The organism is Frateuria sp. GZRe14 (genome assembly GCF_051900395.1).
In the GTDB taxonomy this organism is placed as follows: Bacteria; Pseudomonadota; Gammaproteobacteria; order Xanthomonadales; family Rhodanobacteraceae; genus Frateuria_A; species Frateuria_A edaphi.
Genome location: NZ_JBHZGJ010000001.1, coordinates 2,976,376 through 3,032,882, shown reverse-complemented (window position 1 = coordinate 3,032,882; position 56,507 = coordinate 2,976,376). Strand labels below are relative to the sequence as shown.

48 protein-coding genes and 1 riboswitch (2 of these 49 only partly in view) are annotated in these 56,507 nt (G+C 67.9%); of the genes, 35 read left to right on the top strand and 13 right to left on the bottom strand.

The genetic code is table 11. From position 1 onward, the window contains the following. A protein-coding gene (locus tag ACFWZ1_RS13870; protein WP_231321346.1) for a response regulator crosses the window boundary here: on the top strand, positions 1 to 233 show its 3' portion. 214 nt of this gene lie to the left of the window's left edge; only the last 233 of its 447 coding nucleotides appear in the window; the start codon falls outside the window, past its left edge; it ends in the stop codon at positions 231 to 233. Positions 234 to 279: 46 nt separating this feature from the next. After that, complete coding sequence (locus ACFWZ1_RS13865; RefSeq protein ID WP_231321345.1) at positions 280 to 1,854, top strand: hybrid sensor histidine kinase/response regulator; 1,575 nt, start codon at positions 280 to 282, stop codon at positions 1,852 to 1,854. 132 nt (positions 1,855 to 1,986) lie between these two features. On the opposite strand, the gene ACFWZ1_RS13860 is transcribed toward ACFWZ1_RS13865, so the two are convergent. Next, positions 1,987 to 3,414, bottom strand: a complete 1,428-nt coding sequence (locus ACFWZ1_RS13860; protein ID WP_439666817.1) for a sigma-54-dependent transcriptional regulator — start codon at positions 3,412 to 3,414, stop codon at positions 1,987 to 1,989. A gap of 289 nt (positions 3,415 to 3,703) precedes the next feature. Continuing rightward, entirely contained in the window at positions 3,704 to 5,284 is a 1,581-nt protein-coding gene (locus ACFWZ1_RS13855) for a sensor histidine kinase (RefSeq protein ID WP_439666905.1), read from the bottom strand. A gap of 339 nt (positions 5,285 to 5,623) precedes the next feature. On the opposite strand from ACFWZ1_RS13855, the gene sucC reads away from it, so the two are divergent. From sucC to ACFWZ1_RS13840, 3 genes are all read left to right on the top strand, one after another. Continuing rightward, positions 5,624 to 6,784, top strand: coding sequence for an ADP-forming succinate--CoA ligase subunit beta (gene sucC, locus ACFWZ1_RS13850; RefSeq protein WP_439666816.1), 1,161 nt, complete (start codon positions 5,624 to 5,626; stop codon positions 6,782 to 6,784). A gap of 13 nt (positions 6,785 to 6,797) precedes the next feature. Next, a complete protein-coding gene (sucD, locus tag ACFWZ1_RS13845; RefSeq protein WP_439666815.1) occupies positions 6,798 to 7,670 on the top strand; it encodes a succinate--CoA ligase subunit alpha in 873 nt (290 codons plus the stop codon). 279 nt (positions 7,671 to 7,949) lie between these two features. Next, on the top strand, positions 7,950 to 9,566 hold the full coding sequence (locus ACFWZ1_RS13840; protein WP_439666814.1) for an NAD+ synthase: 1,617 nt from the start codon (positions 7,950 to 7,952) through the stop codon (positions 9,564 to 9,566). A gap of 118 nt (positions 9,567 to 9,684) precedes the next feature. Here ACFWZ1_RS13840 and ACFWZ1_RS13835 read toward each other — a convergent pair whose 3' ends face one another. Next, a complete protein-coding gene (locus ACFWZ1_RS13835; RefSeq protein WP_231321337.1) occupies positions 9,685 to 10,512 on the bottom strand; it encodes an outer membrane protein assembly factor BamD in 828 nt (275 codons plus the stop codon). Between the two features lie 68 nt (positions 10,513 to 10,580). On the opposite strand from ACFWZ1_RS13835, the gene rluD reads away from it, so the two are divergent. Continuing rightward, entirely contained in the window at positions 10,581 to 11,552 is a 972-nt protein-coding gene (rluD, locus tag ACFWZ1_RS13830; RefSeq protein ID WP_439666813.1) for a 23S rRNA pseudouridine(1911/1915/1917) synthase RluD, read from the top strand. Between the two features lie 108 nt (positions 11,553 to 11,660). After that, positions 11,661 to 12,404 (top strand): peptidoglycan editing factor PgeF, encoded by a 744-nt coding sequence (gene pgeF, locus ACFWZ1_RS13825; protein ID WP_231321334.1) that lies wholly within the window; start codon positions 11,661 to 11,663, stop codon positions 12,402 to 12,404. A 60-nt stretch (positions 12,405 to 12,464) separates the two neighbouring features. Here the strand turns inward: pgeF and ACFWZ1_RS13820 are convergent, their stop codons facing one another. Continuing rightward, complete coding sequence (locus ACFWZ1_RS13820) at positions 12,465 to 14,240, bottom strand: acyl-CoA dehydrogenase C-terminal domain-containing protein (RefSeq protein WP_439666812.1); 1,776 nt, start codon at positions 14,238 to 14,240, stop codon at positions 12,465 to 12,467. An 81-nt stretch (positions 14,241 to 14,321) separates the two neighbouring features. Then, positions 14,322 to 14,801, bottom strand: a complete 480-nt coding sequence (locus ACFWZ1_RS13815; protein ID WP_439666811.1) for a hypothetical protein — start codon at positions 14,799 to 14,801, stop codon at positions 14,322 to 14,324. A gap of 158 nt (positions 14,802 to 14,959) precedes the next feature. Between ACFWZ1_RS13815 and ACFWZ1_RS13810 the strand changes: the two genes are divergently transcribed. Next, the gene (locus ACFWZ1_RS13810; protein WP_231321329.1) at positions 14,960 to 15,427 is read left to right on the top strand and encodes an SET domain-containing protein; all 468 of its coding nucleotides are present in this window, start codon (positions 14,960 to 14,962) and stop codon (positions 15,425 to 15,427) included. A gap of 105 nt (positions 15,428 to 15,532) precedes the next feature. Next, positions 15,533 to 16,081 carry a type 1 glutamine amidotransferase domain-containing protein gene (locus tag ACFWZ1_RS13805; RefSeq protein ID WP_439666810.1) on the top strand — a complete coding sequence of 183 codons (549 nt, stop codon included), beginning with the start codon at positions 15,533 to 15,535 and terminating at the stop codon, positions 16,079 to 16,081. Between the two features lie 206 nt (positions 16,082 to 16,287). On the opposite strand, the gene fusA is transcribed toward ACFWZ1_RS13805, so the two are convergent. Then, complete coding sequence (gene fusA / locus ACFWZ1_RS13800; protein ID WP_439666809.1) at positions 16,288 to 18,327, bottom strand: elongation factor G; 2,040 nt, start codon at positions 18,325 to 18,327, stop codon at positions 16,288 to 16,290. A gap of 250 nt (positions 18,328 to 18,577) precedes the next feature. Between fusA and ACFWZ1_RS13795 the strand changes: the two genes are divergently transcribed. Further along, positions 18,578 to 19,591 carry a hypothetical protein gene (locus ACFWZ1_RS13795; protein WP_439666808.1) on the top strand — a complete coding sequence of 338 codons (1,014 nt, stop codon included), beginning with the start codon at positions 18,578 to 18,580 and terminating at the stop codon, positions 19,589 to 19,591. A gap of 161 nt (positions 19,592 to 19,752) precedes the next feature. Then, positions 19,753 to 21,672: a hypothetical protein gene (locus ACFWZ1_RS13790; RefSeq protein WP_439666807.1), complete on the top strand. Its 1,920-nt coding sequence runs from the start codon at positions 19,753 to 19,755 to the stop codon at positions 21,670 to 21,672. Positions 21,673 to 21,741: 69 nt separating this feature from the next. Here the strand turns inward: ACFWZ1_RS13790 and ACFWZ1_RS13785 are convergent, their stop codons facing one another. The 3 genes from ACFWZ1_RS13785 to ettA form a co-directional block, all read right to left on the bottom strand. Continuing rightward, positions 21,742 to 22,074 carry a TfoX/Sxy family protein gene (locus tag ACFWZ1_RS13785; protein ID WP_231321324.1) on the bottom strand — a complete coding sequence of 111 codons (333 nt, stop codon included), beginning with the start codon at positions 22,072 to 22,074 and terminating at the stop codon, positions 21,742 to 21,744. Between the two features lie 169 nt (positions 22,075 to 22,243). Further along, positions 22,244 to 23,074 carry an orotidine-5'-phosphate decarboxylase gene (gene pyrF, locus ACFWZ1_RS13780; RefSeq protein ID WP_439666806.1) on the bottom strand — a complete coding sequence of 277 codons (831 nt, stop codon included), beginning with the start codon at positions 23,072 to 23,074 and terminating at the stop codon, positions 22,244 to 22,246. A 133-nt stretch (positions 23,075 to 23,207) separates the two neighbouring features. After that, positions 23,208 to 24,866 carry an energy-dependent translational throttle protein EttA gene (ettA, locus tag ACFWZ1_RS13775; protein WP_439666805.1) on the bottom strand — a complete coding sequence of 553 codons (1,659 nt, stop codon included), beginning with the start codon at positions 24,864 to 24,866 and terminating at the stop codon, positions 23,208 to 23,210. Positions 24,867 to 25,022: 156 nt separating this feature from the next. Here ettA and ACFWZ1_RS13770 point away from each other — a divergent pair, with 156 nt between their 5' ends. Then, a complete protein-coding gene (locus tag ACFWZ1_RS13770; RefSeq protein ID WP_439666804.1) occupies positions 25,023 to 25,892 on the top strand; it encodes a DUF817 domain-containing protein in 870 nt (289 codons plus the stop codon). Here ACFWZ1_RS13770 and ACFWZ1_RS13765 read toward each other — a convergent pair. Continuing rightward, on the bottom strand, positions 25,883 to 26,491 hold the full coding sequence (locus tag ACFWZ1_RS13765; protein ID WP_439666803.1) for a TetR/AcrR family transcriptional regulator: 609 nt from the start codon (positions 26,489 to 26,491) through the stop codon (positions 25,883 to 25,885). The genes ACFWZ1_RS13770 and ACFWZ1_RS13765 overlap by 10 nt on opposite strands. A 1-nt stretch (position 26,492) precedes the next feature. Then, on the bottom strand, positions 26,493 to 27,539 hold the full coding sequence (locus tag ACFWZ1_RS13760; RefSeq protein WP_439666802.1) for an alpha/beta hydrolase family protein: 1,047 nt from the start codon (positions 27,537 to 27,539) through the stop codon (positions 26,493 to 26,495). A 137-nt stretch (positions 27,540 to 27,676) separates the two neighbouring features. On the opposite strand from ACFWZ1_RS13760, the gene glyA reads away from it, so the two are divergent. The 3 genes from glyA to ribD all read left to right on the top strand — a co-directional run bounded on the left by glyA (position 27,677) and on the right by ribD (position 30,642). Then, positions 27,677 to 28,945, top strand: coding sequence for a serine hydroxymethyltransferase (gene glyA / locus ACFWZ1_RS13755; RefSeq protein WP_439666801.1), 1,269 nt, complete (start codon positions 27,677 to 27,679; stop codon positions 28,943 to 28,945). Between the two features lie 10 nt (positions 28,946 to 28,955). Next, positions 28,956 to 29,468: a transcriptional regulator NrdR gene (gene nrdR, locus ACFWZ1_RS13750; RefSeq protein WP_231321313.1), complete on the top strand. Its 513-nt coding sequence runs from the start codon at positions 28,956 to 28,958 to the stop codon at positions 29,466 to 29,468. Between the two features lie 106 nt (positions 29,469 to 29,574). After that, a complete protein-coding gene (gene ribD, locus ACFWZ1_RS13745; RefSeq protein ID WP_439666904.1) occupies positions 29,575 to 30,642 on the top strand; it encodes a bifunctional diaminohydroxyphosphoribosylaminopyrimidine deaminase/5-amino-6-(5-phosphoribosylamino)uracil reductase RibD in 1,068 nt (355 codons plus the stop codon). Positions 30,643 to 30,684: 42 nt separating this feature from the next. Here the strand turns inward: ribD and ACFWZ1_RS13740 are convergent, their stop codons facing one another. Beyond that, positions 30,685 to 31,695 carry a zinc-dependent alcohol dehydrogenase family protein gene (locus tag ACFWZ1_RS13740; protein WP_439666800.1) on the bottom strand — a complete coding sequence of 337 codons (1,011 nt, stop codon included), beginning with the start codon at positions 31,693 to 31,695 and terminating at the stop codon, positions 30,685 to 30,687. An 89-nt stretch (positions 31,696 to 31,784) separates the two neighbouring features. Here ACFWZ1_RS13740 and ACFWZ1_RS13735 point away from each other — a divergent pair, with 89 nt between their 5' ends. The 6 genes from ACFWZ1_RS13735 to nusB all read left to right on the top strand — a co-directional run bounded on the left by ACFWZ1_RS13735 (position 31,785) and on the right by nusB (position 36,981). Continuing rightward, positions 31,785 to 32,696: a LysR substrate-binding domain-containing protein gene (locus ACFWZ1_RS13735; RefSeq protein ID WP_439666799.1), complete on the top strand. Its 912-nt coding sequence runs from the start codon at positions 31,785 to 31,787 to the stop codon at positions 32,694 to 32,696. A gap of 42 nt (positions 32,697 to 32,738) precedes the next feature. Beyond that, positions 32,739 to 32,921: riboswitch (FMN riboswitch) on the top strand. Between the two features lie 139 nt (positions 32,922 to 33,060). Beyond that, a complete protein-coding gene (locus ACFWZ1_RS13730) occupies positions 33,061 to 33,702 on the top strand; it encodes a riboflavin synthase (RefSeq protein ID WP_231321309.1) in 642 nt (213 codons plus the stop codon). 176 nt (positions 33,703 to 33,878) lie between these two features. Beyond that, complete coding sequence (gene ribB / locus ACFWZ1_RS13725; RefSeq protein WP_439666798.1) at positions 33,879 to 34,970, top strand: 3,4-dihydroxy-2-butanone-4-phosphate synthase; 1,092 nt, start codon at positions 33,879 to 33,881, stop codon at positions 34,968 to 34,970. Positions 34,971 to 35,025: 55 nt separating this feature from the next. Further along, on the top strand, positions 35,026 to 35,946 hold the full coding sequence (ldcA, locus tag ACFWZ1_RS13720; protein WP_439666797.1) for a muramoyltetrapeptide carboxypeptidase: 921 nt from the start codon (positions 35,026 to 35,028) through the stop codon (positions 35,944 to 35,946). A gap of 127 nt (positions 35,947 to 36,073) precedes the next feature. Beyond that, positions 36,074 to 36,535 (top strand): 6,7-dimethyl-8-ribityllumazine synthase, encoded by a 462-nt coding sequence (gene ribH / locus ACFWZ1_RS13715; RefSeq protein ID WP_231321306.1) that lies wholly within the window; start codon positions 36,074 to 36,076, stop codon positions 36,533 to 36,535. Then, positions 36,535 to 36,981, top strand: a complete 447-nt coding sequence (gene nusB / locus ACFWZ1_RS13710; RefSeq protein WP_231321305.1) for a transcription antitermination factor NusB — start codon at positions 36,535 to 36,537, stop codon at positions 36,979 to 36,981. The genes ribH and nusB overlap by 1 nt, the downstream gene beginning before the upstream one ends. A gap of 79 nt (positions 36,982 to 37,060) precedes the next feature. Here nusB and ACFWZ1_RS13705 read toward each other — a convergent pair whose 3' ends face one another. Continuing rightward, positions 37,061 to 37,549, bottom strand: coding sequence for a nuclear transport factor 2 family protein (locus ACFWZ1_RS13705; RefSeq protein WP_439666796.1), 489 nt, complete (start codon positions 37,547 to 37,549; stop codon positions 37,061 to 37,063). Positions 37,550 to 37,697: 148 nt separating this feature from the next. Here ACFWZ1_RS13705 and thiL point away from each other — a divergent pair, with 148 nt between their 5' ends. From thiL to ACFWZ1_RS13635, 14 genes are all read left to right on the top strand, one after another. Then, positions 37,698 to 38,660: a thiamine-phosphate kinase gene (gene thiL / locus ACFWZ1_RS13700; RefSeq protein WP_439666795.1), complete on the top strand. Its 963-nt coding sequence runs from the start codon at positions 37,698 to 37,700 to the stop codon at positions 38,658 to 38,660. 46 nt (positions 38,661 to 38,706) lie between these two features. Continuing rightward, the gene (locus ACFWZ1_RS13695) at positions 38,707 to 39,213 is read left to right on the top strand and encodes a phosphatidylglycerophosphatase A family protein (RefSeq protein WP_439666794.1); all 507 of its coding nucleotides are present in this window, start codon (positions 38,707 to 38,709) and stop codon (positions 39,211 to 39,213) included. A gap of 152 nt (positions 39,214 to 39,365) precedes the next feature. Continuing rightward, positions 39,366 to 43,169 (top strand): hypothetical protein, encoded by a 3,804-nt coding sequence (locus ACFWZ1_RS13690; protein WP_439666793.1) that lies wholly within the window; start codon positions 39,366 to 39,368, stop codon positions 43,167 to 43,169. A gap of 134 nt (positions 43,170 to 43,303) precedes the next feature. Then, positions 43,304 to 44,272 carry a potassium channel beta subunit family protein gene (locus ACFWZ1_RS13685; protein WP_231321300.1) on the top strand — a complete coding sequence of 323 codons (969 nt, stop codon included), beginning with the start codon at positions 43,304 to 43,306 and terminating at the stop codon, positions 44,270 to 44,272. Positions 44,273 to 44,790: 518 nt separating this feature from the next. Then, entirely contained in the window at positions 44,791 to 46,062 is a 1,272-nt protein-coding gene (locus ACFWZ1_RS13680) for an efflux RND transporter periplasmic adaptor subunit (RefSeq protein WP_231321299.1), read from the top strand. Positions 46,063 to 46,232: 170 nt separating this feature from the next. Beyond that, a complete protein-coding gene (locus tag ACFWZ1_RS13675; protein ID WP_231321298.1) occupies positions 46,233 to 46,946 on the top strand; it encodes an ABC transporter ATP-binding protein in 714 nt (237 codons plus the stop codon). 80 nt (positions 46,947 to 47,026) lie between these two features. Further along, positions 47,027 to 48,334 (top strand): ABC transporter permease, encoded by a 1,308-nt coding sequence (locus ACFWZ1_RS13670; protein WP_231321297.1) that lies wholly within the window; start codon positions 47,027 to 47,029, stop codon positions 48,332 to 48,334. 14 nt (positions 48,335 to 48,348) lie between these two features. Then, positions 48,349 to 49,581 (top strand): ABC transporter permease, encoded by a 1,233-nt coding sequence (locus ACFWZ1_RS13665; RefSeq protein ID WP_231326039.1) that lies wholly within the window; start codon positions 48,349 to 48,351, stop codon positions 49,579 to 49,581. A gap of 176 nt (positions 49,582 to 49,757) precedes the next feature. Further along, positions 49,758 to 51,077 (top strand): ABC transporter permease, encoded by a 1,320-nt coding sequence (locus ACFWZ1_RS13660; RefSeq protein ID WP_231321296.1) that lies wholly within the window; start codon positions 49,758 to 49,760, stop codon positions 51,075 to 51,077. A gap of 10 nt (positions 51,078 to 51,087) precedes the next feature. Further along, positions 51,088 to 52,320, top strand: coding sequence for an ABC transporter permease (locus ACFWZ1_RS13655; protein WP_439666792.1), 1,233 nt, complete (start codon positions 51,088 to 51,090; stop codon positions 52,318 to 52,320). A 50-nt stretch (positions 52,321 to 52,370) separates the two neighbouring features. Beyond that, positions 52,371 to 53,669: an ABC transporter permease gene (locus tag ACFWZ1_RS13650; RefSeq protein WP_439666791.1), complete on the top strand. Its 1,299-nt coding sequence runs from the start codon at positions 52,371 to 52,373 to the stop codon at positions 53,667 to 53,669. Positions 53,670 to 53,677: 8 nt separating this feature from the next. Then, complete coding sequence (locus ACFWZ1_RS13645) at positions 53,678 to 54,898, top strand: ABC transporter permease (RefSeq protein WP_439666790.1); 1,221 nt, start codon at positions 53,678 to 53,680, stop codon at positions 54,896 to 54,898. Between the two features lie 49 nt (positions 54,899 to 54,947). After that, positions 54,948 to 56,249 (top strand): ABC transporter permease, encoded by a 1,302-nt coding sequence (locus tag ACFWZ1_RS13640; protein ID WP_231321291.1) that lies wholly within the window; start codon positions 54,948 to 54,950, stop codon positions 56,247 to 56,249. Between the two features lie 9 nt (positions 56,250 to 56,258). Further along, positions 56,259 to 56,507, top strand: the 5' end (the start) of a protein-coding gene (locus ACFWZ1_RS13635; RefSeq protein ID WP_439666789.1) for an ABC transporter permease. Its footprint extends 975 nt past the window's final position; 249 of the gene's 1,224 nt are visible here — the first part of the coding sequence; it begins with the start codon at positions 56,259 to 56,261; its stop codon lies beyond the right edge, outside the window.

Below are 56,507 nucleotides of genomic sequence, written 5' to 3'. Positions count from 1 at the left end.
CGCGCATGAACGGGCTGGAGGTCCTGACCCGGCTGCGCGGCGAAGAGCGGTGGCACCTGATCCCGGTGGTGATCCTGTCTTCCTCGCGCGAGGAGAGCGACCTGGCGCGCAGCTGGGACCTGGGCGTGAACGCCTACGTGATCAAGCCGGTGGACGTGGACCAGTTCTTCGAGGCCGTGCGGACGCTGGGCCGGTTCTGGGCCGTGCTCAACCAGTTGCCGGAGCACGAATGACTTCGGGTGCTGGACGACGGAACGAAACAGGAGCGCAATAGACTGCATGCCCAACGCCACCACACGCCCGCTGCCCACCATCCGCATCCTGCAGGTCGAGGACGACCCGATCGATGCCGAGTTGATCCAGGCCGAACTGGACGCCGATGGCATCGAGTACCAGGTGCGCCTGGTCGACGACGAGGCTGGCTACACCGCGTGTCTTGAGGAATTCCAGCCCGACATCGTGCTGTCGGACCTGAGCCTGCCCGGCTTCTCCGGCCAGCGCGCGCTGGAGCTGTTGCGCCAGCACGACGAGGACCTGCCTTTCATCTACGTCTCGGCGACGCTGGGCGAGGAGGCGGCGGTCGAAGCGCTGCGCAACGGCGCCACCGACTACATCCTCAAGCAGAATCCCACCCGCCTGGCCAGCGCCGTGCGCCGCGCGCTGGCGGAGGCCGAGGCATTGCGCGCCAAGCGTCGCGCCGAGGCCGAACTGATCCGCGCGCAACGCTTCGAGAGCCTGGCCATGCTGGCCGGGGGCTTGAGCCACGACCTGCGCAACCTGCTGCAACCGCTGCTGCTGGCCGGCGACAGCCTCCAGGACTACCAGGAGGATCCGCGCCTGGCGCGGCTGGGCACACTGGTGCGCGACTGTGGCCGGCGCGGACTGCAGATGGTGCAGTCGATGCTCTCCTTCGCTCGCGGCGCGCGGCGCGCCGAGCAGGTACGCGTGGGCGCGCTGATGGATGCACTGGGTCTGCTGCTGCGCGGTAGCGTGCCGCGCGGGGTGAAGATGGACGTGGAGGTCGACGACCGCGAGCTCACCGTCGAAGGCAACCACACGGAGCTGCAGCAGGCGCTGCTCAACCTTTGCCTCAACGCGATCCAGGCCATGGGCGAGTCGGGAGGCAGCCTGCGCATCGAGGCCTGCGAGTGCGAATTGGCCGAGGATTTCTTTCTTTCCGGGGAGCAGCCGCATGCGGGGCGCTACCTGCGCCTGACCGTCGCCGACACCGGCCCGGGCATGCCGCCGGAGGTGCGCGAACACCTCTTCGAGCCGTTCTTCACCACCAAGGAAACCGGCACCGGCCTGGGGCTGCTCTCGTGCCAGCGGATCGTCGCCAGCCACAACGGCGTCATGCGCCTGGACAGCGAAACGGGCAAGGGGACGGCCTTTCACCTGTACATCCCGATCGAGGAACCCAAGGTCGAAGCGGAGGCCCAGGAGGAGCAGGGTGAAAGCCTGATGGGCGAAGCCGAACGCGTGCTGGTGGTGGTGGAGGAAGCCGGCCCGCTGTCGTTGCTGGTGGATGTCCTGGACGGCTACGGATACCAGCCGCACGCCAGCCAGAGCGGCACCGCCGCGCTGCAGTGGATCGAGGCGCACGGCGTGCCCGATCTGGTCGTGATGGACGCGGACATGAACCTGTTCACCGGCGTGCGCACGCTGGCGGCCCTGATCGAGCACGGATATCGCCGGGCGGTGTTGTTGCTGGCACGGCCGGAGGCGCCGCCGGATCTGGAGGAGTTGCCCCGGCTGGATCGGCTCTACCTGGTGGACAAGCCGATCAACACCCAGCAGTTGCTGCGCACCATGCGCCAGGCGCTGGGCGGGCAGGAGGCGGAGGCGGGCGAATAACCTCCAGCAGCCTCCCCGCAGCAAAGCCGACGGAGAGGTTTGGAGTGGGCTTTGCTCCGTGGAAGGGCACATTCCTCACGAGCGCCGGCCCTCGCCCCGACCCCTCCCCGAAGGGAAGCGGGAAGCAAGGCGTCAGTCGATGCCGAGCTTTTTCAGCTTGTAACGCAGCGCCCGGAAGGTGATGCCGAGCTTCTTCGCCGCCGCGGTCTTGTTGTAGCGCGACTCTTCCAGCGCCTTGATGATCGCGGTGCGTTCGAGATTGCTGATGTAGTCGTCCAGCGGCACGCCGCTACCCAGGCCGGCGGCGTGTGGCACGGCCGGCTGCGCGGCGACCGGGGCGCCCGGCTGCGGCGCGTGCATGGCCGCGTGGGCGGCATTGACCGGCTCCGGCTGGCGCAACGGTCGCTGCGGCAGCATCAGGTCGTCGGCGCCGATGGTGTCGCCCTCGCACATCGCCATGGCGCGCTCGAGGATGTTTTCCAGCTCGCGCACGTTGCCCGGGAAGTCGTATTCCTCCAGCGCCTGCTGCGCGTCCGGCTTCAACCGACCGGGCGCGCCGCCGCTCTTGGCGGCGAGCGAGCGCAGGATGAAGGCGGCCAGTTGCGGCACGTCGCCCCGGCGCTCGCGCAGCGGCGGTACGCGCAGCTCGATCACGTTGATGCGATAGAACAGGTCTTGGCGGAACTGCGCCTGCTCGACCAGCCGTGCCAGGTCCTTGTGCGTCGCCGAAAGGATGCGCACGTCCACCGGCACCTCCTCACGGGCGCCGATCGGGCGCACCGCTTTTTCCTGGATCGCGCGCAGCAGCTTGACCTGCATGTGCAGCGGCAACTCGGCCACCTCGTCGAGGAACAGCGTGCCGCCATGGGCGGCCTGGAAAAGGCCTTCCTTGTCGGCGCCGGCGCCAGTGAAGCTGCCCTTCTTGTGGCCGAAGAACTCGCTTTCCATCAGCTCGGACGGGATCGCGCCGCAGTTGACCGGCACGAACGGCCCGCTGGCGCGCGGACCCTGCTCGTGGATCAGCCGCGCGACCAGCTCCTTGCCCACGCCCGATTCGCCGGCGATGTACACCGGCGCCTGGTTTCGCGCGAGCTTGGTGATGGTCGCACGCACCTGCTGCATCGCCGGCGAGTCGCCGACCAGCCGGCCCGCCGCGCCGGTCGACGTGGCGCCGCCGCCGCTCTTGCGTTCCTCCGCCAGTTGCAGCGCCGTGCGCACCAGCCGGCGCAGCATCTGGATGTCGACCGGCTTGGACACGAAGTCGAACGCACCGGCCTTGAGCGCGTTCACGGCCGCATCGACGTTGCCGTAAGCGGTGATCATTGCCACCGGCATATCCGGGTGGGTGGCGGCGATCAGCTCGATCACCTCATGGCCGGTGCCGTCGGGCAGGCGCATGTCGGTAAAGCACAGGTCGTAACTGCGTTCGCCCAGCGCCCGGCGGGCCTCCGCCACGGTTCCCACCGCTTCCACCTGCAGGTCCATGCGGCCAAGCGTGATGGTGAGCAGCTCGCGAATGTCGCGTTCGTCGTCGATGACCAGGACGGTCTGTGCGGACATGGTTCTCTTCGGCAGGCGGTAACAGTGGAAGGGTATAGCAGTTTGGCCGTTCTGTGCTCTGATCCGCGGCAGGAAACGGCGTGATTGCGGGCTTCACGCTTTGCTCCCTCTCCCCTCCGGGGAGAGGGTTGGGGTGAGGGGTTGGGGCTCGCCATGAGCTACCTTGCTGTGCTCCTCCCGTGGCGCGGGGGGTGAAGTTGCAGCGTCCTTGTCAGATGCGCAGACGGACTTCCCCGCGAGCCCCGCCCCTCACCCCAACTGTCTCCCGGAGGGGAGAGGGAGCCAGGCGTCAGCCCGCTTCGCCGCCGTCAGCCGGATGCCTTGCCGGTGGCGTGAGGGTCAGCCGGAAGCAGCTGCCGCCGCCGGCCACGCGCACGTATTCGAGCGACGCCTGGTTGGCTTCGCTCATCTGCCGGGCCAGGTACAGTCCCAGGCCGGTGCCGTACTCGTGCGTGGTGTAGAACGGCTCGAAGATCTGCGCGGCCACCTTGGGCGCGATGCCGGGGCCGCGGTCGATCACTTCCAGGATCGGCACGCTGTGTTCGCCCTGGCGCACCACCACCATCACCCGCGCCGGCTCACCCGGCATGCGGCCGTAGCGCAACGCGTTCTGCACCAGGTTCCACACCACCTGCTGCAACTGCTGCGGATCGGCCACCGCGGCCACCGCCATCGAGCCGGTGATCACGCGCAGCGAGTCGCCGCCGATGTCGTTGCCCTGTTTGTATTCCTCCACGAAACCGTTCGCCCAGCGGCCCAGGTCCAGGGTTTCCGGGCGCGAGCGCTCGCGCCGCGAGAGCTGCAGGATGTTCTCGATGATCTCGTTCAACCGCACGCAGTGGTTGTTGATGATCTCTACCATGCGGGCATCGCCGGCGGCGAGCTCCTTGGACTCGGCCAGCAGCTGCGCCGAGTAGCGGATCGCGGCGAGCGGATTCCTGATTTCGTGCGCAATCGAGGCCGACAGGCGCCCCAGGGAGCTCAGGGTCAATTCTTCCGCACGGCGCGAGAGCAGCGAGGTGTCGTCCAGGAAGATCAGTACGTGGGAATCGTCGTTGGGTGCCAGGCGGGTGAAGCGCGGCACCACTTCGGGCACGCCGTCGGCCAGCTGCGTGGCGGTCTCGTCCAGCTTGCCGGAGGTCATCCAGTGGTACAGCCGGCGCGAAAGCTCCGGCGCCAGCTTGCCCAGGTCGCGCTGGTCGGCCGGCGGATTGCCCAGCAGCATCCAGGCCGACTCGTTCAACTGGTGGATGCGGTTGGCGTCGTCCACCAGCAGCACGCCGGTCTTCATGCGCCGGATGATCAGCTCGTTGACCTGCGAGAGGTTGGCCAGGTCCAGGCTGCGCTGCTCGGCCAGTGCCTCGGTGGCGCGTAGCTGGCGTCCAAGTACGTGGCAGAGCGTGGTGGTGGCGAAGTAGGCCACGCCCAGCAGGCCCGATTCGAGCAGGTCGCCGTCACCGTGCGCCTCCGCGAGCAATGTATGGCCCAGCATGCCGAGCGTGGCCAGCGCCGCGAAGAAGCACGACAGCCTCAATGGCAGCACCAGCGCGCCGGTGGAGAGGTTCACCGCCAGCATCATCGCGATGCCGATGCGCGCGTCGTGGATCAGCCAGGCGGCCAGCACCGCCACCATGATGTCCACCACCAGCGCGCCGGAAACCACCAGTCGTGCGTTGGCCATGGCGTTGCGGGTCTGCACCAGCATGCCGATGGCGAACAGCAGGTAGACCCCGGTCACTACATAGGCCAGTACCGGCTGGTCGACGGTCGGCCAGGTCAGCCGCGGCGAGCTGAGCGCCAGGCCCGTGTAGACCAGGGCCTGCGCCAGCCGGAAGTAGTTGAGGAAGAACAGTTCGTGGCGGATCGCCATCGCGGCCGGGCGGGCCGGCTGGAAAACGGGCGGTTCGGCGGGGAGGGTGGCTGGCACGTTGACGGCTTCGGCGCGGCGTTCGTCCGAGTATAGACAGGCCGGCGGGCGCTGCCAGGGGCGTGGCGCACGGATGGCGCGGCCAGGCGGCACTTTCCATCACGGCCGCCTTTGCGCGAAAATGCCCGGCCGTATTGCGCGATTCGTGCCCGGTTGACTCCAGGGCAGCGCGCATTGCACGCCGGCAGTGTGCTGAAAGCCGCCGTCCGACCCTCTCCCGCGCCCACGCTGCCTAGCGCGCGTGCGGCCCGATACGTTTCCCCGTTCGCTCGAGGTATAGGAATGAATTTCCACGAGTACCAGGCCAAAGAGCTGTTCGCGCAGTACGGCATCACCGTACCGCCGGGCAAGGTTGCCAACTCCCCCGACGCCGCCGTCGACGCCGCCAAGGCGCTGGGCGGCTCGCAATGGATGGTCAAGGCGCAGATCCACGCAGGCGGCCGCGGCAAGGCCGGCGGCGTGAAGTTCTGCAAGAGCCTCGACGACGTGCGCGCTGCCGCCAAGGGCATGCTGGGCACGAACATGGCGACCTACCAGTCCGCTGGCCGCGCGCTGCCGGTCAACCTGGTGCTGGTGACCGACGCCACGAATATCGCCAAGGAGCTGTACCTGTCGGTGCTGGTCGACCGCGATTCGAAGTCGGTCTCCTTCATCGCCTCCAAGCACGGTGGCGTGGACATCGAGCAGGTCGCCCGCGACACGCCCGAGGACATCCACACCATCGTGGTGGACTTCGTCGAAGGCCTGCAACCCTACCAGTGCCGCCAGCTCGGCTTCGCGATGGACCTCAATCCCAAGCAGGTCAACCAGCTGACCAAGATCATGCTGGGCCTGTACAAGCTGTTCAACGAGAAGGACCTGTCCCTGGTAGAGCTGAACCCGCTGGCGATCCTCGAGGACGGCAACCTGGCCGCGCTCGACGGCAAGGTGAACTCCGACGACAACGCCGACTTCCGCCACCCGGAACTGGTCGCCATGCGCGATCTCTCCCAGGAAGACGCCGCCGAAGCGGCCGCCGTGCAGCACAACCTCAACTACGTGACCATGGACGGCTCGATCGGCTGCATGGTCAATGGCGCGGGCCTGGCCATGGCCACCATGGACGTGATCAAGCTGGCGGGCGGCGAGCCGGCCAACTTCCTCGACGTCGGCGGCGGCGCCACCAAGGAGCGCGTGACCGAGGCGTTCAAGCTGATCCTCTCCTCCGACAAGGTGAAGGCCATCCTGGTCAACATCTTCGGCGGCATCGTGCGCTGCGACCTGATCGCCGAGGGCATCATCGCCGCGGTGAAGGAAGTCGGCCTGCAGATTCCCGTGGTCGTGCGCCTGCAGGGCACCAACGTGGAGAAGGGCCGCGAACTGCTGGCCAATTCCGGCCTGGCGATCACGCCGGCTGACGATCTCAACGACGCGGCGCAGAAAGCCGTGGCCGCCGCGAAGTGAGGAGCGAACAAGCATGAGCGTTCTGGTCAACAAGAATACGAAGGTGCTGGTGCAGGGCTTCACCGGCCAGCAGGGCACCTTCCACGCCGAGCAGGCGATCGACTACGGCACCAAGGTCGTCGGCGGCGTGACCCCGGGCAAGGGCGGCAGCCAGCACATCGGCCTGCCGGTCTTCAACTCGATGGAAGAAGCCGTCGCCGAGACCGGCGCCGACGCGTCGGTGATCTTCGTGCCGCCGCCGTTCGCGGCCGACTCGATCATGGAGGCGATCGACGCGGGCATCCGCGTGATCGTGGCGATCACCGAAGGCATCCCGGTGCTGGACATGCTGCGCGTGAAGAACGTGCTCGCACAGCATCCGGAGACCGTGCTGATCGGGCCGAACTGCCCCGGCATCATCACCCCGGGCGAGTGCAAGATCGGCATCATGCCGGGCCATATCCACCAGCCGGGCAAGGTCGGCATCGTGTCGCGTTCGGGCACGCTGACCTATGAGGCCGTGTTCCAGACCACCAACGAGGGCCTGGGCCAGTCCACCTGCATCGGCATCGGCGGCGACCCGATCAACGGCCTGAACTTCATCGACTGCCTGAAGATGTTCCAGGACGATCCGCAGACCGAGGGCATCATCATGGTCGGCGAGATCGGCGGCAGCGCCGAAGAAGACGCGGCCGAGTTCATCGGCGAGTACGTGACCAAGCCGGTGGTGTCCTTCATCGCCGGTGCGTCGGCCCCTCCGGGCAAGCGCATGGGCCATGCCGGCGCGATCATTTCCGGCGGCAAGGGCACCGCGGCAGCCAAGTTCGCGGCGCTGGAGAAGGCGGGCGTGACGACGGTGAAGTCGCCGGCCGACCTCGGCAAGACGCTGGCGAAGCTGATGAAGTAAGGCGCGTCACTTCGCGCACGACAGAAGGCCACGCGAAAGCGTGGCCTTTTGCTTTTGGCGCCCTCTCCACTTCGGGGAGAGGGTCGGGGTGAGGGGTCGAGGCTCGCGGGGAAGGTTGCTCGCGCCTGGAAAGGCCAGAGTCAATGTTCTTTCGAAAAGTCCCGCAAGAGCGGCCCCTCACCCCAGCCCTCTCCCCGCAGGGGAGAGGGAGGCACAAGCGTTGGCCCGCGGAACACCCGCCCCCACTATCATGGCGATCCCCCAACACCCCTCTCGCCCATGAGCGCCCAACTTCGCCTCGCCCTGGCCCAGTTCGACTTCTCCGTCGGCGCCGTCGCCGCCAACACCGCGAAGATCCGCGAGCTGATGAACCGGGCGCGCGTCGGCGGTGCGGACCTGGTGGCTTTCCCGGAGCTGGCGATCAGCGGCTACCCGCCCGAGGACCTGCTGATCCGCCCCAGTTTCCTGCAGGCCTGCAACGAGGCGATCGCCACGCTGGCCGAAGGCACGAACGGCCTCGCCGCGCTGGTCGGCTTCCCGCACAGCGAGGGCGAGGTTTACAACGCCTCCGCGCTGCTGCGCGAGGGACGGATCGAATGCGTCGCGCACAAGCAGGCGCTGCCCAACTACGGCGTGTTCGACGACAAGCGCTACTTCCGTCCGGGCCACGCCAGCGCCACCGGCATGGTCAACGGTGTGCGCGTGGGTTTCCTGGTCTGCGAGGACATCTGGGAACCCGAGCCGGCGGCACGGGCCGCAAAGGCGGGCGCCGAACTGATCGTGGTGATCAATGCCTCGCCCTGGGACGACGCCAAGCAGGCCACCCGCGAGGCGCTGCTTGCCGCACGCGCGAAGGAAACCGGCTGCGCCATCGTCTATCTCAACCTGGTTGGCGGCCAGGACGAGGTGGTCTACGACGGTGCCTCGATGCTGGTCAACGGCGACGGCACCATCGCCGCGCGCGCCCCCGCCTTCGTCGATGCACTGCTGTGGGCCACGTTCGACCCGACGACCCGCACGTTGGTCGCCGACCACTGGCCGGTCGCCGCCGACACGCGTCCGGAGGCCGTGCTCTATGGGGCGCTCACCCGGGGCATCCGGGACTACATCGACAAGAACGGCTTTCCCGGCGTGCTGCTGGGCCTGTCCGGCGGTATCGACTCGGCGCTGACGCTGGCGCTGGCGGTCGACGCGTTGGGCGCCGAGCGCGTCACCGCAGTGATGCTGCCGACCCGCTACACCTCGAAACTCTCGCTGGACGGCGCGCGCGAACAGGCCGAACGCCTGGGCGTGGCCTACCACGTGATCGACATCGAGCCGACCTACCAGAGCTTCCTCGCGGCGCTCACGCCCGCCTTCGCCGGCAAGGCCATGGACACCACCGAGGAGAACCTGCAATCACGCACGCGCGGCGTGATGTTGATGGGCCTTTCCAACAAGCACAGCCACCTGCTGCTCGCCACCGGCAACAAGAGCGAAATGGCGGTCGGCTACGCCACCCTCTACGGCGACATGTGCGGCGCCTACGCGCCGCTCAAGGACGTGTACAAGACGGTCGTGTACCGGCTCTCGCGCTGGCGCAACGAGGCCGGCCAGGTGATCCCGCCTGCGGTCATCGACCGCCCGCCCTCGGCGGAACTGCGCGAGGACCAGACCGACCAGGATTCGCTGCCGCCCTACGACGTACTCGACGCAATCCTCACGCGCTTCATCGAGGACGAGCAGTCCCAGGCCGAAATCGCCGCCGCGGGTTTCGATCCGGACACCGTGCGCCGGGTGGCCAGCCTGGTACTTCGCAACGAGTTCAAGCGCCGCCAGGCGGCCCCGGGCCCGCGCGTGACCACCCGCGCCTTCGGCCGCGAGCGCCGCTATCCCATCACCTCCGGCTGGAGATAGCTCCATGTAGGGCTGCCTGTGCGCGACCGCCATCTCTCACGATCGCGTACACGTGCACTCCTGCAAGGAACGCGATGGCGACACCAAAAAAAGGCCGGCGATGCGCCGGCCTTTTTTCTCAATGATGCCCCGAGAAGGGAATCAGCTTGCGCAACGTCGAAGGCGCATGCGGCCACTTCGGATCGGTCAGGTAGGGGTGGTCCGGGTAATTGAGCGCCAGCACCTTGCGGACGTTCTCGGCCTGCTGCTTCTGGTCCAGCGCCATGTAGCTGCGGGCGAGGATGGCGAGCGCATCGCCGGTCTGCGGCGCCTGCTGGTAGTGCTCGACCACGTACTGGGCGCGATCGGCGGACGCCACGAAAGCCTCGTTGCGCAAGTAAAACTCGGCGACGTTGATCTCGTACTGGGCCAGGATGTTGCGCAGGTAGATCATGCGCTGGCGGGCGTCGGTGGTGTAGGCGCTGTCGGGGAAGCGGCGGGCCAGTTCGGAAAAGTCGTCGAACGCCTGCAGGTTGTACGCCTGGTCGCGGCGTGCCTGCGAGCCCGTGCGGGAGATGTAGCGTTCGATCACGCCGCTGGTGCGACCGAAATTGATCAGGCCGCGCAGGTAATAGGCATAATCGACATGTTTCTGGGTCGGATACGTCTTGATGAAGCGGTTGATCGTCGAGTACGCGTCGTCCGGCTCGTTGTCCTTGTACTGCGAATAGGCCAGTTCCAGCTGCGCCTGCTCGTTGTAGTCGCCGGACGGGAAGCGCGCGATCAGGCGCTGGTAGGCCTTGGTCGCAGCGGCGTAGTCGCCGTTCATCACGTCGTCGTGGGCCGTGGCGTAGAGCTTCTCCACCGACATGGTGTCGATGGTCTCGCGCTTGGGGCCGAACAGCGAGCAGGCGCCCAGGGAAAGTCCGAGGACCAGCACGGCGAGCAATTTGAAGAATACGCGCATTGGGAATTTTTTATGGATGTGATCGTGGGGATGATAGCCCAAACCGTTGGCCACCCGCGGAGGGCGGCATGACCGTCATCCGGCACGCGGCCCAGGTCCCGCTGTCGGCGGCGGGCAGGCGTTTCGACCAGGCGCTGGCCGAGATGTTCCCCGACTACTCGCGCTCGCGCCTGACCGCCTGGATCAAGGCCGGTGCGGTGACGCTGGACGGCGCCGTGGCGCCGCCGCGCCAACTGCTGCGCGGTGGCGAACAGGTGCGGGTCGAAGCCGAGCTGGCCAACGAGGTGGAAAGCGCTCCGGAGGCCATCGACCTCGCCATCGTGCACGAGGATGAGCATGTGCTGGTGCTGGACAAACCGGCCGGCCTGGTCGTGCACCCGGGCGCCGGCAACCCGGCCGGCACCCTGCTCAACGCGCTGCTGCACCACGATCCAAAGCTGGCCGAGCTGCCGCGCGCCGGCATCGTGCACCGGCTGGACAAGGACACCTCGGGCCTGATGGTGGTGGCCAGGTCGCTGGCCGCGCATACCGCGCTGGTGGATATGCTCTCGCGCCACGATGTGGAACGGCAGTACGAGGCGGTCGTACTCGGCACGCTGGTGGCCGGCGGCACCGTCGATGCGCCGATCGGCCGGCATATGGGCGACCGCCTGCGCCAGGCGGTGCGCGACGAGGAGGACGGCAAACACGCCATCACCCACTACCGCCTGCGCGAGCGCTTCCGCGCGCACAGCCTGATCCAGTGCAGCCTGGAGACCGGTCGCACCCACCAGATCCGCGTGCACATGGCGCACATCCACCACCCGCTGGTCGGCGATCCCTTGTATGGCACCGGCCTTCGCCTGCCCAAGGGCGCGACACCGGAACTGGTCGCGGCGTTGCGCGGCTTCCGGCGCCAGGCGCTGCACGCCGAGCGGCTGGCGTTCGAGCATCCCGCGACGGGCGAGGCGATGGCATTCGAGGCGAAACGACCCGCGGACATGAACGCATTGATCGGGACACTGCGGGCCGATGCCCTGGAGCAGAGCGATCCCTATTAGCCATCAGGCTCGCGCCCGCCATAACCGCGGCTGGGAGGACTCTTGCCCGCGCACCGTGGGATGGCTATCCGCGCGCTATGCTTGTGGCTCCCCGTGACGGCCATCCCCATGACCGAACCCTGGATACTCCCCGACTGGCCCGCGCCACGCGGCGTGCACGCGGCGGTGACCACCCGCCATGGGCCCGGCATCTCCACCGGTCCCTACGCACGCTTCAACCTTGGCCTGCGCAGCGGCGACGCCGCCGAATCGGTGGCGAGCAACCGCGACGCCCTGCGCCACGCCCTCGCGCTGCCGTCCGATCCGCGCTGGCTGCGGCAGGTGCACGGCACCACCGTCGCACAGTTGGGTCCGCTCGCCAGCGCGGCGGAACCGCAGGCGGATGCCGCGGTGGCGCACCTCTCCGGCACGGTGCTCGCGATCCTCACCGCCGATTGCCTGCCGGTGCTGTTCTGCAGCGATGACGGCGCGCGCATCGGCGCTGCCCATGCAGGCTGGCGCGGGTTGGCCGCGGGCGTGCTGGAAGCCACGATCGATGCAATGGGTACCCCGCCAGCGCGCCTGCTGGCGTGGTTGGGTCCGTGCATCGGTGCCGGTTCGTACGAAGTGGGCGAGGACGTGCGCGCCGCCTTTGTCGAACCCCATCCGGCGGCGTCCGCCTGTTTCGCGTCGACGCGGCCGAACCATTGGCATTGCGATCTGGCGAGCCTGGCGCGGCTGAAACTCGCCGCGGCGGGCATCACGCGCGTTCACGGCGGGGGTTTCGATACGCTGGCCGACCAGCGCTTCTATTCCTATCGCCGGGATGGAGCGGACAGCGGTCGCTTCGCGAGTTTGATCTGGCGCGACTGAGGCAGGGTGGGCTGAAGCCCACCGCGACCTCTGGGATGGTGGCTGAAGCCCCCCGTCCTCTCAAGCCAGGACCGGAATGCTCGCCACGCCCGCCTCGATCGCCGCGCGATGCATCGCGCAACGCGGCAACATCCGCGCGAAGTAGAACCGCGCGGTGTCCCGCTTGGCCTGTTTGAACGCCGCCGATTGCGCGCTGCCTTCGGCCGCCGCCACGCTGCGCGCCCACATGTAGGCCAGCGCGATGTAGCCGGAGTAGTAGAGGTAATCCACCGCGGCCGCGCCGAGTTCCTCCGGGTTCGCCTGCGCGCGCTCTGCCAGCGCCATCGTCAGCGCTTGCCACTCCCTGGCCGCCTTCGACAGCGGCGCGATGAACTCGCCCAGCGCCGGGTTGCCCGCGTGCTGCTGGCAGAAGCCACCGATCTCCTCCAGGAAGTGGCGCAACCCCGCGCCCTTGAGCTGCATGATCTTGCGGCCCAGCAGGTCCATCGCCTGGATGCCGGTGGTTCCCTCGTACAGCGTGATGATCCGCGCGTCGCGCACGAACTGTTCCACGCCGTTCTCGGCGATGTAGCCGTGCCCGCCGTAGACCTGCACCGCTTCCTTGACGCTCTCCTGCGCCAGTTCGGTAAGCACGCCCTTGACGATCGGGATCAGGAACGCCACGAGCTCGCCGGCCTTCGCGCGCGCGCCTTCGTCGGCGGCGCGTTCCTCGATGTCCAGCTGCAGCGCTGCGTAGAGCATCAGCGCGCGGCCGCCCTCGACGATGGCGCGCTGGGTCAGCAGCATGCGCCGCACGTCCGGATGCACCACCAGCGGATCGGCCGGCTTGTCCGGGTAGGCCGGACCGCTCAGCGCACGGCCCTGCAGGCGCTCGCGCGCGTAGTTGAGGCTGTTCTGCAGGCCACGCTCGGCCAGGCCGATGCCCTGCACGCCGACCGCCAGGCGCGCCGCGTTCATCATGGTGAACATGCCGAACAGGCCCTTGTGCGGCTGGCCGATCAGCCAGCCCTCCGCGCCATCGAAGTTCATCACGCAGGTGGGCGAGCCGTGGATGCCCATCTTGTGCTCGATCGCGCCGGCGGACACCGCGTTGCGCTCGCCCATCGCACCGTCGCGTGCGACCTTGAACTTCGGCACCACGAACAGCGAAATGCCGCGGCTCCCGGCCGGGGCGTCGGGCAGGCGCGCCAGCACCAGGTGCACGATGTTCTCGGTCAGATCGTGCTCGCCGGCGGTGATGAAGATCTTGGTGCCGGTGAGGCGGTAGCTGCCGTCCGCGGCCGGTTCCGCGCGGGTCTTGAGCAGCCCCAGGTCCGAGCCGGCCTGCGGCTCGGTCAGGCACATGCTGCCGCACCAGCGGCCCTCGACCATGGGCTTGAGGAAGACCTCCTTCTGCCAGTCGTCGCCGTGCAGCTGCAACGCGTGCGCCGCGCCCTGGCTGAGCAGCGGATAGTTGCCCCAGGCGAGGTTGGCCGAATCGAGCATCTCCTTCATCGCCACGCCGACGACTTCCGGCAGCGCCTGTCCGCCCATCGCCTCGGGCATCGTCAGTCCGGCCCAGCCGCCCTCGACGTAGGTGCGGTAGGCCTCGCGGAAGCCCTTGGGCGTGGTCACCGTGGCGGTGGCCTTGTCGAAATGGCAGCCCTCGGCGTCGCCCGAAGCGTTGAGCGGAGCGAGCACCTGTTCGTTGAAACGCGCCGCTTCCTCCAGCACCGCATCGAGCAGGTCGCGCGTGTGGCCCTCGCCGCCGGTGAGCGGCGTCAGCGTGGCCTCCGCGCCGAACAGGTCGTGCAGCACGAAACGCATGTCGTCGAGCGGGGCCTTGTAGATCGTCATCGGGTATTCCTCGAGAAAACGTTGGGACGTGGCGTTTGCGCAGAGTGGGGTTTCAGCCACCGCGGTATGCGTCGGGAAGGGTCAGCGCCAGGTATTGGCGATGCCCGGCACGGGCGAGAGCCAGTCCTTGCCGGAGAAGTCGAAGTCGCGCGGCTCTTTCTCCTGCTCGGGCTTGGCGCGCATGCTGCCGGCAAGCGTGTAGGGTAGGGCGCCGGCGCTGCCCTCGGCGGCACTGGCCGCCAGGGCCTTGCTCATCGCGGGCGTCGGCAGCACGTCGATCTGCACCGAATCGCCGGCGAAGGCGGGGATGTCGCGCTCGAAGGAGCCATGCACGCGCACCGGCACGCTGTCGCCCATCGCCAGCTGCGCGTCCATCCCCGTGAAGTCCATGCCGCCGTAACTGTTGTTCTGGATGCGCACCGTCAGCCGCCAGGCGCCACCGGGCTGGAGCTCCAGCTGCTGGATGTTGATGGTGGGCGGAAACACGCTCTTGCGGGGAGGGCCACAGGCAACCAGGCCCAGGGCCAGCGACAGCGGGACGATCCAGCGCAGGAAACGCATCGCGGGTTCTCCAAACGATCGTTCGAATTCCTGATTCTAACCACAGCCGACCGCTTAGCGTCAGCCGCTGGGGCACGCGGCCATCACGGCCGCGCCCGGTTTCGCCGTGGGCGGCGAACAGGCATCATCAGCGTCTTTCGTCTCAAGGTTGCCCACGCATGCCACGCCGCTACGTCGCCCGCCGCTCCCCCATCCACGGCAATGGCGTGTTCGCCACCGCGCCGATCAAGAAGGGCGAGGAGATCGTCGAGTACAAGGGCACGCTGATGACCCACGCCGAGGCCGACGACATGTACGGCGACGGCGGCGAAACCGGTCACACCTTCCTGTTCACGCTCAACGACGACTACATCATCGACGCCAACCGCAAGGGCAACACCGCGCGCTGGATCAACCACAGCTGCGCGCCGAACTGCCGCGCGGTGGTCGAGGAAAGCGAAAGCGGCGACCCGCGCAAGGATCGCGTGCTGATCGAGGCGATCCGCGACATCAAGCCGGGCGAGGAACTGACCTACGACTACGGCATCGTGCTGGACGTGCCCTACACCGCGCGGCTGAAGAAGCTGTGGCAGTGCCTGTGCGGCACGCCCGACTGCACCGGGACGCTGCTCAAGCCCAAGCGCTGATCGGCGCTCCTGCAGAAGCGGTGCTAACACCCGGATGACATGCGCAAGACGTCCTGCGCATGCACGAGGCGCCATCCTCCCTGCTTCATTCGCAGGAGGATCGCCATGACGCCATCGAAGAAGCTCAACGGCCGCGCTATCGCCGTGCTCGCCACCGACGGTTTCGAGTATTCGGAGCTCACCGAGCCCAAGCGCCTGCTGGAGGAGGCCGGCGCCGACGTGCAGGTGATCGCGCCGGGCGACGCCAAGGAGATCAAGGGCTGGAAGGGTGGCGACTGGGCTGGCAGCGTGCCGGTGGACATGAAGCTGGAGGATGTCGACGTCTCCGACTTCGATGCGCTGGTGCTGCCCGGCGGCGTGATCAACCCCGACAAGCTGCGCACGCAGCCGGCCGCGGTCAAACTGGTGCAGGCGTTCGCAAAAGCCGGCAAGACGGTGGCGGCGATCTGCCACGGACCGTGGACGCTGATCAACGCGGGGCAGGTCGAGGGGCGCAAGGTGACCTCGTGGCCTTCGCTCAGGCAGGACCTGGAAAACGCCGGAGCGAAATGGGAAGACCGCGAAGTGGTTCGCGACGGCAACCTGATCACCAGCCGCAAGCCGGACGACATCCCGGCGTTTGCCAAGGCAGTGATCGAGTCGTTGGCGGCTTGAGTCCGGGGGCTTCCCGCAAGGCGTCCTCCGTCCGTCCTGTGGGCACCTTCCCCCGCGCGCGGGGGAAGGACCGGTAACGCGGCTTTCCGGCGAGGTCCACCGTTCCACAGGCGAAGGATCAGTAGCGAGACGCTCCCGGCGAGGTCCTTCCCCCGTTTCCAGGGGGAAGGTGCCCGAAGGGCGGATGGAGCAAACCGTGCCGAGGGTCAGTCCTCCTCTACGTGGGGTTTCCACGCCTCGCTGAGCTGCCTCTGCACCGGCGGCGGCACCGCCTCGTAATGCGAGAGATCCAGGCTGTAGCGCCCCTGCCCACCAGTCATCGCCTTGAGTTCGGTCGGGTAGTCGGTCAACTCCGCCAGCGGCGCCTGGGCGCGGATCAGCAACTCGCCGCCGCGTTGCGTATCGGTGCCCATGATGCGGGCGCGCTTTCCTGCAAGGCTTCCGGTGACGTCGCCTACGCTGGCTTCGGGAATGGCCACCTCCACGTCCACGATCGGCTCAAGCACGATTGGCCGCGCCTTGCCGACCGCATCCATGAATGCCTTCCTGCCCGCGCTGACGAATGCCACCTCCTTCGAATCCACCGGATGGTATTTGCCGTCGTATACGGTCACGCGAAGATCCTGCATCGGATAGCCGGCGACCGCCCCGCTCTCCATCGCCTGGCGCACGCCTTTCTCGATCGCCGGCAGGAACTGGTTGGGGATCACGCCGCCCTTGACCTCGTCGACGAACTCGAAGCCGGCGCCGCGATCGAGCGGGTCCACGCGCAGGAACACCTCGCCGAACTGCCCGGCGCCGCCGGTCTGCTTCTTGTGCCGGTGGTGGCCGTCCGCGTGCGCGGCGATGGTTTCGCGGTAGGCGATGCGCGGTGGATGCGTGTCCACCTCCACGCCGTAGCGCTCGCGCATGCGCTCGAGCATCACCTTCAAGTGCAGCTCCGACAGTCCGCGCACCACGGCTTCGTTCAATTCCTTGTGGTGCTCCATCCGCAGGCACGGGTCTTCTTCGGCCAACCGCGCCAGCGCCTGCGAGAGCTTCTGTTCCTGGCCCTTGTGCCGCGGCGTGAGCGCCAGGGCGAACATCGGCTGCGGGTAGTCCATCGGCGCGAGGTGGATGCCGTCCTCATCGTGCGAGTCGTGCAGCACCGCGTCGAAGTGGATCTCCTCCACCTTGGCCACCGCCGCGATGTCGCCGGGGATCGCCTGGTCGATCTCCACGTGCGCCTTGCCGTTGAGGCGGAACAGGTGGCCGACCTTGAAGGACTTGCGCGCATCGTCGACGAACAGCTGCGTGTCGCGCCGGATCGTGCCCTGCCACATGCGGAACACGCCCAGCTTGCCGACGAACGGGTCGTTGACGATCTTGAAGACGTCGGCGATGACGTGCTTCGACGGATCGCCGTCGACCGTGATCGCCTCGCCCTGGCCATCGACGAACGGCGGCGGGTTGCCCTCGGCCGGATTGGGCAGCAGGCGCCCTGCCACCTCCAGGAATTCATTCACGCCCACGCCGGTGCGGGCGCTGACGAAGCAGATCGGCACCAGGTGGCCCTCGCGCAGGCATTGCTCGAACGCGTCGTGCAACTGCTCGCGGCTGAGCGCGCCTTCGCCGTTGTCGAGGTAGGCGCCCATCGTGGACTCGTTGATCTCCACCACCTGGTCGACGATCTGCTGGTGCGCCGCGGCGAGCGAGGAAAAGTCGGTGGTGCCCTCGTTGTGGAAGAAGCAGTCGAGCACCAGCTTGCCGCCCTGGGCGGGCAGGTTCACCGGCAGGCATTCGGGGCCGAATTCTTCGCGCAATCCATCGACCAGCTTTCCCAGCCGGGCGCCCTCGAAGTCGATCTTGTTGACCACCAGCACGCGCGCCAGGCGGCGCTCCCGCGCCCGCGCCATCATGCGGCGGGTGCCGTGCTCGATCCCGTTGATGGCGTTGACCATGATCGCCACCGTCTCCACCGCCGCGAAGGCGGACAGGGTGGCGCCGCGGAAGTCCGCGTAGCCCGCGGTATCGATCAGGTTGATGTGGCAGCCGTCGCGGTCGATGCTCGCGATCGCGCTGTCGATGGAATGGCCGCGCGCCTTCTCCTGCGCGTCGGTATCGGACTGGGTGGTGCCGCGCTCGACCGAGCCGGGCGTCTGGATGACGCCGCCGGCATGCAGCAAGGCTTCGAACAAGGTGGTCTTGCCGGTGCCGGCATGACCGGCGAGCGCGATGTTGCGGATGTTTTCCGTGCTGTACGACACGAGACGTCCCTCCTTGAGCTAGGGGCGCGGACTCGCATCGGCATGAACGGCGCCGCACGAGGCCGCGCTTGGCGGCTGACGATGGCGGGCCGTCATGGTCGTCCTCGGGCGCGCAGGGCGCGGGCGGGGCGGTCATGGCGGAGTGCGGCGGGTGCCGCCTGTGTAGCCTTGAGCGATCCGTTCGCGCGGTCAAGCGGCAATGCGGGCGGGAACCCCTTGGAAACGTGACGGTCTTGCGAAGGCGGGCGCGTTGACGGCCTGCTTCCCCAAGCAAGGAACTCCCCCCATCGTTTCCCCGCCGCAGCTCGAACCGCATCGTTGGCTTGCCACGTCGCCCCGCCCGGGACTGGCGCCCCTGGACGAGGACACCCGTGCGCTGCTGCGCGCCTGGCGCGAGCGGACGCCGCCGCACGAACCCTGGCGGTTTCGTCTTGCGCTTGCGCTGGTGCTGGCGCTGCACGGCCTGTTCGCCATCGTCGCGTGGTGGGAGATGCAGCCTCGTCCCACGCGCGAGGTCGTCCACGCGCGACTGGGCAGCGCTTTGCAGGTGCGCCTGATCGCGCGGCCGCGCACGGTGGCACCCGCACCACCACCTGCCGTGCCGCAACCGCCGTTGCCCACGCGACCGCCGTCGCCCTCGCGCGAGCGACCCCGCAAGGATGCGATGACGGTCAGCCTGCCTGCGCCGTCTGCCGTCCCGGCTTCCCGGACGCCACGCCTGTACGACCGCACCGGGCAACCCATGCTTCCCGCAAGCGCGGCGACCACCGCGCCGATACCCGACTACGTGCAGCGCATGCCCCAGGGCGACCGCCAGGTGATGAGCCACGACAACCCGATCAAGTACAAGGCCACGCGTTTCGAGGAATATTTCCCGTCGCCCAACGAAACCCTCGTCGGCCAGACCGTGCGCCGGGCGCTGAGCGCGACCCGCACGAACGAGCACAAGTCGGTCAACCTCGGGCATGGCATCCACCTCAAGTGCAGGACGCTGTTCGGCCTCCCCACGCCCGATTGCACCATGCCGCCCGCGCCGCCTTCGAAGAAGGATGGCGACGAGCGGCTCAACATGGCGTCCGCCCCGCTGGCGAAGGAACTGGCTCCGCCCAGGCGCAAGCTGGCCGAATGCATCGCCCTCTACCGCGCCGGCAAGCCGCTGCCGCACGGCTGCCCGGTCGATACGCCCGTGCGCGCAGTCGATGCCGAATGCGATGAAGCACGGCAGGCCGGCAAGCCGCCGCCGATGCACTGCCGCAAGCCCTGAGCCGCCTCGCCAGCATGCAATCCCTCGACCTCTAGGCCGCGCTAGAGGGCGATGATTTCCGGCCCCCGGGAAAAGCCGCCGTTCACAAGCGGCCCCCGCAACGAACGCCGGATCCTGTTCACCGGGCACGGCCCTTCCACCCCGCAAGCTACACTTTCCCCATGCCCCTGCCACCCGCGGACAAGCCGAGCGACTCGCCCGCCAAAGCGCACCCGGTCCTCATGCTGCGCTCGCCACGCGAGGCGGCGGCACAAGCGATCGTCTACCGCCGTCGGCGCGCCGAGCGGCCGCATGATCGCGCCCTGCGCATCGCCGGACTGGCCGGCACGCTGCTGGTACATCTCATGGTGCTGTTCGGCGCCATCCTCGGCCCCGCCTACGATCTCCAGGAGCCCGAACACACGAGTGAGCCGCTGCAGGTGCGTCTGATCGACAAACCCGAGCCGCCACCTCCGCCGCCCGTGCGCGGCACGCCGCCCAAGCGGGTCGGGCCGCGCCACCGCGGCAACACCAGCACCGCCGCTGCGGTGCAGGCCCAGCGCGCACCAAGCACGCCACCGACGCCGACGCCTTCCAGGCCCGACACGCCGGTCATCACGATCACCGCGCCGAAGGCGACCATCCAGATTGCCAAGGCCGCCGCGCCGACTCCGCCGCTCACGCTGCCGCGCCCGCAGCCGACGCCGGACCTCGCGCCTGTGCCGCTGGCCGGCACGCCGCCGCGGATCAACCTCGACGCGCCGCCGACGGTGCGCCCGGCGCCACCGAAGTTCCAACCCGAGCCGGTGCGCAAGCCGCAGGCCGAAGGCAACCGGCCGATGCCCACGCCGCCTTCGCTGGCGATGCCTGCCGTGCCCGCGCAGGCGACCCCGCCGGTCGCCACGCCCAGCATCGCGATCGACCAGGTCGCGCCGCCGAAAGCCTTGCCACCCAGCACGGTGGACCTGGTCCGACCGCAACCGCCCGCCGCGCCTGCCACGCCCCAGGTCGAGGCGATCCCGCTACCGGCACAGGCCGCGCCCACCATCAACCTGGCGCCGCAGATCAACGCACCCTCGCCACTCGTGCCGCGCGAACGCCCGCGCGTGCAGGCGCCCAGCATCCAGCTCGCCGAACCGCAGCTCTCGGCCGTGCCGCTGGAAACGACGCCCGCGCCCGCTACGCCGCAACCGTCCGCGCCCGCCATCGACGTACCTAAGGCGACCTCGCCCGCGGCACCGGTCATCCTGGCCCGCCCGCAGATCGCGGCCACGCCGTCGACCGAACCTGCACCGGCCGAAGCCACCGCACCGTCAACCCCCGCCGGGGAAACCGCCGCCACGCAGCCAGGTAGCGCCACCACGCGGGAGAACGCACCCGCCAGCGCCCCCGAGGCGACACCGCAGGGCAGCGACACGGGCACCCCCGGCGCCCGCGAAGGCGCATCCGAAACCGCGAGCGCCAACGGCGCACCCGCGCCGCAGGCCGGCCAGGGCAAGGGGCAGGGCGAAGGCAAGCAGGGCAAGGCACAACCGGGCGCGGCCGAGGGCGCCCAGCGGGGCCGACTGGGCAGTTACATCCAGCTCAAGCCACACGGCGACACCGAAATCATGGACCATCGCGCGCCCGATATCGGTTACAGGCCCACCCGCTTCGAGGACGACTGGGCGCCCGAAGGCGAGAGTTCCATCGATACCGCCCTGCGCCACGCGGTCGAGAAGACCACCATCAAGCACACCTTTCACCTGCCGCGGGGCGTGCGGCTCAATTGCAAGGTCAGTCCGCTGTTTCCCATCGCGCTGTTCGGCTGCGGTGGCGACCCGCCCGCGAAAGCCGCCAAGGATCCGGAGCTCTACAAGCGCCTGAACCTGGCGCCAGTGAAATCGCTCGATCCCACCGTATCCAGCAGCGCGGCGACGGCCACACCGACCCCCGTGCCCGCCGCGCCGATCAAGCTGGACAACGCGGCACAATGCGCCGCTGCGCGCGTCAGCGGCGGCCCGCTGCCGCCCAATTGCGAGGGTGTCGCGCCGTCGCCTCCACCCGCGCGCGTGCCGCCCAGCAGCTCGAGCTCGTGGGTGCCGGCGAGCGACCAGTTCTGACAGCGGGCTGGGCGGCGCTCGTTGTGCCGTCCGGCAACCAGGTATCCCCTTCCCGGGGCGCCGTGATTACTACCGACCTTTCCGGGGTTTCTTCGGCTTGGGCTCGGGCATGGCACCCGCGGTCGCCAGCAGCAACGCCTGCAGCTGGTCCGAATCGTCCAGCAACTCGTCCGCGACCGGATAGGGCTTGGCGCCGGGGTAGGGCGGGCGGCGCGGCAGGTTTGCCGTCAGCTCGGCGGTGGCGTTCGCCGCCTTGACGAACAGGCTGTTGTCGCACGCGAAAGCGACCACTTTCCCGTCGATGTAGATCCCGTACTCGCCGAACATCCGCTTGAACGTAATGCGTTCGTCCAGCGCCGCCTGTTCGATGACGTAATCGATGAAGGAAAGATCTGTTGCCATGCATGGCCTCGGGAAACGCCGGCCGCCAGGGCTGGCAACGCCTCTTTATCGCACGTCCGCTCTTGTTGCGGGCGGATCCGGCGGCGGTTGGCCGCGCCAGTGCCGTCTCGCCGGCGCCGCAACCTGCCAGCGGTAATTCGATTCGCCCAGTGGCGAACGCGGGGGCGCCTCAGGCGCGGCAGCGGTTGATCTGGTCGCGCAGGGCTTCAGTGGCTTTGCGGGCGGCAGCGTCGAAGTCTTCGCCGTCGCCCGCGTAGAGGATGGCGCGGGAGGAGCTGATCATCAGGCCGGTGCCGTCAGCCGTGCGGCCATGGCGCAGGACCCCTTCGACGTCGCCGCCCTGGGCGCCGATGCCGGGGACGAGCAGGGGCATGTCGCCGACCAGGACGCGTACCTGGGCGAGTTGCTCGGGCCAGGTGGCGCCGGTGACGAGGGCGCAGTTGCCGTTCGCGTTCCAGTCGCGGGCGATGGTGTGGGCGAGGTGCTGGTAGAGCGGCAGGCGTTCGCCGTTGGTGCTTTCGACGATCAGGTCCTGCAGGTCGGCGGCACCGGGGTTGGAGGTGTGGCAGAGCAGGATCACGCCTTTGTCGGCACGGTCCAGGAAGGGCTGGATGGAGTCGCGGCCGAGGTAGGGGTTCAGGGTGACGGCGTCGGCCCGGTAGCGCTCGAAGGCTTCGGTGGCGTAGTGCTGGGCGGTCGAGCCGATGTCGCCGCGCTTGGCGTCGAGGATGACCGGGACACCCGGATGCGCGTCGTGGATGTGGGCGATCAGGCGTTCCAGCGCGTCTTCGGCGCGAAGGGCGGCGAAGTGGGCGATCTGGGGTTTGTAGGCGCAGACCCGGTCGGCGGTGGCGTCGACGATGGCGCGGCAGAAGGTGTAGACCGCGTCGGTGGTGTCGCGCAGGTGCGGGGGGAACTTGGCGGGTTCGGGGTCGAGGCCCACGCAGACGAGGGAGTCATTGCGCTGCCATGCCTGGTGCAGGGACTGCATGAAGTGCATGGGGGACTCCTCGTTCGGTATGTAGTTGGTTTTGCGCGATGGTGCTGCCGGGCTAGAGCGGCCCCTCACCCCAAGCCCTCTCCCCCGAGGGGAGAGGGAGCGGGATGGCCCCTCGCGTGGAGGGGCCAAACGCTTAGGCCAGCTTCTTGTACTTCACGCGCTTGGGACCGGCGTCGTCGCCCAGGCGGCGCTTCTTGTCGGCCTCGTACTCGTTGTAGTTGCCGGGGAAGAACTCCACGTGCGAGTCGCCCTCGAAGGCGATGATGTGCGTGGCGATGCGGTCCAGGAACCAGCGGTCATGGCTGATCACCACCGCGCAGCCGGGGAACTCCAGCAGCGCGTCTTCGAGCGCGCGCAGGGTTTCCACGTCCAGGTCGTTGGACGGCTCGTCGAGCAGCAGCACGTTGCCGCCCTGCAGCAGGGTCTTGGCCATGTGCAGGCGGCCGCGTTCGCCGCCGGACAGGTTGCCGACGATCTTCTGCTGGTCGGTGCCCTTGAAGTTGAAGCGGCCGATGTAGGCGCGCGACTGGATCTCGAAGTTGCCGATGGTGAGGATGTCCGAGCCGCCGGACACTTCCTGCCACACGTTGTTCTTGGCATCGAGCGCGTCGCGCGACTGGTCGACGTAGGCGAGCTTGACCGTGTGGCCGAGCTTGACCTCGCCCGAATCGGGCTGCTCCTTGCCCATGATCATCTTCATCAGCGTCGACTTGCCCGCGCCGTTGGGACCCATCACGCCGACGATCGCACCGGCCGGGATCTTGAACGACAGGTCGTCGATCAGCAGGCGGTCGCCGAAGGACTTGGAGACGTTCTTGAACTCGATCACTTCATTGCCCAGGCGCTCGCCCGGCGGAATGAAGATCTCGTTGGTCTCGTTGCGGCGCTGGTACTCGACCGAGTTCAGTTCCTCGAAGCGGTTGAGGCGCGCCTTGCCCTTGGACTGGCGGCCCTTGGCAGCCGAGCGGATCCATTCCAGTTCCTTCTCGATCGCACGCTGGCGGGACTTCTCCTGCTGCGCTTCCTGCTTCAGGCGAGCGTCTTTCTGTTCCAGCCAGTCGGTGTAGTTGCCCTTCCACGGGATGCCGCGGCCGCGGTCGAGCTCGAGGATCCACTCGGCGGCGTTGTCCAGGAAGTAGCGGTCATGGGTGACCGCCACCACGGTGCCGGGGTAGTCCTGCAGGAAATGCTCCAGCCACTCGACGGACTCGGCGTCCAGGTGGTTGGTCGGCTCGTCGAGCAGCAGCATGTCCGGCTTGGAGAGCAGCAGGCGGCACAGCGCCACGCGGCGCTTCTCGCCGCCGGAGAGCGGGCCGACCGGGGCATCCCACGGCGGCAGGCGCAGCGCGTCGGCGGCCACTTCCAGCTGGCGCTCCAGCGCGTGGGCGTCGTTGGCGGCGAGCAGGTTTTCCAGCTGTTCCTGCTCCTTGGCGAGCGCGTCGAAATCGGCGCCTTCCTCGGCATAGGCGGCGTAGACCTCTTCCAGTCGCTTCTGCGCGTCGAGGATGACGTGCACGCCTTCCTCGACCACTTCGCGAACGGTCTTTTCCGGATCGAGCTGTGGTTCCTGCGCCAGGTAGCCGACCTTGATGCCGGGCTGCGGACGCGCCTCGCCCTGGAAGTCGGTGTCCACGCCGGCCATGATCCTGAGCACCGTGGACTTGCCCGCGCCGTTGAGGCCCAGCAGGCCGATCTTGGCGCCGGGGAAGAAGCTGAGCGAAATGTCCTTGATGATCTGGCGCTTCGGGGGAACGATCTTGCTCACCCCGTTCATGGTGTAGATGTACTGCATGCTTCGGCTCCCTAAGGGCGTCCGCGGGCCGCGGGAGCGGTCCGACAGAGAAAGGCGGGGAAATGACCGCCAATTATCGCCGATCGGGCTGCGTCTTGCCACGCGGCGGGCCGTTTTCCCCATGAGGCTCGGCGTTTTGGGCTCGGGAGCAGGGCGATGGAAGCGATCGGCGGCGTATGGAGCAGGCGGCGCGGTTTGCGCGCGCTGGAACGGTGGGTCGGCCAGCGGGTTTCCCGGCGTGGACCGACGGCGACCTTCGCCTACGAATTCCTCTGTTTCGGGGTGAAACAGGCCTCCGCCTGCCTGTTCGGCGGGTTGATGGTGGCGCTGTTGCTGGCGTCGTGGCGCTGGTACCCGCCCGGTGCCCCGCTGGCGCGCTACGACTTCATCACGCTGACGGCGGTCGGAATCCAGCTGGCGTTGCTGGCGAGCGGGCTGGAGAGCCCGCGCGAGGCGCGCGTGATCGCGCTGTTCCACGTGGTCGGCACGCTGATGGAGCTGTTCAAGACGGCGGTGGGCTCGTGGACGTATCCGGAGCCCTCGCTGCTGCGCCTGGGCGGGGTGCCGCTGTTTTCCGGCTTCATGTACGCCTCGGTGGGAAGCTACATCGCACGCGCCTGGCGGCTGTTCGATTTCCGCTTCACCGGGCACCCGGGCTTTGCGCCGACGCTGGGGCTGACACTGGCGATCTACCTCAACTTCTTCACCCACCATTACCTGCCGGACGCCCGGGTGTTGCTGTTCGTCGCGCTGGCGTGGCTGTTCCGGCACACCTGGGTGCACTACCGCATCCGCCGCGTGCACCGGCGCATGCCATTGCTGCTGGGCTTCGTGCTGGTGGCGCTGTTCATCTGGATGGCCGAGAACGTGGGCACCTTCAGCCGCGCCTGGCTCTATCCGGCGCAGCGCCACGGTTGGTCGATGGTCCCGGTGTCGAAGCTGGGGTCGTGGCTGCTGCTGATGGTGATCAGCTACGTGATGGTCTGGGCGTTGCACCGGCGCAAGGGAGGCGCCGATCAGGACTGAGCGCGGTCGGGCCGCGCCGCTTCGAACAACGTGCCGGCGGTGCGGGTATGCAGCGAGGCGGCGTCGAAGCCTTCCGGCAACAGGCCGGCGATCTCCAGCATCACCGCGCCGTGCAGTGCCGCCCAGATCTGGTGACCCAGCAGCGGCGCGTCGGCCTCCACCGCACCTTCGGCCACCAGCACCTCGACGTGGGCGGCGATCGTGCGCCACATGCGCGCGTGGGCTTCGCGATAGGCCGGGTCGTCGCGGCGGGGCTCGGGATACTCGAACATCAGCCGGTAGGTGGCCGTCTCGCGGCGGGCGAATGCGACGTAGGCATCGCGCACCGCGCGGCTGCGCGTGCGGCCGTCGCCAGGCGTGTCCAGCGCGCGCTCCAGTGCCTCGGAGAACCGGTGCATGCCGCGCGTACGCACCGCCGTGACGATCTGCTCCTTGCTCGCGAAGTAGCGGTAAGGCGTCATCGTGCCGCAGCCGAGCTCGGCGGCGATGCGGCGCATGCTGACGGCGGCCGGGCCTTCCTCGACGAACAGCCGTGCCGCCACCTGGCAGATGCGTTCGCGGAAGGCCTCCGCGTCCTGCTCGCTGAGCGCCTTGGGCATGTCAGCGCGTGCCCAGCGTCTTGCGGAAGAAAGCCACGGCGTCGGCATTGATCCGCTGGTGCACCTTCGCGCGGTCCACGCCCGGCGGATCCTTGCAGATCGCGCCGGCGTCCTTCGCCAGCGCCGCCGAACAGGGCGCCAGGAAGACCCAGTGGTCCGCTTTGGGCACCTCGTTGACGCGCGCGAGGGTGGGAACGAGCGGCTTGAGGTGCAGCGCATTCTCCGAGGGCAACAGCACGTGGTCGTGCTGGCCGTACCAGAGGTCGACCGGTCGATCGATCGCGCCGGCGCCGGCCTTGTCGAAGACCAGCGACAGCGGCGCCATCACGAAGGCGGCCTTGACGCGCGGATCGGCGGTATCGCCCCAGCGGCCGATGTCGTGCTGGATATCCGCCAGGTAAGCCGCAGCCGCCTCGGGCGTGAGTTTCTTCGCCGGACCACAGGTCTCCATGTCGTCCGGGTGGCGATGGCAGTAGCCGATGAAAAGATCGAATCGCGGTTTGGCGCCCACGACGAGCAGGCTGGTGTAGCCGCCCGCCGAGAAACCGGCCACGCCGATGCGCGCCGGATCGATCAGCGTTTTCCAGTGTGCGTCCGAGAGCACCGTGTCGATGACGGCGCGCACTTCGATGGCACGCCCCACCAGCACCCTGGACGTGGCCGAGCCGCTCTGGTCGTGGAAGTTGTCGCCGGGTTGCTCGAAGGTCGCGACGACGAAGCCGTGCCGCGCGAGATAGCTGGCCAGGTCGTGGTGGCCCAGGTCCGAGCCGCCATGCCCGTGCGAGATGATCACCAGCGGCCACGGGCCAGCTGTTGGCGCAGCGTCCGGTGTGGCGGCGACGTCATACGGACCGAAGGCTGTCGTACCGTGCGTCGGCGTGGACGAGGGATAGAACACGAAGCCTGGCGTGTGTGCCTGGTTGACCGGGTCCGGGAAGCTGATCGGTCGTATGCCCGCGCCCTCGACGTCCGCCGCGCACAGCGCCAACGGGATCAAGAGCAGGGTGACTGCCATGAGGCAGCGCAGGCGTCGCGCAATCGGTGCCATCGAACGTTCTCCCAGGGTGGCGTGCGGTGTACGGTACGATGTACGCAACCCTGGCGCAAGCGCCCGCAGTGGCCGCGAACCCCCGCGAGGACTACACTTTTCGGCTAAACCCCGCACCCACCCCGCCGAGGCGACGCATGTTCCCGAAGGATTGCACGATCGAAGGTTTCGACCCTGAGCTGGCCAAGGCCATCGCCGACGAAGCGCGTCGCCAGGAAGACCACGTCGAGCTGATCGCCTCGGAGAACTACGCCAGCCCGCGCGTGATGGAAGCGCAGGGCTCGGTGCTGACCAACAAGTACGCCGAGGGCTACCCCGGCAAGCGCTACTACGGCGGCTGCGAGTACGTGGACGTGGCCGAACGCCTGGCCATCGATCGCGTCAAGCAGCTGTTCGGCGCCACCTACGCCAACGTGCAGCCGCACTCGGGCTCGCAGGCCAACCAGGCGGTGTACCTGGCCTTGCTGCAGCCGGGCGACACCATCCTTGGCATGAGCCTCGCCCACGGCGGCCATCTCACCCACGGCGCCAAGGTCAACATCTCCGGCAAGCTGTTCAATGCCGTGCAGTACGGCGTGAACGACGCAGGCCTGATCGACTACGACGAAGTCCAGCGCCTGGCCAGCGAGCACAAGCCGAAGATGCTGGTCGGCGGTTTCTCGGCCTACTCGCAGGTGGTCGACTGGAAGCGCATGCGCCAGATCGCCGATTCGGTCGGCGCGATCTTCTTCGTCGACATGGCGCACGTGGCCGGCCTGGTCGCCGCCGGCGTGTATCCGAGCCCGCTGCCGCACGCGCACGTGGTCACCTCGACCACCCACAAGACCCTGCGCGGTCCGCGCGGCGGCATCATCGTGGCCAGCCGCGACGCGATGGGCGAGGCGGGCGAGGAGATCGAGAAGAAGCTGCAGTCGATCGTCTTCCCGGGCATCCAGGGCGGCCCGCTGATGCACGTGATCGCGGCCAAGGCGGTGGCGTTCAAGGAGGCGTTGGAGCCTGACTTCAAGGCCTACCAGGCGCAGGTGGTGAAGAACGCGCAGGCGATGGCGAAGACCATCATCGAGCGCGGCTACAAGATCGTCTCCGGCGGCACCGAGAACCACCTGATGCTGGTCGACATGATCGGCAAGGGCGTCACCGGCAAGGATGCGGAAGCGGCGCTGGGCCAGGCCCACATCACGGTCAACAAGAACGCCGTGCCGAACGACCCGCAGAAGCCTTTCGTCACCTCGGGCCTGCGCGTGGGCACCCCGGCCGTCACCACCCGCGGCTACAAGGAAGCCGACTGCGTGGACCTGGCCAACTGGCTGTGCGACGTGCTCGACGCGCCGGGCGACGAGGCGGTGATCGCCAAGGTGCGCGAGAAGGTCGAGGCGCAGTGCAAGAACTTCCCGGTTTACGGCTGACCGGCACCGGATGCACTGCCCCTTCTGCCAGCACGAAGACACCCGCGTGATCGACTCGCGGCTGACCGAGGACGGCGCCACCGTGCGCCGTCGTCGCGAGTGCCCGCAGTGCGGTGAGCGTTTCAACACGTTCGAGACGGCGGAGCTGAAACTGCCCGCGATCGTCAAGAGCGGCGAGCGGCGCGAGGTGTTCGACGAGCGCAAGCTGCGCACGAGCTTCGAGCGCGCGCTGCAGAAACGGCCGGTCGCCAGCCACGACGTCGACCACGCTGTGCGCGAGATCATCAACGACCTGCGCCGCAGCGGCGAGCGGGAAGTGCCGTCGCGCCAGGTCGGCGAGCTGGTGATGCGCGAGTTGAAGAAGCTCGACCAGGTCGCCTACGTGCGCTTCGCCTCCGTCTACCGCAAGTTCGAGGACGTGCAGGCGTTCCGCGAGGAGATCGAGAAGCTCGAGCGCGACCTGCCGGGGCTCGATGCGCTGCAGTTGCCGTTGCTCGGCGGCAGCAAGCGGCCTGCCAAATAGGTGGCCTTCAGCCCTCCGGCCTGATGCGGGAAATGCGGTGGGCCGAAGCCCACCCTACGACAGCGACGCCATGACCGAAGCGTTCTCCAGCATCGACCACCTGCACATGGCGCACGCACTGCGACTTGCCGCCCGTGGCCTCTACACGACCCAGCCAAACCCGCGCGTAGGTTGCGTGATCGCGCACGGTGAACGGGTGGTCGGCACCGGCTGGCACCAGCGCGCCGGCGAGCCGCATGCCGAAGTGTTCGCGCTGCGCGAAGCGAAGGAGGCGGCGCGTGGCGCCACCGCGTACGTGACACTCGAGCCTTGCGCGCATTTCGGCCGCACGCCGCCGTGTGCCGATGCGCTGGTGGCCGCCGGCGTGGCGCGGGTGGTGATCGCCGTGGAAGATCCATTCCCGCAGGTGGCCGGCAACGGAATCGCGAAGCTGCGTGCGGCCGGCATCGCCGTCGAAAGCGGCCTGCTGCGCGGGCAGGCGCGCGAACTCAACATCGGTTTCTTCAGCCGCATCGAACGCGGCCGCCCGTGGGTGCGCGTGAAGCTGGCGATGAGCCTGGACGGCCGCACGGCCCTGGCCCACGGCGAGTCGAAGTGGATCACCGGCGAAGCCGCCCGCGCCGATGTGCAGCGCTGGCGCGCGCGAAGCTCCGCCATCCTATCCGGCAGCGGCACGGTGCTGGCCGACAACCCACGCCTTACCGTGCGCCAGGTGGAAGCGGAGGCCGTGGCGCCGGCGCCACCCTTGCGCGTGGTTCTCGATACGCACCTGCGCACGCCGGCGGGCAGCCACGTCCTCGATGCGGCGGCGCCCACCGTGCTGGTGCATGCGGCGGATGCGCCCGTCGCGCCCCATCTCGCGAGGGTCGGGCGGCTGGCCATCACCAGCGACGCCGGCCGCCTCGACCTGGCGGCCGTGCTCGCCGCCCTGGCGGGACGCGAAATCAACGAGGTCCACGTCGAAGCCGGTCCTGCGCTGTGCGGTGCGCTGTTCGCGCAAGGGCTCGCCGACGAACTGCTGCTCTACGTCGCGCCGGTACTGCTGGGCGACCAGGCCCGGCCGCTGCTTGAACTGCCCCCGCTGGCCGCCATGGCCGACCGCTGGCAGCTGCAGGTGCTCGACCAGCGCATGGTGGGGCAGGACTTGCGCCTGCGCCTGCGCGTGAGGGACTGAGCTCCCTGAGCGGTCGGGCGCAGCGCCTTCATTGGCGCCTCCTCATGCGTTGAAGTCGATCGCAAGCTTCCCGAAGTGCCGGCCGGCGACCAGGTGCTCGAACGCCTCGCGCACCTGGCCGAACGCGTAGACGTGGTCGATCACCGGCTCCAGGCCGGTGGCCTCGATCGCCGCGACCATCCGCTCGTGCTCCTCCAGCGGCGCGACCGAGATGCCCTGGATCCGCACGCGCTTGAGCACCACTTTGGACAGCGGCAACGTGGCCTCCATCCCGCCGAGCCAACCGAGCACGCCGATGAAGCCGTGCATGCGCACGGCCTCCAGCGATGGCGCCAGGGTGGCCGCGCCGACGGTCTCGACCACCGCGTCCACGCCGGTACCGCCGCTGGCTTCGCGCACCAGCGCGCCCCACTGCGGGTGCTTCGCGTAATTGATGCCGATGTCCGCACCCAGCGCCTTCGCGCGCTCCAGCTTGTCGTCGCTGGAGGACAGCACGATCGCCCGCGCGCCGCGCAACTTCGCGAACTGCAGCGCGAACAGCGACACGCCGCCGGTGCCGAGCAGCAGCACGGTCTGGCCGGTGGTGACACGGGCCGTTTCCAGCACCTGCCAGGCGGTGAGAGCGGCAATCGGCAGCGTGGCGGCCTGAAGGCTGCTCAGGTGACCAGGCGCGCGCGCCAGCGAGTACTGGTCGAAGCAGGCCAGTTCGCGCAGCACGCCCGGTTCCGGTCCGCCGATCTCGGCGCCTTCCCACTCCGGCCGCATCGCGCCGGCGATCCATCGCGACTTGTAGAAGGTCGTGACGCGGTCGCCCGGCTTGAAGCGCGTCACCGCATCGCCGACTTCCACGACGGTGCCCGCGCCGTCGGACACCGGCACGATCGGCAGGGACACGCCCCGATACAGCTGGCCGTCCACCAGCATCCAGTCGCGGAAGTTCAGCGAGGCGGCCTCCATGCGCACCAGCACTTGGTTCGGGCCGGGGCGCGGGGCAGGCAGGTCGACCGGTTGCAGGTGGTCGAGACCGAAAGCGGAAAGCTGGATGGCGCGCATGCGGGGCTCCGTAGTGAGTGGTGAGGCCATGGTCCCGCCATCGACGGCCTGCGATAATGCGCACGAATGGGTGATCTTCTGTTCACTGTATGAATCAATCCTTCGACCTCACGCCGACCCGCCTGCGCGAACTGCGCGCTTTCGCCGCGGCCGCGCGTCGTCTCAATTTCTCGCGCGCAGCGCTTGAGGTCGGCTGCACGGCATCGGTGTTGAGTCGCCGCATCGCGGCGCTGGAGGAGGCGGTCGGCGCGCGGCTGTTCCTGCGCACCACCCGGCGCATGGCGCTGACCGCACGTGGCGAGCAGTTGCTGGCGCAGTGGCAGCGCATGGAAGCGGTGATGACCGACCTGGCGGCCGGCCTTCGCCCGACGGATGGCGAGCTGTCCGGGCGCCTGTGCGTGCATCTTCCGGCGAACTACGGCCGTTATTGCGTCGCGCCGCTGCTGGCCGATTTCATGCGTGAGCACCCACGCGTGCGGATCGAGGCGACTTATGACGACGCCTACGTGGACATGGTGGCGGGTCGGGTGGACCTGGCCGTGCGCCTCGGACGGCTGGCTGACGTGCAACTGGTGGCGCGCCGGGTAGGCACGATGCGCCTGTTTGCCTGTGCCTCGCCCGATTACCTTGCCGGCGCGCCACCGCTGCGTGACCCGGCCGACCTGAAGGCGCACCGTTGCATCGCCTTCAGCGGCTATCGCCGGGGCACGCTCTGGTCGTTCGGCCGACAGCGCCAGCGGCGCTCGGTGCGGATCGACCCGGTGCTGACCTGCAACGACGCGCAGGCGATTCGCGACGCGGTGCTCGCCGGCGTGGGCGTCGGCCTGCAGGGCGATTACATGGCCGATGGCCTGGTCGCCGAGGGGCGTCTGGTGGACCTGTTCCCGGACTGGCAACTGCCGTCGTTCCCGATCCACCTGTTGTGGCTGCCCGGCGCGGACCGCACGCCGGCGCTGCGGCGGCTGATCGATCACCTCGCCGGTGCACTGGCGCCGGCCTGAGGGGGCCGGTGCTGCTAGACTTCGCCCGCCGGCGTTGCCGGCGAACGTCTTCAGGGCGGGGTGGAATTCCCCACCGGCGGTAGGTGTCCGGATGGATGCAGGACACGAGCCCGCGAGCGCCCTCGCCATGCGAGGGGTCAGCAGATCCGGTCCGATGCCGGAGCCGACGGTCGAGCCACTCCGGTGATCCGGGGCGGCCCACAGTCCGGATGAAAGAAGACGGCAGACCGCATCGCGCGGGCCGAAAGGCCATGGCGGTGCGTCGGCCTCATGCCTTGAGGCGTTTTTCGCTGACCCCATGCGGAGAACGTTTCATGTCCCTTGTCGCTTGTTTTGCAGCCGCCTCCGGCCGGAGGGTGCGCTGATGTTCACCGGCATCATCCAGACCGTGGGTTCCATCGCGCGCCTCGAGCCACGCGGTGGCGACGTGCGCCTGCACGTCGATACCGCCCAGCTCGATCTTTCCGACGTGCAGCTGGGCGATTCGATCGCCGTGTCCGGCGTGTGCCTGACGGCCATTTCGCTCACCGAACGCGGATTCGCGGCCGACGTGTCCAACGAGACGCTGTCGCTCACCACGCTGGGTGGGCTCAAGGCCGGCGACCCGGTCAACCTGGAAAAGGCGCTGCGGCTGGCCGACCGGCTGGGCGGACACCTGGTCTCGGGTCACGTCGATGGCGTGGGCAGGGTGGTGTCCATCACCCCCGACGCGCGCTCCCAGCGCTGGACCTTCGAGGTGCCGCCGGGCCTTGCGCGCTACATCGCCGCCAAGGGCTCGATCTGCATCGACGGCACCAGCCTGACCGTCAACGAGGTATCGGGCACCCGCTTCGGCGTGAACCTGATCCCGCACACCGTGGCACACACGGCTTTCCACGCCAGGCGCGCGGGGGATCCGGTGAACATCGAGGTGGACGTGATCGCGCGGTACGTCGAGCGGTTGATCGGCAGCGGCCAGGCGCCGCGGCTGGACGAGGCGTTCCTCAAGCAGCACGGCTTCGCCTGACTCGATCACTGTGCCGGTTTAGTCGTGCCCCACGCTTGCCCGTGCTCTGCCGATCGCCTTGAAGTCATTCCCGTAAACGCCGGAATCCATCTCGCTCCGATGCAGGAAATCCAACATGGATTCCCGCGTTCGCCGGAATGACGCCCCGCAAGATTGAATCCGTTCTGGAACCCACCATGCCTTTCAACACCATCCCCGAAATCCTCGAAGACCTCCGCGCCGGCCGCATGGTCGTGATGCTCGACGACGAAGACCGCGAGAACGAGGGCGACATCGTCATGGCCGCGCAGATGGTGCGGCCCGAGGACGTCAACTTCATGGTCCGCGAGGCGCGCGGCCTGCTGTGCCTGACGCTCACCGAGCAGCGCACGCGCCAGCTGGGCCTCAAGCCCATGGTCAGTGACAACACCTCGCCCTACCACACCAACTTCACCGTCTCGATCGAGGCGGCCGAGGGCGTGACCACCGGCATCTCGGCGCACGACCGCGCGCGCACCATCCAGGTGGCGGTCAAGTCCGATGCCCGACCCCAGGATCTCTCGCAGCCGGGCCACATCTTCCCGCTCACCGCGCAGCCCGGCGGCGTGCTCACCCGCGCCGGCCACACCGAGGCCGGCTGCGACCTGGCCGCGCTGGCAGGGCTGGAGCCCTCGGCCGTATTGATCGAGATCCTGCACGAGGACGGCTCGATGGCGCGCCGCCCCGAACTGGAAGTCTTCGCGGTCAAACACGGTTTGAAGATCGGCACCATCGCCGACCTGATCCGCTACCGGCTGGAGACCGAGAAGACGATCCAGCGCGTGCACGAGGAGGACGTCGAGACCGAGTTCGGCCCGTTCCGGCTGGTCGCCTACCGCGATGCCATCCGCCACGGCCTGCATTACGCGCTGTTGCGTGGCACGGTCGACGACGGCAGGCCGGTGCTGACCCGCGTGCACGTGCGCAACACGCTGTCGGACGTGCTGCACCTGACGCGCGAGGACCTCGGTCTGACCGTCACCAGTGCGTTGCGCCGGATTGCCGACGAGGGACGCGGTGTGCTGCTGGTGCTCTCCGGCGAGGACACGCCCGATGCGCTGCTGGCCCGGCTGAAACGCCAACCCGCGGCGCTCGCCCCGGAGGACGCGCAGCAGCAGGAGTGGCGCCAACTCGGGCTGGGCGCGCAGATCCTGACCGATCTGGGCGTGCACAAGCTGTGCGTGATGGGGACGCCGCGCAAGCTCGTCGGCCTGGCCGGGTTCGATCTGGAAGTGGTCGAGTACGTGTGAGGGCGCCGTGCCCCACATGCCTTAGGATGCTCCGTACTCCATCGCCATCAAGCCCATGCCCAACGCCCGCATCCGCCTGATCGCCCCCTCCGGCTACGCCCACGATCCGGACGCCATGATGCGCGGCGTGGCTCGCCTGCGCGAGGCCGGCTGCACAGTGGAGAACCTGGACGTGCTGGGGCGCGCGCAGCTGCGTTTCGCCGGCAGCGATGCCGAGCGCGCGGGCGACATCAACGCGCTGGCCACGCTCGACGAGCTGCCGGACATCGCACTGGTCACCCGCGGCGGCTACGGCGCCGTGCGCCTGCTCGGCCAACTCGACTACGGCGCGCTGCGCGAGCGCCTGGCCCATTCGAACCTCGCCCTGGTCGGCCACAGCGACTTCACCGCGCTGCAGCTGGCGCTGTATGCGAGGAGCGGCGTGCGCAGCTTCGCCGGCCCGCTGCTGGCGGACCTCGGCGCCGAGCCTTGCCCCACCTACACCTGGGAACATTTCTGGAGCACGTTGAGCGCGGACGCCAGCGTGGCCACCTGGGCCGGCGCCGGCGATGCCGGGCTGGACGTGCAGGGCCCGCTGTGGGGCGGCAACCTGGCCGTGCTGTGCAGCCTCCTCGGCACGCCCTATTTTCCGGCCATCGACGGCGGCATTCTCTTCGTCGAGGACCTTGCCGAGCCGCCGTTCCGCATCGAGCGGCTGTTCTACCAGCTGCACCTGTCCGGCGTGCTCGGAAGGCAGCGTGCGCTGGTGCTGGGCGATTTCCACGCCTGTCGCCCGGGCCCGCGCGACAACGGCTACGACCTCGACGCGGCGTTCGCGCAGCTGGCCCGGATGGCCGGCGTTCCAGTGATTCACGGCTTGCCGCACGGCCATGCCGCACGCCAGCTCACGCTGCCGTTCGGGGCCCAGGCGAGGTTGCGTGTCAGCGGTGGCGAGGCGCGTCTGGAGTGCACCGGCTACCCGCACATGTCCCCGTAGGAGCTCCCTTGGGCGCGACCTGGTGCCTCCTGTCGCGCCCAAGGGTGCCCCTGCAGGAGATATCGACGCCCCAAACCCGTAAAATACCCGGCCCCGCAAGGGCTTCCCGTCTGCCCAAGGATTCGCAATGAAGATCATCGAAGGCGACTTCGCCACGCCCACGGGCCGTTTCGCCATCGTCGCCGGCCGCTTCAACGGCTTCGTCGTCGAGCCGTTGGTGGCCGGCGCGCGCGACGCACTGGTGCGCCATGGCGTGAAGGACGAGGCGATCGACCTGATCCGCGTGCCGGGCGCCTGGGAGATCGCGCTGGCCGCGCACAAGCTCGCCAACTCGGGCCGCTATGCGGCAGTGATCGCGCTGGGCGCGGTGATCCGCGGCTCCACGCCTCACTTCGACTACGTCGCCGGCGAGTGCGCAAAGGGCCTGGCGCAGGCCGCCTACGCCTCCGGCGTACCGGTGGCGTTCGGTGTGCTCACGACCGACAGCATCGAGCAGGCGATCGAGCGCGCCGGTACCAAGGCCGGCAACAAGGGCGCCGACGCGGCGCTGGCCGCGCTGGAAATGGCCAACCTGTACGGGAAACTGTGATGAGCGGTCCGCAGGGCATCGACCTGGCCGCCCGTTCGCGCGCCCGTCGCCGCGCGCTGCAGGCGCTGTACGCCTGGCAGCTGTCCGGCAGTCACATGAAGTCCGTCATCGACCAGTTCCGCCACGAGCAGGACATGGAAGTGGCCGACCAGGAGTACTTCGAGGACCTGCTGCAAGGTGTCGAGGCGAACGTCGGCACGCTCGACGCCGCGATCAAGCCCTACGTGGATCGCGAGGTCGAGCAGATCGATCCAATCGAGCGCGCCGCGCTGCGTCTGGCCGCCTACGAGTTGAAGTACCGCCTGGACGTGCCCTACCGCGTGGTCATCAACGAGGCGATCGAAGTGACCAAGCGCTTCGGCGCCGACCACGGACACAGCTACGTCAACGGCGTGCTGGACAAGCTGGCGGGCGAATTGCGCGCGGCCGAGAAAGGCGCACGCTAGTTCTGCGCAGGGTGGGCTTCAGCCCACCGGCTCCAGCGGGCGGAGGAGCGGTGGGCCCAAGCCCGCCGCCATGCCCACCTTACGGTTCGCACTTGCGGCTGTTGTCGGCGATGGCCGCGATGCGCCACTGCCCATCGACCTGCACAAGGTTGAACACGTCCGTGCCGCAGTGATGTGGCTTGCCATCGAGCAGGAAGGTATAGGGCGCCCACACTACCGCCAGGTCGTGGTCGACCATCACCTGCGGCTTGCCGATGCGCTCCTCGATGCGCTCCTTGCCAGGCTTCACGTGGTCGACGAAATCGCCGAGCGTGAGCTGCACCGGCTTGCCGTCGCGCATCAGCGTGGCGGTTCCGGCCGGCAGTACTTGTGCGCGCATGGCTGCCTGGTCATGGCGCGCCATGGCATCGAAGAAGGCGTGCACCGGTTCCAGTGGGCCGTGGGAGGCGGGCGTGTCCGCCAGCGCGGCGGCGCAGACCAGGGTGAGGCCACCAAGCAGCGGCAGCAGGCGATGGTGGCCGATCGAGGCCGCGAGGGCGCGGCTGCGGTGAAGCAGGGTAGGGCGCATGGCGTCGTCTCCTGGAAGAAGTCTCGATTCTAGCCAGCCCGATGCACGCCGCAGCCCTGCCATTCGGCATGGGTTGCCGGGCGCCAAGGCTTGCATTCGCGGGCGCGCGGATGCTCTGCTTGCGCGTTCCCAAGCCGACGGCCACGCTATGGAATTCCGCCTGATCGACCGCATCCGCGACCGCACCGCGCTGGCGCGCGAGGACGTGCGGCTGGGGATCGGCGACGATGCGGCGGTGCTGGCGGTACCGGCCGGCCAGCACCTGGCGGTGGCGATCGACACACTGGTCGAGGGCGTGCATTTCCCGCACGGCACCGCGCCGCGGGACATCGGCTGGAAGGCGCTGGCAGTGAACCTGTCCGACCTTGCTGCGATGGGTGCGACGCCGGCCTGGGCGCTGCTCGCGCTGACCCTGCCGCAGGGCGATGCGTCTTTCGTCGACGACCTGGCCGAAGGCTTCGCGCAGCTGGCGCGCGAGCATGGCGTGTCGCTGGTCGGCGGCGATACCACCCGCGGCCCGTTCTGCCTGAGCGTGGCGGTGCACGGTTTCGTGCCGCCGGGACAGGCGCTGACACGCAGCGGGGCCGGCGTGGGGGACGCCGTGTTCGTCACCGGCGCGCTCGGCACGGCGGCCGGCGGCCTGCGGCTGGCGCAGGGCAGGGTGCCATTCGATCCGCGAAACGAATTGCACCGCAGCTTGCGCAAGCGGCTGGATCGCCCGACCCCGCGCGTGCGCACCGGCGTTGCGCTGCGCGCGCATGCCAGCGCCTGCATCGACGTTTCCGATGGCCTGCTTGCGGACCTGGGCCACATCTGCGCCGCCAGCGGCGTCGGCGCCGAGCTCGACCTCGACGCACTGCCGTTGTCGCCCGCGCTGCCCAGCGTGTTCGGCCATGCCGCCGCCCGCGAACTGGCCCTGTCTGGCGGCGACGATTACGAGCTTTGCTTCACCGTGCCGACCGCCTCGATCGGCGCCATGCAGGCGGCACTGGCGGCGGTGGGAAGCCATGCCACACGCATCGGTGTGATCGTCGAAGGCCAGGGCGTACGCGCGATCGGCGGCGCTCCACTGGCCGCCACGCGCGGCGGCTGGGATCATTTTGGCCCGTAGACGCGAACGCCGCGCCTGCAGGAAAGCCGCAACCAACGGAACCCCCATGACCGACCGCAAGAAACTCACCCCCGACCAGCGGCGACGCCTGCTGGCCTCGCCCGCCTGCTGGATCGCCTGCGGCCTGGGCTCTGGCCTGGCGCCGGTGGCGCAAGGCACGTTCGGATCGCTGGCGGCCATCCTGCCCTGGCTTGCGCTGCGCCATCTCGCCTTGCCGCTGTACGTGCTGGTCCTGGTGCTGGCGTTCGCGCTCGGCGTGTGGGCGTGCAACGTGGCCGGACGCACGCTCGGCGTGGACGACCACCGCAGCCTGGTGTGGGACGAATTCGTCGGGCAATGGCTCGCGTTGCTGCCGCTGCTCGTGTTGCCGGCGCCATGGTGGATGGTCGCCGTGGGTTTCGGTCTGTTCCGGCTGTTCGACGTGTGGAAACCCTGGCCGATCGGCTGGCTGGACGGGCACATGAAGGGCGGGCTGGGCGTGATGGTTGATGACGTGGTCGCCGGCGTGTTCGCGGCGTTCGCACTGTCGCTGGGCCTGCTCGCTTTGCCATAGACGAATATGCGTTTCGGTTCACCACTTTTGCATCTGGTCTTTGCATGGCATGGGGTTCAATCCGGCCCGCCCTAGGGGAGGCGATCAGGGCGGCTCGGAGTTCACCTGTTGTGCCGGCTGCTCGTGCGCGCGGTTTGCACGGAGGTTGCCTCATGCCTGGTGCCCGGAAAGCCGGTCCCCGCCCAGGGGACATAGACCACAAGCGTACCCATGAAGAAGCCACCGCGATCGAGGTCAACGGCTGTTATCGCCGCGCCGAGAGGCTGACCAGGTTGATCCGGGCAGCCGAGCTTGCCTTCATCCTCGGCACCGAAGCTCCTACGCGCTGTGACACCCCGCCAGAGCCGAACGTGGCCCCTTGGGGCATCGCCTTGTCCGGGGGTGGGGTGCGAAGCGCGACGTTTTCGCTGGGCGTGTTGCAGGCTTTGGCCGAAAACGGTTTGTTGCGCTGTTTTCATTACCAGTCAACCATTTCAGGCGGCGGCTATGTCGGCGCATTTCTGCAGGGATTGATCCGCCGCGAGGGGTTCAAAAACGCCTTTGCGATGCTGGCCTCCCACGTTGGCAGGGGACGTCAGCAAAAGCCTCTCCTCCACCTGCGCGAATACAGTAATTACCTGAGCCCGCGAAAGAAGCTGCTTTCGGGCGACACCTTGGGAATGTTGGGCACTTATGTGCGCAACGTGACGCTGATCCAGATCCAGCTTTTGGCGTTGATGGTAGCGCTGAGCCTGCTTCCGCTGGGTCTTTACCATTACCTGTTCTGGCTCGGTAAGCACGACGTAATTTGCCTGGCTGTGGCCGGCATCTGCGGCGTGTCCGGCGCAATCCTGCTGAAGTTGATCAGCCAGCGCGCGGAACAGCGGGCGCCTTCAGGCGTGCCACCTCTTTCCAATCCCTTGGGTGGTCCGCCCGAGGAGCAGCCGAATCGCGAAACACTGGCGCAGGCGCTCGCTATCGTTTACCTGGTGGTCGCCACGGTGACCTTGGGGTCCCTGGGCGTATGGGAACCTCTGGTCCAGCCGCAGCCACAGGCGCAAACGACGGCGCCTCTATGGTCGCAAGTCGCGGACAAATGGTTTCTGATGGGTGCCGTTTCAGGCTGCTACCTGCTCGTATGGCTGAGCTGGCTCGTTGGTGCATGGCAAAAGCGAGGGCACTGGTCTTCGGTTTCGCAGCGCGAGACGCCACCGCTATGCGCCCATCCCTTGCTCCGATTCTCCGCCGCCACGTTGGTAGCCGCTTTGCTGGCCGGTCCCATGCTCGCAGCGCTCAGCGTGCTCATGAGCAATTGGCTTGGCGGCAACATCCTGCGGATCATCACTTTCGGCCCCAGCTGCGTGTTGGCAGTGGTGATGTTGACCGGCATCGTGCACGTCGGGTTGGCGGGGGCCGCGCTGACCGATCTGCAACGGGAAATGTGGGCGCGGGTTGCTGGCAAGGCCGTTGCCGCGGTGCTCGGCATGGGCCTCACGCTGGCGGTAGTGATTTACGGCCCCTGGTTGATGCTCCAGGTCGCGGACTGGGCCGCACACACCGTGGCGTGGCTGTCCATTGCGACCTGGATATTCACTACCGGCGCCGGCGTGTTGGCGGCCCACGGCCAGAAGGCGAGCGGCGCGAAAACGAGGACGTCGGCGCTGGAAGTCGTGGCGCGCGTGGCGCCCACGGTCTTCCTGCTCGGCCTGCTGATTGCGATCAGCCTGGTGGTGCACGAATTCCTGTGGGACAGCTCCGCAGGCAACAACGAGACAACGAGGCAGTATGTCAATACCTTGGCCAATCTCGCGGCCCGAGGGCCGATCTCCATCGCAGTGGCTTTCGGCATCATGCTCGGTGTCTGGGCGTTGTTCGGCAGGTTCATCGATATCAACGAGTTCAGCATGAACGCGTTCTATCGGAACCGACTTGTGCGCTGTTATCTCGGTGCAAGTCGCGATCGACGCCCCGAGCCGACGACGAACTTCGACAAGGAAGACGACCTGACTCTGGCCGAGGTCGTCCGCAAGAAGAAGTGCGGCGGAAAGACTCGTCCGCTTTACCCGCTGATTGGCGCGACCTTGAACCTGGTCGATACCAAGCAATTGGACTGGCAGGACCGCAAGGCTGCATCCTTCCTGTTCTCTCCGGGTTATTGCGGTTACGTGCCTCCTCCTTCGCACTGGGAGTTGGCGACAGCCATCGGCGACAAGCGTGGACTTTTCAGGCTCGGGAAGGGGGACGGGCTCAGCAGCGCAATGTCCAACGCCATCACACTGGGTAGCGCGACAGCCATGTCCGGCGCGGCAGTCAGTCCCAACATGGGTTACCACAGCTCGCCGGTGGTCACGTTGCTGCTTACCCTGTTTGATGCGAGGCTGGGTTGGTGGTTGCCCAATCCGCGCCTTCACTGCGCGCACAGGCGGGCACCGCAGATGACTTTCTACGGGAAATGGCTCCTGCGTGAGATGCTGGGTCGAACGCGGGAAGAGAGCAACTTCATCTATCTGTCTGACGGCGGCCACCTTGAAAACCTGGGGCTCTACGAGCTGATCCGCCGCGAGTGCGCTTTTATCCTGTGTGTCGACGGAACGGCCGATCCCGACCGCTCCTTTGCTGACCTCGGCAATGCCATTCAAAAATGCCATACAGATTTCGGTGTCGACATCGACATCGACGTTTCCGATCTGCGATGCGGTCCGGATGGAATTTCGAAGCGGACCTGTGCAGTCGGCCAGATCCATTACAAGCGTTTTCAGTCCACCAACGACTCCAAGCCGGACAAAAGCGGCATCCTGCTTTACATCAAGCCTTCCCTCGTCGGCACCGAGTCGGCCGACATAGCGTGCTATGCGAGCACGCACCCGGATTTCCCGCACGAATCCACCGCCGACCAATACTTCGACGAAAAGCAGTTCGAGTGCTATCGGCGGCTGGGCCGGGCCAGCGCCACGCTCGCGCTGGAGAAGGTCATCGAGCGGGCCAAGGCTGAGAGCGGAACGTCGCATGGCTTCGCGCTATGCGAATCCGACCTCAAAGCTTCCTTCCTGCGCGAACTGCAGTATCAATGGATCGCGCCACTGAAAGGCGTGGAAGAGCATTTCTCGCGTCACGCCCACGTTATGGCTTCGCTGTTTGCGAAGCTGCGCAAGGAAGACCGGCTATCGGTGCTGGATGCTCACCTGTATCCCGCGTGGAACGACATTGCTCGAGTTACACCCAGACAGAAGCCGGACGAATTGGCGATCCTTCCCGAGGACAAGGACTTCCGCGCGTGCTTCTACTTCTGTCAGGAGCTGGTGCAACTGATGGAGTCGGTTTATCACGACCTCGACCTCGAGCATGCGTGGAGCCATCCAAACAACCGCGGCTGGATGAATGCGTTCCGGCAGTGGAGCTGGTCGCCGGTGTTCCGTCTGGCATGGGTGTCTGGAGTGGCCATGTACGGAAAGCCCTTCGTCACCTTCTGCGAGCTGCGCCTCGACCTGCCAGCGCTGGAAAAGAAGCAATTCACCAACATATGGTGCTACCGGATCGCGTCGGTCGTTCCCTGGGAAAGGCTCTGCCAGTCCTTATTGGAGCGGCGCAGGATCAATCTGCTAGAACAGGGCATCCTTGCGTCCGCCCCATTGGCGGAACTGGTCAACGGGGCGAACGATTTCCGTTACGTCCTGCTGCTTCGCATGAAGTGGCGTTCGATCATGGTCAGGCATCCTTGTGCCATCAACCAAACGACCCTTGGCATGGCGGTGATGGTTGGCGATACGCTTCACGTCTTGCGTATCCAGGACCACGTTCGACACATGGGCCTGGCCACCGTGTTCATGCAGCACATTGTCGGATCCGGCATTCCCCTGAGGAAGGTCGACATCCGTGCGGGCGACTATGGCGCGGTGGGGGTTTACATGCCCGAACAGGCAAAGCTGTACACCGAGCGTCTGGATGCAATGCGCTGTCACGCGCAATCCATGGCGTGACGCTCGGTCGCGGTACCAACCGTCGCCGGACAGGCGCCTTCGCTCGAGAGTAGTAACGACTGCTCGCTGCCGACTACACGTTTTCGCGCGCTCCTGTTGTCTACTCTCTGTTTTCTGCTTGACCGGAGGACACCATGCTCTACCGCCGCCTCGGCCGAACCGGCCTGCAACTTTCCGCGCTGTCCTTCGGCGCGTGGGTGACCTTCGGACGGCAGGTGGGGCGTTCCCAGGCGCGCGAGTTGCTCGCGCTGGCGTGGGACCGGGGCGTCAACTTCTTCGACAACGCCGAGACCTACAACCGCGGCGAGGCCGAGCGGCTGATGGGCGACGTGCTCGCCGACCTGCGCTTCCCGCGGGACAGCTACTGCGTGTCCAGCAAGGTGTTCTTCGGCGCCGTGGACAATCCCCGGCCCACGCAACGCGGGCTCTCGCGCAAGCACGTGATCGAGGCCTGCCACCAGGCGCTGGAACGCCTGCGGGTCGAGCACCTGGACCTCTACTTCTGCCATCGACCCGATCCGGATACGCCGATCGAGGAAACCGTGGCCGCGATGGACACGTTGGTGCGCCAGGGCAAGGTGCTCTATTGGGGCACCAGCGAATGGCCGGCCGAGGCGATCGCGGAGGCCCACCGCATCGCGCGCGAGAACCACTGCTACGCGCCGGTGGCCGAACAGCCGCAATACAACCTGCTGCACCGCGAACGCGTCGAGCGCGAATACGCGCCGCTGTACGAGCGCTTCGGCATGGGCACCACGATCTGGTCGCCGCTGGCTTCGGGCCTGCTGGCCGGACGCTACAACGACGGCATTCCCGATGATTCGCGGCTGGCGCAAGCCGGCTACGAGTGGTTGCGCGAGACGGTGCTCGGGTCGGGGCGCGAGCGCGTGGAGCGCGTGCGCCACCTGGCGCCGATCGCGCAGGAGCTGGGCGTGAGCCAGGCCCAGCTTGCGCTTGCCTGGTGTCTTGCCAACCCGCACGTGTCCACCGTGCTGCTGGGGGCGAGCCGGCGCGAGCAGCTGGAGCAGAATCTGGCGGCGCTGGAGCTGGTGCCACGCATCGATGCGGCGCTGAAGCAGCGGATCGAGCAGGCGGTCGGTTAGCGGTCCGGGTCCCCGGCCGCGCGGCTTGCCGCCACGCTCGCCGGTTCTATCCGCAACGACTTGGTCCCGCATTCCTAAGGCTGGTGATGGTCGCCGCCGGGCAGGCGCTCCGCCGCTCGCGGAATTGCCGCTTCGGCTCCCTCTCCCCAGAGGGTTGGGTGAGGTGCCGGGGCTCGCCCGGGACTTTCCGCATCGGCCAGCGCTCCTGCTTCACCGTGTTTATTCGCAAGCCTTGACCCCCACCTCGGCAGAGAGAGCAAAGCCCGGGTGTCGGCTTTGCCCGGCCGTCGCCGCAAGCCACGGGGCCCTCGCCCTGTTGTCCCCCAAGCGAGGGAAGGGCAGAGCGTAAACCCGGTGTCCGGCGGCTTGTCCGTCTGTCCGTGACGGTGTCCGCGGACAGCGGACACGTCGGGTGTGTCCTTGCGAAAAGCCAGCAACCACAAGGGTTGCGCGCCTCCGATCCGACTTGGCACGGCGATTGCTCAATCAGCCCAGTCACTTCAGGTCAGGACCGCCCGATGATTCGCGACACCTCCGCTCAAGACCGCCTGGTCGAGGTCAAACCCAACCGCAAGCGCCAGCTGCTCATCGGCGGCATCGGCCTGGCCGTGCTGGTCGCGCTGGCCCTTGCGCTGCCGACCGCGATGCGGCTGTTCTCGGCCGACGCGTCGGTCAGCGCCTCGCGGCTTTCCTTCGCCACCGTCGAACGCGGCCTGTTCGTGCGCGACATCGCGGCCGAGGGCAAGGTGGTGGCGGCGGTCAGCCCCACGCTCTATGCCACTTCCGGCGGCGCGGTCACGCTCAAGGTGCACGCGGGCGACACGGTGAAGAAGGACCAGGTGCTGGCCGTGGTCGACAGCCCCGAACTGACCAACAAGCTGCTGCAGGAAGAGTCCAACGCCGATGCGATGGAAGTGGAATACCAGCGCGCGCAGATCGAGGCGCGCAAGCAGCGCTCCTCGCTGCAGAAGGCCTACGACAACGCGCTGATCGACCAGCAGGCGGCCGAGCGCGACCTGGCCCGCAACGAGAAGGCGTTCAAGCTCGGCGCGGTTTCCGGCATGGACGTGGACCGCGCCAAGGACACGCTGCAGAAGGCCAGGCTGACCACCCAGCACGCGAAGGCGGACCTGGGGATGGACAACGACAGCCTGAACTTCGACATCAAGTCCAAGAAGCTCGCGCACGAGCGCCAGGAGCTGTTGGTCAAGGACCTCGAGCGCCAGGTCGACGACCTCAACGTCAAGTCGCCGGTGGACGGCCAGGTCGGCCAGCTGTTCATCGCCGAGCGCGCGACCGTGGCCAAGGACGCCAAGCTGCTCAGCGTGATCGACCTCTCCGCGCTGGAAGTGGAGATGCAGGTACCCGAAAGCTTCGCGCGTGACCTGGGGATCGGCATGTCCGGCGAGATCACCGGCAACGGGCACACCTGGAAGGGCCTGGTCAGTGCGATCTCGCCCGAAGTGGTCAACGGCGAGGTCGCCGCCCGCCTGCGCTTCGAGGGCGCCACGCCCAAGCAGCTGCGCCAGAACCAGCGCCTGTCGGTGCGCATCCTGCTCGACAAGCGCGACAACGTGCTTACCGTGCAGCGCGGTTCCTTCGTCGACGAGTCCGGCGGCAACTTCGCCTACGTCGTGCACGAGGGTATCGCCGAGAAGAAGCCGATCCGCGTGGGCGCCAGCAGCATCGACAAGGTCGAGATCCTGGACGGCCTGAAGGAAGGCGACCGGATCGTGATCTCCGGCACCGACAACTTCAAGGATGCGGCCAAGGTCGCCATCAGCGATTGACCGAAAGGCGGGGAACGGAGCATGGGGAACAGGCAAGAGTGGCATCCGGAGGCGGCCTCCTTGCCGTGGAAACCTCCGGGCGGTGAAACCCCAGACGCCGCAGACGCATCTACCCGTTCCCCATCCTCCGTTCCCTGCACGAACTACCACCACCACCGAAGGACGTAACCATGCTCAAGATGACCCACCTGTCCAAGGTCTACCGCACTGAAGTGGTGGAGACCTACGCCCTGCGCGACTTCAACATCGACGTGAAGGAAGGCGAGTTCGTCGCCGTCACCGGCCCGTCCGGTTCGGGCAAGACCACCTTCCTGACCATCGCCGGCCTGCTGGAGACCTTCACCGGTGGCCACTACCACCTCGACGGCATCGAGGTGAGCCAGTTGAACGACAACGCCCGCTCGAAGATCCGCAACGAGAAGATCGGCTTTATCTTCCAGGCGTTCAACCTGATCCCCGACCTCAACGTGTACGACAACGTCGAAGTGCCGTTGCGCTACCGCGGCATGAAGGGCGCCGAGCGCAAGCAGCGCATCATGGACGCGCTCGAGCGCGTGGGCCTGGCCTCGCGCGCCAAGCATTACCCGGCCGAGCTTTCCGGCGGCCAGCAGCAGCGCGTGGCGATCGCCCGCGCATTGGCCGGCAGCCCGCGCCTGCTGCTGGCGGACGAACCGACCGGCAACCTTGACACGCAGATGGCCCGCGGCGTGATGGAACTGCTGGAGGAGATCCATCGCGAGGGCGCCACCATCGTGATGGTGACCCACGATCCGGAACTCGCCGCCCGCGCCCAGCGCAACGTGCACATCATCGATGGCCAGGTGGTCGACCTGTCCGAAGAGCCGCGCTTCCACTCGCACAACGCGCGCGTCGCCGACGCCTGAGCCTTGTCGATGGAGCCTCTCCCCGGTTCGCCGGGGAGAGGGAGCGGGCGCGGCAACTTCACCTATCCGGAAACCCCGACATGTTCGCCTACTACTTCCAGCTTGGCCTGCGCAGTCTCCGCCGCAACCCGCTGCTGACCGCGTTGATGGTGATGGCCATCGGCTTCGGCGTGGCCGCCTCGATGATCACCTACTCGGTGTTCCGGGCGACCTCCAACAATCCGATCCCGCAGAAATCCGACCAGCTCTACGCGGTGCAGATCGCCAACTGGAAGGCCGAAGACCTCGACCAGGGCGAGCCGCCCTCGGCGCTGACCTACACCGACGCCATGGCCTTCATGCAGGCGCACAAGGCCAAGCGCCAGACCGCGCTCTATCCGATCGCGCCGTCGGTGATCCCGGCCGACGCCAGCCGCCTGCCGATCGAGGAAAACAGCTACGCCTGGTACGGCGACGCCTTCGCCATGTTCGACGTCCCGTTCATCTACGGCGGGCCGTGGACGCAGGCGCAGGACGATGCGCGCGCGGCGGTGGTGGTGATCGGCAAGAAGCTCAACGACAAGCTGTTCAACGGCCGCAACAGCGTCGGCAAGACGATCAACCTGGACGGGCACGACTACCGCATCACCGGGGTGATCGGCGAATGGGACCCGCAGCCGCTGTTCTTCGACCCGGTCAACACCGGCGGCTTCGGTGATCCGATCGGCCTGTTCATTCCGTTCACCCGCGCGATCGACCTGCAGATGCCGTCGGCCGGCAACAACAACTGCAACGACACGCCCGGTCCCGGTTGGGACAACTGGCTGCACTCGGAGTGCATCTGGATCGAGTACTGGGCCGAGCTTCCGGCCAGGGCCGACGCCGATGCCTACAAGCGCTTCCTCACCGGCTACGCCGCCGAACAGCAGCGTGCGGGCCGCTTCAAGTGGGCGCCGAACGTGCGCCTGCGCAACGTCACCGACTGGCTGGACTTCAACAAGGTCGTGCCACCGGAATCGAAGATCTCGCTGCTGGTCTCGCTGGGCTTCCTGCTGATCTGCCTGGTCAACACCATCGGCCTGCTGCTGGCCAAGTTCATGCGCCGTTCGCCGGAGATCGGCGTGCGCCGGGCGCTGGGTGCCTCGCGCCGCGAGATCTACGCGCAGTTCCTGATCGAGGCGGGCACCGTGGGCCTGACCGGCGGCGTGCTGGGCCTGTTGCTGACCGGCCTGGGCGTGCTCGGCGTGGGCTGGGTGTTCGACGAGCAGATCGCGCGGCTGGCCACGCTGGACGGCTCGCTGATCGCGTTGACCATCGTCGCCGCCGTGCTGGCCACGCTGCTGGCGGCGTTCTATCCCACCTGGCGGGCCGCGCAGGTCCAGCCTGCCTGGCAATTGAAGTCCAACTGAAGGAGGCGATGACGATGTTGCAGATCAAGCCCATTCTCGCCGCCCTCAAGCGCCACAAGGCCGGCACTGTCCTGATCGCGCTGCAGATCGCGCTGACCCTGGCGATCGTGTGCAACGCACTGTTCATCATCCAGCAGCGGACCGAGCACCTCTCGCGTCCGACCGGCATGGTCGAGACCAACCTGTTGACCGTCGCCAACCGCTGGGTCGGCGCCGACGACAAGGCGACGCCGTCGCTGGGCAAGACCGACCTGGAGGCGCTGCGCCGCATGCCGGGCGTGGTCGATGCCACCATGACCAACTCCTATCCGCTGCGCGGCGGTGGCTGGTCGACCAGCATCAACATCACGCCGGAAGCGAAGAAGGAGATGGCGCACACCACGCTCTACTTCACCGACGACCATGCACTGGCCGCGATGGGCCTCACCCTCGTGGCGGGCCGCAACTTCCGGCCGGACGAGATCGACTGGGTCGACGCCAAGGAATTCACCACCACGCCGGTAGTGATCGTGACCAGGGAGCTGGCCCACAAGCTTTATCCGAAGGGCGACGCCCTGGGCAAGGTGCTGTACCACTCCGGCCAGACCAAGCCGAGCACCATCATCGGCATCGTCGATCGGCTGCAGGTGCCGTGGACGGGTTCCTGGGCGAACAATTTCGCCGAGAACTCGATGCTGATTCCCCGCCTGCTCACCGGCAACTTCGGCAGCTACCTGGTACGTACCCAGCCCGGGCAGCTCGAACGCCTCACCAAGGCGGTGCCGGCGTTGCTGATCAAGACCAACCGCATGCGCGTGATCCCGGAAGAACGTGGCGTACGCACTTTCGCCGAAGTCCGCGAGCAGGCCTACAAGAGCGACCGTGGCATGGCCATCCTGATGGGCGTGGTCTGCGCGGTGCTGCTGGCGATCACCGCCGCGGGCATCGTCGGCCTGACCAGCTTCTGGGTCGGCCAGCGGCGCAAGCAGATCGGCGTGCGCCGCGCGCTGGGCGCGACCAAGCACGACATCCTTTCCTACTTCCTCACCGAGAACCTGCTGATCGGCGCCGGCGGCGTGATCCTGGGCGCCGCGCTGGCGATCGGCATGAACCTGTGGATGGTGAGCCATTTCGAGATGGAACGGCTGTCGATGGTGTACGTCGCGGCGGGCGTGATCGCGCTGCTGCTGCTGGGGCAGGGCGCGGTGCTCGCGCCGGCGATGAAGGCCTCGCGCGTGCCCCCGGTGGAAGCGACGCGCTCGGTGTGATTCCGAGCCCCTCTCCCTCAGGAGAGAGGGGCCGGGGTGAAGGGCGGGGTTCGCCCGGCACTCCATCGAAAGCGGGATTGGAACTCGGGACTGGCGTGGACGTCCGCGCCTGCCCGGCCCCTCACCCCAATCCTCTCCCCAAAAGGGGAGAGGGAGCAAAAATACGGGAACCCTGGATGTTCGGTTACTACTTCCAACTCGGCATGCGCAGTCTGCGCCGCAACCCCGTGCTGACCGCCCTGATGGTCGTCGCGATCGGGTTCGGCGTGGCCGCCTCGATGATCACCTGGTCGGTGTTCCGGGTGGTGTCGGGCAACCCGATCCCGGAGAAGTCCTCGCAGCTGTTCACCGTGCTGGTCGACAACCGCGGCCCGCAGTACAACAACGACGGCGAGCCGCCGGAGGCGCTGACCTACACCGACGCCAACGCGCTGGTCCGCGCGCACAAGGCGCCGCACCAGACCCTGTTCTACCCGATCGCGCTGGCGGTGCTTCCCGGCGGCAACCGCAGCCTGCCGCTGAAGGCGATCGGCTACGCGACCAACGCCGACTTCTTCGGCATGTTCAACGTGCCCTTCCAGTACGGCTCGGGCTGGTCGGCGCAGGAAGACGCGCGCCGCACCGGCGTGGTGGTGCTCAGCCACGAGTTCAACCAGCAGGTGTTCGGCGGCGCCGACAGCGTGGGCAGGGACATCGACCTGAGCGGGCACACCTACCGCGTCGTCGGGGTCACCCAGCACTGGGACCCGAAGCCGCGCTACTTCGACCTGTTCGACGGCTCGGCCTTCGACGAACCCGCGCAGATCTACATTCCGTTCCATCGCGCCGACGACCTCAAGATCGACACGGCCGGGCGCAACAACTGCGGCGGTGCGCCCAACACGGGCGTGGACGCCGGACGCGAAGGCTGGCTGCACGGCGAGTGCTCGTGGATCCCGATGTGGGTGCAACTGGACACGCCTGCGCAGGTGTCGGCCTATCGCAATTTCCTTGAGGGCTATGCCGCCGAGCAGCAGCGCGCCGGCCGGTTCCGCTGGGCGCCGAACGTGCGCCTGCGCGACGTCGCCGACTGGCTGGACTTCGAGGACGTGGTGCCGCCGGAAAGCCGCATCTCGCTGATCGTGGCGGCCGGCTTCTTCGTGATCTGCCTGGTCAACACCATCGGGCTGCTGCTGGCCAAGTTCATGCGCCGCAGCGCCGAGATCGGCGTGCGTCGCGCACTGGGTGCGCCGCGGGGCGAGATCTACCGCCAGTTCCTCATCGAGGCGGGCACCGTCGGCGCCGCCGGCGGCGTGCTGGGCCTGTTGCTCACCGCGGTCGGCGTCGGCGGGGTGGGACTGCTGTTCTCGCCGGAAATCGCCCAACTGGCGCACGTGGACGTGTCGCTGATGCTGTCGACGCTGCTGCTGGCGATCCTGGCCACGATGATCGCCGCGCTCTATCCCACCTGGCGCGCCGCGAAAGTGCAGCCCGCCTGGCAACTGAAGTCCAACTGACGGGGCAAGCATGCAAATCGGACCCATCCTCGTCGCGTTGCGCCGCCACAAGGCCGGCACCACGCTCATTGCGCTGCAGATCGCCCTGACGCTGGCGATCGTGTGCAACGCGCTGTTCATCATCCAGCAGCGGCTGGTGCGGGTGGACCGTCCCAGCGGCGTGCAGGAGTCGAACCTGTTCGTGATCCAGAACGACTGGCCGGAGAAGCTGCCCTCGCAGGACGCCGACGCGCGCATGCGCGCCGACCTGCAGGCGCTGCGCCAGCTCGGCAGCGTGCAGGAGGTCAGTTCCTCCAACAGCTTCCCGCTGCGCGGCTCGGGCTGGGACAACTTCGTCCGGCTGAGCCCCGATCAGGTCAAGATGACCACCGATACGGCGATCTTTTTCTCCGATGAGCACACCCTCGCGACGTTGGGTGCGCGCCTGATCGCCGGCCGCAACTTCAGCGCGGACGAGGTCGGCAGCCAGAGCGGCACCGACCGCATGCATGCCCGGCAGATCATCATCAGCAAGGGGTTGGCGGAGATCCTCTTTCCGGGCGGCTCGGCGCTGGGCAAGACCATCTACGTGTCCAACGACAACGCGCCCTCGACCGTGATCGGGATCACCGACACCCTGCAGGCGCACATGACCGGGGTGTGGGCCAAGCCCTACGCCTACAACGCCGTGCTGGTCCCGGCGCGCCTGACCGGCGACGGCACGTTCTACCTGGTGCGCGCGCGGCCGGGGCAGCTCGCCGATGCCATGCGCCAGGCGAAGGATGCGCTTTACGCGCAGAGTCCGATGCGGATCATCCCGGCCCGGGACGGCATCATGACCTTCGCCCAGGTCCGCCACCGCGCCTACGACGGCGACTACGGCATGGCGATCCTTATGGGCATCATCAGCGCCGTGCTGCTGGTGATCACCGCCGCGGGCATCGTCGGCCTGACCAGCTTCTGGGTCGGCCAGCGGCGCAGGCAGATCGGCGTGCGCCGCGCGCTTGGGGCGCGCCAGCGCGACATCCTCGGCTATTTCCTTACCGAAAACCTGCTGATCACCCTCGGCGGCGTGCTGCTGGGCGTGGTGCTCGCGGTGTCGATGAATGTGTGGCTGGTGATCCGGATGGGTTCACAGCCGATGTCGCCGCTCTACCTGGTCGCCGGCGTGCTGATGCTCCTGTTGCTGGGGCAGGGAGCGGTGCTGGCGCCGGCGGTGAAGGCCTCGCGCGTGCCTCCGGTGGAGGCTACGCGCAGCGTTTGACTTGGAGTCCCTCTGCCCGCGGGGAGAGGGAGCATAGCCAGGAGCCTGGGATGTTCGGCTATTACCTCAACCTTGCCTTGCGCAGCCTCGGCCGCAACCGCGTGCTCACCACGCTGATGGTGCTGGCGCTGGCGCTGGGCATCGGCGCCTGCATCACCACGCTGACCGTGCTGCGGCTGCTCTCGGGCGACCCGTTGCCTGGCCGCAGCGCGCAGCTTTACTACCCGCAGATCGACCCGTATCCGAAGAACGGCTATATCCCCGGCGAAAGCAAGCCGCAGGAAAACCTCACCTGGGTCGACGCCAACAACCTGTTCGACGCGCACCGCGCGCCGCGGCAGGCGCTGGTGGCGCTGGGCTCGGCGAAGATCCAGTCGCGCGATGCGGGCGGGCGGCCGTTCTTCGGCGATGCGGTGATGACCACGGCCGACTTCCTGCCGATGCTCGGTGCCCCGTTCCGCTACGGCAGCGGCTGGAGCGCCGATGACGACGCCGCCGGCGCGCGGGTGGTGGTGATCGCCGACTTCCTCAACCAGAAGCTGTTCGGCGGGGCCAACAGCGTCGGGCGCACCCTGCGCCTGAACGGCCACGACTTCCGCGTGGTCGGCGTGCTCGACCACTTCTCCCCGCAGCCGCGCTTCTACGCGATCAACATCGGGCGCAGCTACGGCGACGGCGATGGCGCCTTCCTGCCGCTGCGCGCGGCACGGGCGGTACAGCTCGATCCCAACAACATCAGTTGCTGGGAAGCGGCCGACATCGAGCATCTGGAGACTGCCCCGTGCATGTGGCTGGGCCTGTGGGTGCAGCTGACCGACGCCACCGCGGTCGCCAATTACAAGCGCTTCCTCGACGGCTACGTGCGCGAGCAGATCGCACAGGGTCGTTTCCACCGCACCGATACCGCGCTGCCTGACGTGATGCAGTGGCTGCGCATCGAAAACGTGGTGCCGGACGACGCGCGGCTGCAGGCCGGACTTGCCTTCGGCTTCCTGCTGATCTGCGTGACCAACACCATCGGCCTGCTGCTGGCCAAGTGCCTGCGCCGCTCGCGCGAGATCGGCGTGCGCCGCGCGCTGGGTGCCACGCGCGGCGCGATCTTCGGACAGTTCATGGTGGAAGCGGCGATGGTCGGCCTGGCCGGGGGATTGCTCGGGCTGGCGGTCGCCGAACTGGGCCTGTGGGGCATCCGACACCAGCCGGCCGAATACGCCAGCCTGGCCCGGCTGGATGTTTCGATGTTCGTTTTCACCTTCATCGTCGCGCTGGTGTCGGCGCTGGTCGCGGGACTGCTGCCGGCCTGGCGCGCCTGCGTGGTTTCGCCCGCGCCACAGTTGAAGAGCGCCTGAGGTTTCGCATGGAAATCGCACCGATCCTTGCCAGCCTCCGCAAGCACCGCATCCCGGCGCTGCTCATCGTGCTGGAAATCGCGCTGGCCTGCGCCGTGCTGTGCAATGCCGTGTTCATGATCGGCGAACGCGCCGGCGAAATCCGCCTGCCCAACGCGATCGACGAGCAGGGCCTGAGCGTGGTCACCCTCTCCGGCGCCGATTCCGACCGCGCCGCCAGCGAGATCCCGCGCAACCTCGATGCGCTGCGCCGCATCGACGGCGTGGAGGCGGTGGCGGTGATCAACACCATGCCGCTGTCCGGCAACGGCTGGAACAGCAACTTCACCACGCGGGCGGACATGAAGCCGACCGACAAGGCCAGCATCAACTCCAACGTGTACCTGCTGGGCGAGGGCGCCGATCGCGCGCTGGAGCTGCGCCTCAAGCAGGGACGCATGTTCACCGCAGAGGACTACGCCACCGCATCGATGGGCTCCTCCTTCATGCCGGAAACGCACGTGGCCATCGTCAACGAGCGCCTGGCCGAACGGCTGTGGCCCGGCCAGTCGGCGCTCGGCCGAAAGATGTACGTGGACCGGTACTGGTACCAGGTGGTGGGCGTGGTGGCGAACGTGCTGCGCCCGAAGCAGGCCGGCGCGGGCCTGCCGGGCATCTATGACGCGGCGTTCTTCCCGATGCAGCCGACCGGCGCGCTCGGCTATTACGTGCTGCGCAGTGCGCCGGCCGACCGCGACCGCGTCGCGCGCCAGGCCGAGGACGTGCTGGCCGGGCTGGAGCCCGGTGCCGTGGCCGAAGGCACGACGTTTCCCGACATGCGCGGCGAGTACTTTTCCGGCGCCGCCAGCATGGTCTGGATGCTGGTGCTGGTGTGCGTGGTGATGCTGGCGGTCACTGCCTTCGGCATCGTCGGCCTCACCAGCTTCTGGGTGGCACAGCGCCGCCGCCAGATCGGCATCCGCCGCGCGGTCGGCGCGCGGCGCAGCCACATCCTGAGCTACTTCCGCACCGAGAACTTCCTGCTGAGCGGCGCCGGCGTGTTGCTGGGCATGGTGCTCGCGTTCGGCATCAACCTGTACCTGATGCAGCACTACGAAATGGACCGCATGCCCTGGTACTACCTGCCCGTCGGCGCCATCGCATTGTGGCTGCTCGGACAGGTGGCCGTGTTCGGCCCGGCCCATCGCGCCGCATCGGTGCCGCCAGTGGAAGCCACGCGCAGCGCATGAATTCTGCCCTCTTCCGGTGGAAGAGGGATTCCAGCCACGGAGAACCGGAATGTTCGGCTACTACCTCGACCTGGCCATGCGCAGCCTCAGGCGCAACAAGGCCCTCACGGCGCTGATGGTGCTGGCGATCGCGCTGGGCATCGGCGCGTGCATGACCACGCTGACGGTGCTGCACGTGCTCTCGGGCGATCCCTTGCCCGGCAAGAGCGCGCAGCTCTATTACCCGCAGCTTGACCCGCAGGACATGGACGGCTACCAGCCGCAGGACGATCCGCCGGTGCAGGTGACCTGGACCGACGGCATGAACCTGTTGCACGCGGGCCGTGCCGACCGGCAGGCGCTGATGACCGGCGGCGCGGTGCCGGTGCAGCCGGCGCAGTCGGCGATCGATCCGTTCTTCGAGGACGCGCGCTACACCACGGCCGACTTCTTCCCCATGTTCGAGGTGCCGATCCGCTACGGCCGCGCGTGGACGGCGGCCGACGACGAGGCGCATGCTCGCGTGGCGGTGATCTCGCGCAAGCTCAACGACAAGCTGTTCCAGGGCCGCGACAGCACCGGCCAGACCCTGCGCATGAACGACGTCGCCTTCCGCATCGTCGGCGTGCTGGACACCTGGCGCATGACGCCGCACTTCTACGACCTCAACAGCGGCAGCTACGCCGAGGACGAGGGCGTGTACCTGCCGTTGACCACCGCCTACGAGCTCAAGCTCGGGCGCAACGGTTCGACCGATTGCTGGGGCAAAGGCTCCGATCCGGACCACATGGACACCGCGCCCTGCGTGTGGCTGCAGTTCTGGGTGCAGCTGGATACGCCGGCCAAGGCCGCCGCATACAAGCAGTACCTGGTGCACTACTCGCAGGAGCAGAAGGCGCTGGGCCGCTTCCAGCGCCCGCCGAACGTGCGCCTGCCCGATGTGATGGGCTGGCTGGACTACAACAAGGTCGTGCCGGGTGACGTGCGGCTGCAGGCGTGGCTCGCGTTGGGCTTCCTGCTGGTGTGCCTGGTCAACACGGTGGGCCTGATGCTGGCCAAGTTCCTGCGCCGCAGCCCCGAGCTCGGCGTGCGCCGCGCGCTGGGCGCCTCGCGCCGCGAGGTGTTCATGCAGCTCCTGGTCGAGTCGGGCGTGATCGGCCTCACCGGCGGCGTCGCCGGACTGCTGCTGTCGCTGGTGGGCCTGTGGCTGGTGCGCAAGCAACCGTCGGACTACGCCGCGCTCGCCCATCTGGACCTGTCGATGTTGCTGGCCACCTTCCTGCTGGCCGTCGGTGCCTCGCTGCTGGCCGGGCTGCTGCCCGCCTGGCGCGCCTGCCAGGTCACCCCCGCGCTGCAGCTGAAGAGCAACTAGGAGCACCCCATGGACATCCTTCCGATCCTCTCCACGCTGCGCCGCCACAAGATCACCGCCCTGCTGCTGGTGCTGGAGATCGCGCTGACCTGCGCGATCGTCTGCAACGCGGTGTTCCTGATCAACCAGCGGCTCGAGCGCATGCAGATGGTCAGCGGCGTGGCCGAGCACGAACTGATCCAGGTCCAGGCTTTCGGCATCGGCGACACCGCCGACGCCAAGGCGCACGCGCAGGAGGACCTCACCGCGCTGCGCCAG

What these genes read in the sequence shown, in the direction of transcription:
- ACFWZ1_RS13735 (WP_439666799.1), top strand. Translation starts at nt 31,785, where the DNA reads ATGAATCAATCCTTCGACCTCACGCCGACCCGCCTGCGCGAACTGCGC.
- ribD (WP_439666904.1), top strand. Translation starts at nt 29,575, where the DNA reads ATGGCGCACGCACTGCGACTTGCCGCCCGTGGCCTCTACACGACCCAG.
- ACFWZ1_RS13685 (WP_231321300.1), top strand. Translation starts at nt 43,304, where the DNA reads ATGCTCTACCGCCGCCTCGGCCGAACCGGCCTGCAACTTTCCGCGCTG.
- ribB (WP_439666798.1), top strand. Translation starts at nt 33,879, where the DNA reads ATGCCTTTCAACACCATCCCCGAAATCCTCGAAGACCTCCGCGCCGGC.
- ACFWZ1_RS13865 (WP_231321345.1), top strand. Translation starts at nt 280, where the DNA reads ATGCCCAACGCCACCACACGCCCGCTGCCCACCATCCGCATCCTGCAG.
- thiL (WP_439666795.1), top strand. Translation starts at nt 37,698, where the DNA reads ATGGAATTCCGCCTGATCGACCGCATCCGCGACCGCACCGCGCTGGCG.
- rluD (WP_439666813.1), top strand. Translation starts at nt 10,581, where the DNA reads ATGACCGTCATCCGGCACGCGGCCCAGGTCCCGCTGTCGGCGGCGGGC.
- ACFWZ1_RS13760 (WP_439666802.1), bottom strand. Translation starts at nt 27,539, where the DNA reads ATGGCACCGATTGCGCGACGCCTGCGCTGCCTCATGGCAGTCACCCTG.
- ACFWZ1_RS13645 (WP_439666790.1), top strand. Translation starts at nt 53,678, where the DNA reads ATGGAAATCGCACCGATCCTTGCCAGCCTCCGCAAGCACCGCATCCCG.
- ACFWZ1_RS13835 (WP_231321337.1), bottom strand. Translation starts at nt 10,512, where the DNA reads ATGCGCGTATTCTTCAAATTGCTCGCCGTGCTGGTCCTCGGACTTTCC.
- glyA (WP_439666801.1), top strand. Translation starts at nt 27,677, where the DNA reads ATGTTCCCGAAGGATTGCACGATCGAAGGTTTCGACCCTGAGCTGGCC.
- ACFWZ1_RS13680 (WP_231321299.1), top strand. Translation starts at nt 44,791, where the DNA reads ATGATTCGCGACACCTCCGCTCAAGACCGCCTGGTCGAGGTCAAACCC.
- nrdR (WP_231321313.1), top strand. Translation starts at nt 28,956, where the DNA reads ATGCACTGCCCCTTCTGCCAGCACGAAGACACCCGCGTGATCGACTCG.
- ACFWZ1_RS13640 (WP_231321291.1), top strand. Translation starts at nt 54,948, where the DNA reads ATGTTCGGCTACTACCTCGACCTGGCCATGCGCAGCCTCAGGCGCAAC.
- sucD (WP_439666815.1), top strand. Translation starts at nt 6,798, where the DNA reads ATGAGCGTTCTGGTCAACAAGAATACGAAGGTGCTGGTGCAGGGCTTC.
- ribH (WP_231321306.1), top strand. Translation starts at nt 36,074, where the DNA reads ATGAAGATCATCGAAGGCGACTTCGCCACGCCCACGGGCCGTTTCGCC.
- ACFWZ1_RS13665 (WP_231326039.1), top strand. Translation starts at nt 48,349, where the DNA reads ATGTTGCAGATCAAGCCCATTCTCGCCGCCCTCAAGCGCCACAAGGCC.
- ACFWZ1_RS13765 (WP_439666803.1), bottom strand. Translation starts at nt 26,491, where the DNA reads ATGCCCAAGGCGCTCAGCGAGCAGGACGCGGAGGCCTTCCGCGAACGC.
- sucC (WP_439666816.1), top strand. Translation starts at nt 5,624, where the DNA reads ATGAATTTCCACGAGTACCAGGCCAAAGAGCTGTTCGCGCAGTACGGC.
- ACFWZ1_RS13785 (WP_231321324.1), bottom strand. Translation starts at nt 22,074, where the DNA reads ATGGCAACAGATCTTTCCTTCATCGATTACGTCATCGAACAGGCGGCG.
- ettA (WP_439666805.1), bottom strand. Translation starts at nt 24,866, where the DNA reads ATGCAGTACATCTACACCATGAACGGGGTGAGCAAGATCGTTCCCCCG.
- ACFWZ1_RS13660 (WP_231321296.1), top strand. Translation starts at nt 49,758, where the DNA reads ATGTTCGGTTACTACTTCCAACTCGGCATGCGCAGTCTGCGCCGCAAC.
- ACFWZ1_RS13740 (WP_439666800.1), bottom strand. Translation starts at nt 31,695, where the DNA reads ATGCGCGCCATCCAGCTTTCCGCTTTCGGTCTCGACCACCTGCAACCG.
- ACFWZ1_RS13770 (WP_439666804.1), top strand. Translation starts at nt 25,023, where the DNA reads ATGGAAGCGATCGGCGGCGTATGGAGCAGGCGGCGCGGTTTGCGCGCG.
- pyrF (WP_439666806.1), bottom strand. Translation starts at nt 23,074, where the DNA reads ATGCACTTCATGCAGTCCCTGCACCAGGCATGGCAGCGCAATGACTCC.
- ACFWZ1_RS13820 (WP_439666812.1), bottom strand. Translation starts at nt 14,240, where the DNA reads ATGACGATCTACAAGGCCCCGCTCGACGACATGCGTTTCGTGCTGCAC.
- ACFWZ1_RS13690 (WP_439666793.1), top strand. Translation starts at nt 39,366, where the DNA reads ATGCCTGGTGCCCGGAAAGCCGGTCCCCGCCCAGGGGACATAGACCAC.
- pgeF (WP_231321334.1), top strand. Translation starts at nt 11,661, where the DNA reads ATGACCGAACCCTGGATACTCCCCGACTGGCCCGCGCCACGCGGCGTG.
- ACFWZ1_RS13650 (WP_439666791.1), top strand. Translation starts at nt 52,371, where the DNA reads ATGTTCGGCTATTACCTCAACCTTGCCTTGCGCAGCCTCGGCCGCAAC.
- ACFWZ1_RS13670 (WP_231321297.1), top strand. Translation starts at nt 47,027, where the DNA reads ATGTTCGCCTACTACTTCCAGCTTGGCCTGCGCAGTCTCCGCCGCAAC.
- ACFWZ1_RS13855 (WP_439666905.1), bottom strand. Translation starts at nt 5,284, where the DNA reads ATGGCGATCCGCCACGAACTGTTCTTCCTCAACTACTTCCGGCTGGCG.
- ACFWZ1_RS13810 (WP_231321329.1), top strand. Translation starts at nt 14,960, where the DNA reads ATGCCACGCCGCTACGTCGCCCGCCGCTCCCCCATCCACGGCAATGGC.
- ACFWZ1_RS13695 (WP_439666794.1), top strand. Translation starts at nt 38,707, where the DNA reads ATGACCGACCGCAAGAAACTCACCCCCGACCAGCGGCGACGCCTGCTG.
- ACFWZ1_RS13655 (WP_439666792.1), top strand. Translation starts at nt 51,088, where the DNA reads ATGCAAATCGGACCCATCCTCGTCGCGTTGCGCCGCCACAAGGCCGGC.
- ACFWZ1_RS13815 (WP_439666811.1), bottom strand. Translation starts at nt 14,801, where the DNA reads ATGCGTTTCCTGCGCTGGATCGTCCCGCTGTCGCTGGCCCTGGGCCTG.
- ACFWZ1_RS13840 (WP_439666814.1), top strand. Translation starts at nt 7,950, where the DNA reads ATGAGCGCCCAACTTCGCCTCGCCCTGGCCCAGTTCGACTTCTCCGTC.
- ACFWZ1_RS13705 (WP_439666796.1), bottom strand. Translation starts at nt 37,549, where the DNA reads ATGCGCCCTACCCTGCTTCACCGCAGCCGCGCCCTCGCGGCCTCGATC.
- ldcA (WP_439666797.1), top strand. Translation starts at nt 35,026, where the DNA reads ATGCCCAACGCCCGCATCCGCCTGATCGCCCCCTCCGGCTACGCCCAC.
- ACFWZ1_RS13675 (WP_231321298.1), top strand. Translation starts at nt 46,233, where the DNA reads ATGCTCAAGATGACCCACCTGTCCAAGGTCTACCGCACTGAAGTGGTG.
- ACFWZ1_RS13860 (WP_439666817.1), bottom strand. Translation starts at nt 3,414, where the DNA reads ATGTCCGCACAGACCGTCCTGGTCATCGACGACGAACGCGACATTCGC.
- ACFWZ1_RS13790 (WP_439666807.1), top strand. Translation starts at nt 19,753, where the DNA reads ATGCCCCTGCCACCCGCGGACAAGCCGAGCGACTCGCCCGCCAAAGCG.
- ACFWZ1_RS13805 (WP_439666810.1), top strand. Translation starts at nt 15,533, where the DNA reads ATGACGCCATCGAAGAAGCTCAACGGCCGCGCTATCGCCGTGCTCGCC.
- ACFWZ1_RS13730 (WP_231321309.1), top strand. Translation starts at nt 33,061, where the DNA reads ATGTTCACCGGCATCATCCAGACCGTGGGTTCCATCGCGCGCCTCGAG.
- nusB (WP_231321305.1), top strand. Translation starts at nt 36,535, where the DNA reads ATGAGCGGTCCGCAGGGCATCGACCTGGCCGCCCGTTCGCGCGCCCGT.